This window comes from Brevibacterium album DSM 18261 (assembly GCF_000426445.1).
GTDB lineage: Bacteria > Actinomycetota > Actinomycetes > Actinomycetales > Brevibacteriaceae > Brevibacterium > Brevibacterium album.
Genome location: NZ_AUFJ01000009.1, coordinates 401,196 through 457,159 on the forward strand (window position 1 = coordinate 401,196; position 55,964 = coordinate 457,159).

Annotated in this window: 55 protein-coding genes and 1 tRNA gene (2 of these 56 cut by a window edge); 24 read left to right on the top strand and 32 right to left on the bottom strand. The window is 70.9% G+C overall.

The features are described 5' to 3' along the window. From K318_RS0101870 to K318_RS0101880, 3 genes are all read left to right on the top strand, one after another. Positions 1 to 57, top strand: partial view of an S-(hydroxymethyl)mycothiol dehydrogenase gene (locus tag K318_RS0101870; protein WP_029088217.1) — the end only. 1,038 nt of this gene lie to the left of the window's left edge; the window shows 57 of its 1,095 coding nt (coding positions 1,039-1,095); its start codon lies off the left edge, out of view; its stop codon occupies positions 55 to 57. After that, entirely contained in the window at positions 57 to 731 is a 675-nt protein-coding gene (locus K318_RS0101875; RefSeq protein WP_029088218.1) for an MBL fold metallo-hydrolase, read from the top strand. The genes K318_RS0101870 and K318_RS0101875 overlap by 1 nt, the downstream gene beginning before the upstream one ends. Before the next feature lie 146 nt (positions 732 to 877). After that, entirely contained in the window at positions 878 to 2,239 is a 1,362-nt protein-coding gene (locus K318_RS0101880; RefSeq protein WP_029088219.1) for an amino acid permease, read from the top strand. 142 nt (positions 2,240 to 2,381) lie between these two features. Here K318_RS0101880 and ispF read toward each other — a convergent pair whose 3' ends face one another. From ispF to K318_RS0101895, 3 genes are all read right to left on the bottom strand, one after another. Next, positions 2,382 to 2,939, bottom strand: coding sequence for a 2-C-methyl-D-erythritol 2,4-cyclodiphosphate synthase (gene ispF, locus K318_RS0101885; protein ID WP_084499650.1), 558 nt, complete (start codon positions 2,937 to 2,939; stop codon positions 2,382 to 2,384). A gap of 23 nt (positions 2,940 to 2,962) precedes the next feature. Then, complete coding sequence (gene ispD / locus K318_RS0101890) at positions 2,963 to 3,706, bottom strand: 2-C-methyl-D-erythritol 4-phosphate cytidylyltransferase (RefSeq protein WP_029088221.1); 744 nt, start codon at positions 3,704 to 3,706, stop codon at positions 2,963 to 2,965. A gap of 116 nt (positions 3,707 to 3,822) precedes the next feature. Beyond that, on the bottom strand, positions 3,823 to 4,305 hold the full coding sequence (locus tag K318_RS0101895) for a CarD family transcriptional regulator (RefSeq protein ID WP_029088222.1): 483 nt from the start codon (positions 4,303 to 4,305) through the stop codon (positions 3,823 to 3,825). A gap of 219 nt (positions 4,306 to 4,524) precedes the next feature. On the opposite strand from K318_RS0101895, the gene K318_RS18655 reads away from it, so the two are divergent. Then, a complete protein-coding gene (locus K318_RS18655) occupies positions 4,525 to 5,136 on the top strand; it encodes a hypothetical protein (protein WP_051297332.1) in 612 nt (203 codons plus the stop codon). 135 nt (positions 5,137 to 5,271) lie between these two features. Here K318_RS18655 and K318_RS0101905 read toward each other — a convergent pair whose 3' ends face one another. Next, positions 5,272 to 5,952 (bottom strand): response regulator transcription factor, encoded by a 681-nt coding sequence (locus K318_RS0101905; protein ID WP_029088223.1) that lies wholly within the window; start codon positions 5,950 to 5,952, stop codon positions 5,272 to 5,274. After that, positions 5,949 to 7,271, bottom strand: a complete 1,323-nt coding sequence (locus K318_RS18660) for a sensor histidine kinase (protein ID WP_245579732.1) — start codon at positions 7,269 to 7,271, stop codon at positions 5,949 to 5,951. The genes K318_RS0101905 and K318_RS18660 overlap by 4 nt, the downstream gene beginning before the upstream one ends. Positions 7,272 to 7,463: 192 nt before the next feature. Here K318_RS18660 and phoU point away from each other — a divergent pair, with 192 nt between their 5' ends. After that, complete coding sequence (gene phoU / locus K318_RS0101915) at positions 7,464 to 8,123, top strand: phosphate signaling complex protein PhoU (RefSeq protein WP_029088224.1); 660 nt, start codon at positions 7,464 to 7,466, stop codon at positions 8,121 to 8,123. A 220-nt stretch (positions 8,124 to 8,343) separates the two neighbouring features. Here the strand turns inward: phoU and K318_RS0101920 are convergent, their stop codons facing one another. From K318_RS0101920 to K318_RS0101940, 4 genes are all read right to left on the bottom strand, one after another. Next, entirely contained in the window at positions 8,344 to 9,090 is a 747-nt protein-coding gene (locus K318_RS0101920) for a phosphoglyceromutase (protein WP_029088225.1), read from the bottom strand. A 47-nt stretch (positions 9,091 to 9,137) separates the two neighbouring features. Beyond that, a complete protein-coding gene (locus tag K318_RS24140; RefSeq protein ID WP_084499501.1) occupies positions 9,138 to 10,952 on the bottom strand; it encodes a glycosyltransferase in 1,815 nt (604 codons plus the stop codon). 161 nt (positions 10,953 to 11,113) lie between these two features. Next, positions 11,114 to 11,341 (bottom strand): hypothetical protein, encoded by a 228-nt coding sequence (locus tag K318_RS0101935; protein WP_029088226.1) that lies wholly within the window; start codon positions 11,339 to 11,341, stop codon positions 11,114 to 11,116. After that, on the bottom strand, positions 11,338 to 11,607 hold the full coding sequence (locus tag K318_RS0101940) for a hypothetical protein (RefSeq protein WP_029088227.1): 270 nt from the start codon (positions 11,605 to 11,607) through the stop codon (positions 11,338 to 11,340). Before K318_RS0101940 ends, K318_RS0101935 begins: the two co-directional genes overlap by 4 nt. Before the next feature lie 337 nt (positions 11,608 to 11,944). Here K318_RS0101940 and K318_RS0101945 point away from each other — a divergent pair, with 337 nt between their 5' ends. Both K318_RS0101945 and K318_RS0101950 read left to right on the top strand, forming a co-directional pair. Then, positions 11,945 to 13,159 carry a sensor histidine kinase gene (locus tag K318_RS0101945; protein ID WP_029088228.1) on the top strand — a complete coding sequence of 405 codons (1,215 nt, stop codon included), beginning with the start codon at positions 11,945 to 11,947 and terminating at the stop codon, positions 13,157 to 13,159. Between the two features lie 276 nt (positions 13,160 to 13,435). Then, on the top strand, positions 13,436 to 14,086 hold the full coding sequence (locus K318_RS0101950; protein ID WP_029088229.1) for a response regulator transcription factor: 651 nt from the start codon (positions 13,436 to 13,438) through the stop codon (positions 14,084 to 14,086). A 43-nt stretch (positions 14,087 to 14,129) separates the two neighbouring features. Here the strand turns inward: K318_RS0101950 and K318_RS0101955 are convergent, their stop codons facing one another. Next, positions 14,130 to 14,777, bottom strand: coding sequence for a hypothetical protein (locus tag K318_RS0101955; RefSeq protein WP_029088230.1), 648 nt, complete (start codon positions 14,775 to 14,777; stop codon positions 14,130 to 14,132). Positions 14,778 to 14,872: 95 nt separating this feature from the next. Next, positions 14,873 to 15,724, bottom strand: a complete 852-nt coding sequence (locus tag K318_RS0101960; protein WP_029088231.1) for an alpha/beta fold hydrolase — start codon at positions 15,722 to 15,724, stop codon at positions 14,873 to 14,875. A gap of 238 nt (positions 15,725 to 15,962) precedes the next feature. Here K318_RS0101960 and K318_RS0101965 point away from each other — a divergent pair, with 238 nt between their 5' ends. From K318_RS0101965 to K318_RS0101980, 4 genes are all read left to right on the top strand, one after another. Then, positions 15,963 to 17,216: an amidohydrolase gene (locus K318_RS0101965; RefSeq protein WP_029088232.1), complete on the top strand. Its 1,254-nt coding sequence runs from the start codon at positions 15,963 to 15,965 to the stop codon at positions 17,214 to 17,216. A 183-nt stretch (positions 17,217 to 17,399) separates the two neighbouring features. Then, on the top strand, positions 17,400 to 18,554 hold the full coding sequence (locus tag K318_RS18670; protein WP_084499502.1) for a DUF418 domain-containing protein: 1,155 nt from the start codon (positions 17,400 to 17,402) through the stop codon (positions 18,552 to 18,554). Between the two features lie 31 nt (positions 18,555 to 18,585). Further along, positions 18,586 to 19,650 (top strand): aminotransferase class V-fold PLP-dependent enzyme, encoded by a 1,065-nt coding sequence (locus K318_RS0101975; protein ID WP_029088233.1) that lies wholly within the window; start codon positions 18,586 to 18,588, stop codon positions 19,648 to 19,650. Positions 19,651 to 19,724: 74 nt separating this feature from the next. Then, positions 19,725 to 20,801 carry an alpha/beta fold hydrolase gene (locus tag K318_RS0101980; RefSeq protein ID WP_029088234.1) on the top strand — a complete coding sequence of 359 codons (1,077 nt, stop codon included), beginning with the start codon at positions 19,725 to 19,727 and terminating at the stop codon, positions 20,799 to 20,801. Between the two features lie 96 nt (positions 20,802 to 20,897). Here the strand turns inward: K318_RS0101980 and K318_RS0101985 are convergent, their stop codons facing one another. The 5 genes from K318_RS0101985 to K318_RS0102000 all read right to left on the bottom strand — a co-directional run bounded on the left by K318_RS0101985 (position 20,898) and on the right by K318_RS0102000 (position 26,297). After that, positions 20,898 to 21,113, bottom strand: coding sequence for a ferredoxin (locus K318_RS0101985; RefSeq protein ID WP_029088235.1), 216 nt, complete (start codon positions 21,111 to 21,113; stop codon positions 20,898 to 20,900). Positions 21,114 to 21,194: 81 nt separating this feature from the next. Next, a complete protein-coding gene (locus tag K318_RS0101990) occupies positions 21,195 to 22,241 on the bottom strand; it encodes a fatty acid desaturase family protein (RefSeq protein ID WP_211233254.1) in 1,047 nt (348 codons plus the stop codon). A gap of 194 nt (positions 22,242 to 22,435) precedes the next feature. After that, positions 22,436 to 23,089, bottom strand: coding sequence for a DUF5994 family protein (locus K318_RS0101995; RefSeq protein ID WP_342664193.1), 654 nt, complete (start codon positions 23,087 to 23,089; stop codon positions 22,436 to 22,438). Between the two features lie 148 nt (positions 23,090 to 23,237). Next, positions 23,238 to 23,325, bottom strand: a tRNA-Ser gene (locus tag K318_RS24525). A 110-nt stretch (positions 23,326 to 23,435) separates the two neighbouring features. Further along, complete coding sequence (locus tag K318_RS0102000; RefSeq protein ID WP_156913739.1) at positions 23,436 to 26,297, bottom strand: maltokinase N-terminal cap-like domain-containing protein; 2,862 nt, start codon at positions 26,295 to 26,297, stop codon at positions 23,436 to 23,438. A 79-nt stretch (positions 26,298 to 26,376) separates the two neighbouring features. On the opposite strand from K318_RS0102000, the gene ilvA reads away from it, so the two are divergent. The 4 genes from ilvA to K318_RS18680 all read left to right on the top strand — a co-directional run bounded on the left by ilvA (position 26,377) and on the right by K318_RS18680 (position 30,995). Then, positions 26,377 to 27,663, top strand: coding sequence for a threonine ammonia-lyase IlvA (gene ilvA / locus K318_RS0102005; RefSeq protein ID WP_035280172.1), 1,287 nt, complete (start codon positions 26,377 to 26,379; stop codon positions 27,661 to 27,663). Between the two features lie 83 nt (positions 27,664 to 27,746). Beyond that, complete coding sequence (locus K318_RS0102010; protein WP_029088240.1) at positions 27,747 to 28,757, top strand: NAD(P)H-quinone oxidoreductase; 1,011 nt, start codon at positions 27,747 to 27,749, stop codon at positions 28,755 to 28,757. Positions 28,758 to 28,761: 4 nt separating this feature from the next. Further along, the gene (locus tag K318_RS18675) at positions 28,762 to 29,337 is read left to right on the top strand and encodes a hypothetical protein (protein ID WP_051297334.1); all 576 of its coding nucleotides are present in this window, start codon (positions 28,762 to 28,764) and stop codon (positions 29,335 to 29,337) included. Between the two features lie 92 nt (positions 29,338 to 29,429). Then, positions 29,430 to 30,995 (top strand): flotillin family protein, encoded by a 1,566-nt coding sequence (locus tag K318_RS18680; protein ID WP_084499503.1) that lies wholly within the window; start codon positions 29,430 to 29,432, stop codon positions 30,993 to 30,995. A gap of 143 nt (positions 30,996 to 31,138) precedes the next feature. Here K318_RS18680 and K318_RS0102025 read toward each other — a convergent pair whose 3' ends face one another. Beyond that, the gene (locus tag K318_RS0102025) at positions 31,139 to 32,032 is read right to left on the bottom strand and encodes an HAD family hydrolase (protein ID WP_084499504.1); all 894 of its coding nucleotides are present in this window, start codon (positions 32,030 to 32,032) and stop codon (positions 31,139 to 31,141) included. Beyond that, entirely contained in the window at positions 32,029 to 33,312 is a 1,284-nt protein-coding gene (gene serS / locus K318_RS0102030; RefSeq protein ID WP_029088242.1) for a serine--tRNA ligase, read from the bottom strand. The genes K318_RS0102025 and serS overlap by 4 nt, the downstream gene beginning before the upstream one ends. Positions 33,313 to 33,350: 38 nt before the next feature. Between serS and K318_RS0102035 the strand changes: the two genes are divergently transcribed. The 4 genes from K318_RS0102035 (at position 33,351) to K318_RS18690 (ending at position 38,912) form a co-directional block, all read left to right on the top strand. Further along, positions 33,351 to 34,508 carry a diacylglycerol/lipid kinase family protein gene (locus tag K318_RS0102035; RefSeq protein ID WP_029088243.1) on the top strand — a complete coding sequence of 386 codons (1,158 nt, stop codon included), beginning with the start codon at positions 33,351 to 33,353 and terminating at the stop codon, positions 34,506 to 34,508. A 315-nt stretch (positions 34,509 to 34,823) separates the two neighbouring features. Then, positions 34,824 to 36,434, top strand: a complete 1,611-nt coding sequence (locus K318_RS0102040) for a hypothetical protein (protein ID WP_029088244.1) — start codon at positions 34,824 to 34,826, stop codon at positions 36,432 to 36,434. 311 nt (positions 36,435 to 36,745) lie between these two features. Next, positions 36,746 to 37,798 carry an LPXTG cell wall anchor domain-containing protein gene (locus K318_RS23320; RefSeq protein WP_051297336.1) on the top strand — a complete coding sequence of 351 codons (1,053 nt, stop codon included), beginning with the start codon at positions 36,746 to 36,748 and terminating at the stop codon, positions 37,796 to 37,798. A gap of 298 nt (positions 37,799 to 38,096) precedes the next feature. Then, complete coding sequence (locus K318_RS18690; protein ID WP_051297337.1) at positions 38,097 to 38,912, top strand: maleylpyruvate isomerase N-terminal domain-containing protein; 816 nt, start codon at positions 38,097 to 38,099, stop codon at positions 38,910 to 38,912. 273 nt (positions 38,913 to 39,185) lie between these two features. Here K318_RS18690 and K318_RS0102055 read toward each other — a convergent pair whose 3' ends face one another. From K318_RS0102055 to dnaK, 4 genes are all read right to left on the bottom strand, one after another. Next, a complete protein-coding gene (locus tag K318_RS0102055) occupies positions 39,186 to 39,620 on the bottom strand; it encodes a heat shock protein transcriptional repressor HspR (RefSeq protein ID WP_029088245.1) in 435 nt (144 codons plus the stop codon). 6 nt (positions 39,621 to 39,626) lie between these two features. Continuing rightward, positions 39,627 to 40,658, bottom strand: coding sequence for a DnaJ C-terminal domain-containing protein (locus K318_RS0102060; protein WP_029088246.1), 1,032 nt, complete (start codon positions 40,656 to 40,658; stop codon positions 39,627 to 39,629). Between the two features lie 121 nt (positions 40,659 to 40,779). Then, entirely contained in the window at positions 40,780 to 41,478 is a 699-nt protein-coding gene (locus tag K318_RS0102065) for a nucleotide exchange factor GrpE (protein ID WP_029088247.1), read from the bottom strand. Then, the gene (gene dnaK, locus K318_RS0102070; RefSeq protein WP_029088248.1) at positions 41,475 to 43,331 is read right to left on the bottom strand and encodes a molecular chaperone DnaK; all 1,857 of its coding nucleotides are present in this window, start codon (positions 43,329 to 43,331) and stop codon (positions 41,475 to 41,477) included. Before dnaK ends, K318_RS0102065 begins: the two co-directional genes overlap by 4 nt. Positions 43,332 to 43,726: 395 nt before the next feature. Here dnaK and K318_RS0102075 point away from each other — a divergent pair, with 395 nt between their 5' ends. Next, positions 43,727 to 44,455 (top strand): cell division protein ZapB, encoded by a 729-nt coding sequence (locus tag K318_RS0102075; protein WP_029088249.1) that lies wholly within the window; start codon positions 43,727 to 43,729, stop codon positions 44,453 to 44,455. Here K318_RS0102075 and K318_RS0102080 read toward each other — a convergent pair. From K318_RS0102080 to K318_RS0102115, 8 genes are all read right to left on the bottom strand, one after another. Beyond that, complete coding sequence (locus tag K318_RS0102080; RefSeq protein ID WP_156913740.1) at positions 44,437 to 45,132, bottom strand: hypothetical protein; 696 nt, start codon at positions 45,130 to 45,132, stop codon at positions 44,437 to 44,439. The two genes, K318_RS0102075 and K318_RS0102080, sit on opposite strands and share 19 nt — an antisense overlap. Positions 45,133 to 45,242: 110 nt before the next feature. Continuing rightward, positions 45,243 to 45,845 (bottom strand): type IV toxin-antitoxin system AbiEi family antitoxin, encoded by a 603-nt coding sequence (locus K318_RS24915; RefSeq protein ID WP_169721432.1) that lies wholly within the window; start codon positions 45,843 to 45,845, stop codon positions 45,243 to 45,245. A gap of 541 nt (positions 45,846 to 46,386) precedes the next feature. Continuing rightward, entirely contained in the window at positions 46,387 to 46,878 is a 492-nt protein-coding gene (locus tag K318_RS0102090) for a hypothetical protein (protein WP_029088251.1), read from the bottom strand. Positions 46,879 to 47,033: 155 nt separating this feature from the next. Next, the gene (locus K318_RS18700; RefSeq protein ID WP_245579734.1) at positions 47,034 to 47,651 is read right to left on the bottom strand and encodes a signal peptidase I; all 618 of its coding nucleotides are present in this window, start codon (positions 47,649 to 47,651) and stop codon (positions 47,034 to 47,036) included. After that, positions 47,648 to 48,382, bottom strand: a complete 735-nt coding sequence (locus K318_RS0102100) for a SipW-dependent-type signal peptide-containing protein (protein ID WP_051297338.1) — start codon at positions 48,380 to 48,382, stop codon at positions 47,648 to 47,650. The genes K318_RS18700 and K318_RS0102100 overlap by 4 nt, the downstream gene beginning before the upstream one ends. Before the next feature lie 7 nt (positions 48,383 to 48,389). Continuing rightward, on the bottom strand, positions 48,390 to 48,998 hold the full coding sequence (locus K318_RS0102105) for a SipW-dependent-type signal peptide-containing protein (protein ID WP_051297339.1): 609 nt from the start codon (positions 48,996 to 48,998) through the stop codon (positions 48,390 to 48,392). Between the two features lie 164 nt (positions 48,999 to 49,162). Next, positions 49,163 to 50,050 (bottom strand): ABC transporter permease, encoded by an 888-nt coding sequence (locus K318_RS18705; protein WP_211233256.1) that lies wholly within the window; start codon positions 50,048 to 50,050, stop codon positions 49,163 to 49,165. Next, positions 50,047 to 50,964 (bottom strand): ATP-binding cassette domain-containing protein, encoded by a 918-nt coding sequence (locus K318_RS0102115; RefSeq protein ID WP_029088254.1) that lies wholly within the window; start codon positions 50,962 to 50,964, stop codon positions 50,047 to 50,049. Before K318_RS0102115 ends, K318_RS18705 begins: the two co-directional genes overlap by 4 nt. 73 nt (positions 50,965 to 51,037) lie before the next feature. Between K318_RS0102115 and K318_RS18710 the strand changes: the two genes are divergently transcribed. Further along, positions 51,038 to 51,886 carry a TetR/AcrR family transcriptional regulator gene (locus K318_RS18710; protein WP_051297340.1) on the top strand — a complete coding sequence of 283 codons (849 nt, stop codon included), beginning with the start codon at positions 51,038 to 51,040 and terminating at the stop codon, positions 51,884 to 51,886. 75 nt (positions 51,887 to 51,961) lie between these two features. Here the strand turns inward: K318_RS18710 and K318_RS18715 are convergent, their stop codons facing one another. After that, positions 51,962 to 52,807 (bottom strand): GNAT family N-acetyltransferase, encoded by an 846-nt coding sequence (locus K318_RS18715; protein ID WP_051297341.1) that lies wholly within the window; start codon positions 52,805 to 52,807, stop codon positions 51,962 to 51,964. Positions 52,808 to 52,868: 61 nt separating this feature from the next. Here K318_RS18715 and K318_RS0102130 point away from each other — a divergent pair, with 61 nt between their 5' ends. Beyond that, positions 52,869 to 53,690, top strand: a complete 822-nt coding sequence (locus tag K318_RS0102130) for a DUF3152 domain-containing protein (RefSeq protein WP_029088255.1) — start codon at positions 52,869 to 52,871, stop codon at positions 53,688 to 53,690. Between the two features lie 12 nt (positions 53,691 to 53,702). Then, entirely contained in the window at positions 53,703 to 54,635 is a 933-nt protein-coding gene (locus K318_RS0102135; protein WP_029088256.1) for a LysR family transcriptional regulator, read from the top strand. 147 nt (positions 54,636 to 54,782) lie between these two features. Here the strand turns inward: K318_RS0102135 and K318_RS0102140 are convergent, their stop codons facing one another. Further along, a complete protein-coding gene (locus K318_RS0102140; RefSeq protein ID WP_035280429.1) occupies positions 54,783 to 55,529 on the bottom strand; it encodes a GntR family transcriptional regulator in 747 nt (248 codons plus the stop codon). A 120-nt stretch (positions 55,530 to 55,649) separates the two neighbouring features. Between K318_RS0102140 and K318_RS0102145 the strand changes: the two genes are divergently transcribed. Next, positions 55,650 to 55,964: the 5' end (the start) of a sarcosine oxidase subunit beta family protein gene (locus K318_RS0102145; protein ID WP_029088258.1), read on the top strand. It continues 903 nt past the right edge of the window; only the first 315 of its 1,218 coding nucleotides appear in the window; the start codon lies at positions 55,650 to 55,652; its stop codon lies off the right edge, out of view.

Here is a 55,964-nt window from a genome sequence, read left to right on the forward strand (position 1 = left end):
GAGGCGTTCGCGAAGATGGGCCGGGGCGAGGTCCTGCGTTCGGTGGTGGTGCTCTGATGGCGCGCATCGAACGGCTCATCACCTCCGGCACGTTCTCGCTCGACGGGGGCACCTGGGAGGTCGACAACAACGTCTGGATCGTGGGCGATGACTCCTCCGTCGTCGTCATCGACCCCGCGCACGACCCCGCGGCCATCGCCGAGGCGGTGGGCAGCCGGACGGTCGAGGCGATCCTGCTCACGCACGGCCACGATGACCACGTCCGCTTCGCCCTCGAGGCCAAGGCAGCGCTGGGCGATCCGCCGGTGCACCTCAACCCGGAGGACCGCGTGCTGTGGGACATGGTCCACGACACCGCACCGGATGCGGAGATCGCGGACGGACAGGAGTTCCGGATCGCGGGCGTGGCGCTCACCGCCCTCCACACCCCCGGCCACTCCCCCGGCTCCACGTGCTTCTCCGTGAGCGAGCCGGTGGGACTGCCGGAGTCCGTGCGGCCGGCCGAGGGCACCGCCGAGGCACCGGTCCTGATCTCCGGCGACACCCTCTTCCAGGGCGGTCCGGGAGCCACGGGCCGCTCGTACTCGAGCTTCGACACCATCATCGAGTCGATCTCGCAGCGGCTCTTCGCCCTGCCGGAGCCCACCGTGGTCCTCACCGGTCACGGTGACGCCACGAGCATCGGCGCGGAGAAGCCGCACCTGCAGGAGTGGATCGACCGCGGACACTGAGCACGTGAGCCGCTGCGCCCGGTCCCCAGCATGGGGGCCGGGCGCTTCGCGTGCGCGGTGAACGCGGACGGCCAGGGGTCGCGGCGGATCCGGGCGGTCCCGGCCTCGGCGGCGGAGCGCGCTCGCGCATGTCCTAGAGTGCCCCTGTGAGTGAGCAGAACCCCGAGACCGGCCTCCGCGCCGGGATGAAGCCCCGCCACCTCGTGATGATGAGCCTGGGCTCGGCGATCGGGGCGGGCCTGTTCGTGGGCTCCGGTGCGGGCGTGGCCGCCGCCGGGCCTGCGGTCCTCGTCTCCTACGCCCTCGCCGGGCTCATCGTCATCGCGGTGATGCGGATGCTGGGAGAGATGGTGGCGGCGGATCCCGCGCCCGGGGCCTTCGCCTACTACGCGGGCAAGGCGCTGGGCCCCACCGCCGCCTTCACGGTGGGCTGGCTCTGGTGGGCGACGCTGTGTCTCGTGATCGCGGCGGAGTCCACGGCGGCCGCCCAGATCATGGCCGGACTGGTGCCGCTCTTCCCCCAGTGGGCCTATGCCGCGGCGTTCATGCTGCTGTTCACGTGGATCAATCTGTGGGGTGTGCGGAACTTCGGCGAGTTCGAGTTCTGGTTCGCGTTCCTCAAGGTCGCCTTCGTCGTGCTCTTCCTCGTGGTCGGTGTGCTGTTCCTGCTGGGGCTCACACCGGCGGACAGCCCGGGGTTCGGCGTCGTCACGGGCTCCTCCTTCGCGCCCACCGGCATCTCGGGCATCGCCGCGGGCCTGCTCATCGTCGCGTTCTCGTTCGGGGGCATCGAGATCGTCGCCGTCGCCGCGGCGGAGACCGCGGAGCCGCAGAAGTCGATCGGACGCGCCACGCGCACCATCATCTGGCGCATCCTGCTCTTCTACATGGGCTCCGTGGCGATCATGGTGCTGGCCCTGCCGTGGGACGATCCGCAGCTGCTCTCCAGCCCGTTCGTCGCGGTCCTCGACCGCGCGGGGCTGCCGGCACTGAGCGCGGTGCTGGGCCTCGTGATCGTCGCAGCACTGCTGAGCTCCCTCAATGCGAACGTGTACGGCTCCTCCCGCATGTTCTACTCCCTGGCACGGGAGGGCATGGCCCCGCGCCGGCTCGCGACGCTGAGCCGGAGCGGGGTGCCGAGGGCCGGCGTGCTCGCCTCCTCGGCCTTCGGGTTCGCCGCGGTGGCACTCAACTACTTCTGGGCGGAATCGGCGCTGGGCGCGCTGCTCAACATCACGGGCGCCACCCTCATCATCACATGGGCCTCCGCGATCATCTCCCATATCGTCCTCCGCCGCCGGGCCGAAGCCGCGGGAGAGACCCTGCCGCTGCGCATGTGGGGCTTCCCCGTCCTCTCCTGGGCCACGCTCGCCGGGGTGCTGGGGATCATCGCCCTGGGCATGACGGTGCCGGAGGTGCGCTCACAGCTGCTCGGCACGTTCGCGGTGACGGCGGCGCTGTGGCTCACGGGACTGCTCGTGACCAGGAGGAACGCGCGGGTGGGCTGAGCACGCACGAGCTGACGTGCAGGCGCGCGGAGGCTCCGCATGGAGTGCGCGAAGACTCAGCACGGCGCCGCAATTGCCGCGACGTCCTGAGTCTTCGCGCACGCCGGCCCGGAGCCCCGGGGGGGGTGGGCTCGACGAGGGCTCAGCCGGGCACCACGAGTGCCGTCGCGATCGCCGCCGCGCCCTCCGCCCGGCCGGTGAGGCCCAGGCCGTCGGTGGTGGTGCCGGAGACGGAGACCGGCGCGCCCACCGCGTCGCTCAGCACGCGCTGCGCTTCCTGGCGCCGCGTTCCGATCTTGGGCCGGACGCAGACCGCCTGCACGGAGACGTTGCCGATCCGGAAGCCCGCCTCCCGCACCAGCCGCGCCGCCTCCCGCAGCAGCTCCGCGCCCGAGGCGCCGGCCAGCTCCGGCCTGTCCGTCCCGAAATGCGCGCCCAGGTCGCCGATCCCCGCCGCCGCGAACAGCGCATCACAGCAGGCATGGGCGACGACATCGGAGTCCGAATGGCCCTCGAGACCGCCCTGCCCCTCCCACAGGAGGCCCGCCATCCACATGGGGCGCTCCGGATCCGCGGAGAACGCGTGGACGTCCACGCCGGTGCCGACGCGGGGCAGGAGGGCCGAAGGCTCCCGGACCGGTGCTTCTGCGGCCGGGCCGCCTGAGGACTGCTCGGCCTCGGCGCGCGTGGGGTCGGGCATCGGCGCAGTGTTCCCGGAAGCGGTCATGCGGAGTCCTCTCCTGTGGGATGCGGCTGGGCGCTGAGGTGCAGTCGGGCGATCGTGAGGTCGAAGGGGTGGGTGATCTTCAGCGCGGCCTCGTCACCGGGCACAGGGACGGTGGGCACGCCCAGCCGCTCGGTCAGCGCCGCGTCGTCGGTGGCCCCGGGATCGGGATCGTCGCGCTGGAGCGCATGCGCACGGACGAGGACCTCGCGACGGAAGCCCTGCGGCGTCTGCACTCTGCGCAGCGCGGCCCTGTCGAGGTCTCCCACCAGGGCCTCCTGCCCGTCGGCAGCCGTGCCGGTCCCGGTCTCCGCTCGCTTGATCGTGTCCGCGACGGGGAGGACCGGGACCACGGACTCAGCGCCGGCGGACAGCGCCTCCACCACCCGGCGGAAGACGGCCGCGGGCGTGAGGCAGCGGGCCGCATCGTGCACGAGCACGTACTCGGCGGCATCCGCGACCTCCAGCGCCGCCGCGACCGAGGCGCTGCGGTCAGCCCCTCCCGCCACCACCCGCACGGCTCCCGGCCAGGGCGGCAGCGCCTCGGCGGCGATGCGCTCGGCCTCGGCCGTCAGTGCAGCCGGTGCGGCGATGACGACGGCGTCCACGGCTCCGGAGAGGACCGCACCCCGCACCGCGTGCCAGAGCAGGGGGCGGCCTGCGAGGGAGACGAAGGCCTTGGGCGCCTCCGCGCCCAACCGGGTGCCGGAGCCAGCAGCGGGGATGATGAGGGCAGTGCGCATGGCATCGATCCTAGGCGCGGACGCGAGCGGAGGCTCACCGCACTCGCGTCCCCGCAGACAGCAGAACCGGCCGGTCGCGCGGGGCGACCAGCCGGTTCACAGTCAGGGGAGCGGGCTCAGGAGGCGAGCACTTCGTCGAGAAGCGCCTCGGCCTCCTCCTCTTCCTTCTTCTCAGCCAGGGCGAGCTCGGAGACCAGCACCTGACGGGCCTTGGACAGCATGCGCTTCTCCCCCGTGGAGAGGCCGCGGTCCTGCTCACGGCGCCACAGGTCGCGGACGACCTCGGCGACCTTGATGACATCGCCGGACTGGAACTTCTCCAGGTTGGCCTTGTAGCGCCGCGACCAGTTGGTGGGCTCCTCCGTCACCTCGGCGCGGAGCACCTGGAAGACCTTCTCGAGGCCCTCCTCACCCACGACATCGCGCACGCCCACGAGATCGCAGTTGTCCGCGGGGACTTCGATGACCAGGTCACCGTGCGACACCTGCAGTTTCAGATAAAGCTTTTCCTCGCCCCTGATCGTCCGAGTCTTGATCTCCTGAACGGTAGCCGCTCCGTGATGCGGATAGACGACGGTGTCGCCGACCTGAAATGCCATATGTTCGAACCCCTTTCGCGAACCTGAGTCTACCATGAGACACGCCGCGGAGATGAGGCGCATCACGTCTCTCCGGTGATAAGGTCCCCGCCGCTCCGGGCATGGGGCCGCCACCGGCGGATTCACAGGGACTGCTGAGCCAGTTCTACGTTGGGTCGAATCAGCGGTACGATGAGAGGCGAATCCGACAGTCGCCGTCCCGTCCTAGGAGCCTGGAACGTGAAGAAGAGGCCCGTGCGCACTGCACTCGCGCTCACCGCACTCGCAGCAATCGTCCCCCTGAGCGGATGCGCCGCCCTGCTCTCCGCGCAGCAGACCGCCAGCTACGAATACAACGGCGGCGACGGCGCCTGGGCGACCCTGGACGGCGTCGACGTGCGCGGCCTGGTGCTCGTGCAGAACGACGAGGGCGATGCGCAGATGTTCTTCACGCTCATCAACTCGACGGATGAGCCCCGTGAGGTCAGCATCGATGCGGGCGCAGGAGCGCCGGTGGACGTCTCCCTCGCCGCGAACGCCGTCCACGAGCAGAACCCCGCCGGCGCCGAAGCCAGCGCGCAGACTCCGCAGGAGCAGGCCGCCGTCCCGGAGCCCGTGAACATCGAGGGCCTCGACGTCGTGGCGGGCTCGCAGATTCCCGTCGAGGTCACGGTCGGTTCGGAGACGCAGGAGGTCCGCGTCCAGGTCCTCAACTCCGAGCTCCCCTACTTCGAGGGCCTCGAGCCCACCTCCGGCGCCACCGAGGCGCCCGCCGAAGGCGAGCAGGCGACTGAGGGCGAGACCGGCACGACGCAGGGCGGCGCCGCGGAGGGCACCGGCACGCAGGGCTGACCTCCGACCGGATCGGAGGCGCATACAGCGGAAGGGGCCGGTGCCCGGGAGCGCTCCCGGGCACCGGCCCCTTCCGCTGTCCGGCCCGGTGGCCGGGCCGGAGACCGAAGCCAGCCGCCGAGTCGGCAGCCCGCCTCAGGCCTCGAACTTGTAGCCGAGTCCGCGCACCGTCACGAGCAACGTGGGCGTGGAGGGCTCGCGCTCGACCTTGGCCCGGAGCCGCTTGATGTGGACGTCGAGGGTCTTGGTGTCACCCACGTAGTCCTGCCCCCAGATCCTGTCGATGAGCTGCCCGCGGGTCATCACGCGGCCCGCATTGCGCACCAGCATCTCGAGGAGCTCGAACTCCTTGAGCGGCAGTGAGAGCTCCTCACCGCGCACGGAGGCCACATGCCGGTCCACATCGATGCGCACACCGCCGGCCTCGATCACCGCCTCCTCCAGATCCGCGGGCTCGGAGTTGCGGCGCAGCACAGCACGGACGCGGGCCAGCAGCTCGCGCGAGGAGTACGGCTTCGTCACGTAGTCGTCGGCACCCAGCTCGAGGCCCACGACCTTGTCGATCTCCGAGTCCTTGGCCGTGAGCATGATGATCGGCACGTTCGACCGGGAACGCAGCTGGCGGCAGACCTCCGTGCCCGAGGCACCGGGCAGCATGAGATCGAGGAGCACGAGATCGGCACCCGTTCGGTCGAACTCCGCCAGCGCATCGAGTCCGTCCGCGGCGACCGCGACCTCGTACCCCTCCTTGCCGAGCAGGTAGGAGAGCGGATCCGAGAACGATTCCTCGTCCTCGACAAGCAGGATGCGCGTCACGTCGTCTTCCTTCTTTCTCTCGGTTCGCCCAGCGGCGCATGATCGGCGGGAGCCTCATCCGCAGAGGGCTCGTCCGCAGGAGGCCGTCCTGCCCGCGGCAGAGGCTCCGGGCGCTGTGCGAGCTGTGTGTGGGAGTCTATGGGGGCGGCAGGCGCCGCGTCACCGCCGGAGGGGTCCGCGGCCGGCCGGACGCCTCCCCCGTGCACGGCCTGCGGCAGGACGATGGTGAAGGTCGATCCGTGTCCCGGACGCGACCACACCCGCACCTCACCGCCGTGGGTGGCGACGATGTGCTTGACGATGCTCAACCCGAGGCCGGTGCCGCCGGTCATGCGCGAGCGCGCCGGATCCACCCGGTAGAAGCGCTCGAAGACGCGCTCCGTCTCCTCGGTCGTCATGCCGATGCCCTGATCCGTCACGGAGATGACGACGCGCTCGTCCTCGAGCCGGGTGCCGATGCCCACCCGCGTGCCCTCATTGGAGTAGCCCACCGCATTGTCGAGCAGATTGCGCACCGCGTTCACCAGGAGCTCGTAGCTGCCGTCCACGTACCAGTCGCCCCCGTGGACCACGGACAGCTCGATGTCCTTGGCGCCGGCGCCCGTACCCGCGCGGTCCACGGCGTCCGCGACGATCTCGCGGACGGACACCCGTGCAGTGCTGTGCGGGGCCTCGTGGTCCTGCACGCGCGAGAGGTCGATGATCTCCTGGACCAGCTGGGTCAGGCGCGCGGACTCCTTCTGCATGCGGGTGCCGAACCGGGCGACGGCCTCGGGATCGTCCGCGAAGTCCGTGACCGCCTCCGCGAGCAGGGCGACGGCCCCGATGGGCGTCTTGAGCTCGTGGGACACATTCGCCACGAAGTCCCTCCGGATCGCGTCGACGCGCCGGGACTCCGTCTGGTCATCGCAGAGGACCAGCACGAAGGCCGGCCCCAGCGCGGCGACCCGGGCGTGGAGGAACCGGGGGGTGGCGGCCTCGCTCGCGGCGTGCTCGAAGTCGATCTCCTCGATGAGACCGCGGGTGCGCACCCGCTCCACCACCTTCTCGAGCGTGCGCGCGATGAGCCGGTGCCCGCGCACCAGGCCGAAGGTGTAGGCGGTGGGAGAGGCCTTGACGACATCGTCGCCGGCGTCGAGCACGATCGCGGCGCTGGGGAGCACCGCGAGCACCTCCGCGATCCCGTGGGGCAGCTCGTTGTCCGAATGGAGATCGGCGGCGCTGCGACTGGCCGCGGAGAGCCGGAACGCCATGATGCCGGCGACCCCCACTGCGAGGCCCACTGATCCGGTGAGCACGGCGACGATGAGCAGATCCACGCTCCCAGCCTAAACGCGCGGTGAACGCGCGGCGCGCCGAGACGGCCCCTCCGCCTAGAATGGGGACAAAGGTTCACCCGGAGGACGCGCACGGTTCACCGGGCGCTGAGACAGTGTTCGGCGGATCCCTGCCCACCGGCAACGCCGCGGCGCGATCCGCACCGACCGGCACATGGGAAAGGAAGCCTGCGAATGCGCGAAGTGTTCCAGAACGAGCTCGACGGGCTCGCGGACAAGCTCTCCGAGATGGCGGAGAGGGTCGTCGCCGCGATCGAGAAGGCCAGCCTGGCGCTCCACGAGAACAACCTCGAGCTCGCGGAGGAGGTCATCGCCGCAGACACCGCGATCGACCGCCTGCAGCTCGAACTCGACAAGTCCGCGGCGGAGATCCTCGCCCTGCAGGCTCCCGTCGCCGCCGACCTCCGCGTGGTCATCTCCTCCCTGCGCATGAGCGCCTCGCTCGAGCGCATGGGCGACCTGGCCCGCCACGTCGCACAGCAGGTGCGCATCCGCTACCCGGATTCCGCCGTGCCCTCCGGCTTCGAACCGGTGTTCTCGCGGATGACCGAGGCCGCGGCCCGGATCGCGCGCGCCATCCACGAGCTGGTCTCCTCCCCCGGCCTGGAGGCCGTGCCCACCATCGACGACCTCGACGAGAGCCTCGACACCCTGCACCTGCGCGTGTTCTCGCAGATCTCGGACTCGACGCTCAAGCCCGCCGAGGTCGCGGACGTCACGCTGCTCTCCCGCTACCTCGAGCGGTTCGGCGATCACGCGGTGTCCGTGGCCCAGCGCATCGAGTACCTGCTCACCGGCAACTGGGACTCGAAGCTCATCCCCGGCGTGGACTGAGCAAGGCGGCTGCGGGCGATCGCCTGCAGCCGCCCTTCACGTATGTGCGCCCTTCACTCTGCGCGTGAGCGGAGTGAAGGGCGCACATACGTGTGGCCGGGCCGTCTGCGCACGTATGTGCGTTCTGCGCCCGGAAGAGCCGGATCGCGCAGAACGCACATACGTGAAGCTGGGGGCCGGGTGCCCGGCACCGAGCACACGGCTCAGAGCCGGAGCGGCCTCATTTGCCCTGGTTCGCGACCGCTGCGGCGGCCTCGCGCGCGGCCTCCGGGTCGAGGTAGGTGCCGCGCGCGGTGACGGGGGCGAGCGTCGCCTCGTCCAGCTCGTAGTGGAGCGGGATGCCGGTGGGGATGTTCAGGCCCGTGATCTCCTCGTCGCTGATGCCGTCGAGGTGCTTGACGAGCGCGCGCAGGGAGTTGCCGTGCGCGGCGACGAGGACAGTGCGGCCGAGCTGCAGGTCAGGAACGATGGAGTCGTACCAGTAGGGCAGGAGGCGCTCGATGACGTCCTTGAGGCACTCCGTGCGGGGCAGAGCGGCGCCGAGGTTCGCGTAGCGCGGATCGCCGGCCTGCGACCATTCGCTTGCGTCGTCGAGCTCCGGCGGCGGCGTGTCGAAGGAGCGGCGCCAGGTCATGAACTGCTCCTCCCCGAATTCCTCGCGGATCTCCTTCTTGTTCTTGCCCTGCAGCGCCCCGTAGTGGCGCTCGTTGAGCCGCCACGAGCGGGTGGTGTCGATCCAGGAGCGGTCGGCGGCCTCGAGCGCGATCTGCGAGGTGAGGATCGCGCGCTTGAGGCGGGAGGTGTGGACGACATCCGGCAGCAGGCCGTTCTCCGCGAGGAGCTCACCGGCCCGCACGCCCTCCGCGCGTCCCTTGTCCGTGAGGGTGACATCGACCCAGCCGGTGAACAGGTTCTTCTGGTTCCATTCGCTCTCGCCGTGACGGAGCAGCACGAGGTTGTACGCCATAGCGCCATTCTGGCACGGGGTGCGCGCCGGCACCGCAGCAGTCCGGCTCAGCCCTCGCCCTCAAGCGGTGTGAACGTCCCGATGAACTCGTTGTCCTCGGTGTCCAGCAGGTGCCGGAACGCCTCGAGGTTGCGGGTGGACTCGCCCCGGGCCAGCCGCCAGGCCCATTCGCGCTTCATGGAGGTGAGGAAGCCGAGGACGAGCAGCTCGTTGAACGAGGAGTCCGCGACGGTGAGGAAGCGGCCCAGGTAGGAGTCGAGCACCTCCTCCGCGTGCGCGCCTGCGAACACCTCCGGCGGCAGGGAGGCGTTGAGGTAGACGTCGTCGTAGCCGTCGACGGAGAAGGACAGGCCGGGCAGCCGGCCGTTCTGCTGGAGCATCCACCGGAAGAAGCGCTCACGGTTCTCGTCCGGCCGCCGCACCACGAAGGCCTGGAGGTCGACCGCATGGCGACCGGCCCGGATCGAGACATTGGTCTTGAGCTTCCGCTCCCCCGGCAGGACCACGACGATCTGTTCGGCGGCGACGGACTCGACCTCCACCTCGTTCTCGGCGGCCCAGGCGCGCACGAGCGCGATCACGGAGGCCGGGGAGGCCGCCGCGCCGTCCGCGGTGCCCTGGGCCTGCGGCCCTCCGGTCTCGGTGGTCAGCGCCTCCAGCGCTGCGAGCATGCCGCGCTCTGCGCGGTCCCAGCCGAGCTCGACGGCGTGCTCCGCCCCCGAGGTGCTGAGCCGGGCGCGCAGCGCGGGGTCGCCCAGGAGCCCCGCAAGTGCGTGCGCCCACACCACGGGGTCGTCGCCGTCCACGAGGATGCCGCCGCGTCCCTGGCCGGTCACGTGCGTGAGCCCGCCGACCGCGGAGGCGAGGACGGGAGAGCCGGCCGCCTGCGCCTCGGCGGCGACGAGGCCGAAGGACTCCGAGCGCGAGGGGACCGCGACGAGGTCCGCCGCGCGGTACCACTGAGCCACCCGGTCCGCGGGCACCGGCGCACGGAACTCGATGAGGGAGGCCGCCGCCGAGGTGCGGGCCGCCTCCCGCAGGCCGCTCGGGTCGGTCTCGCCCGAGGCATCACCGAGGAACACCGCGCGCACGCGGGAGGCGAGTGCGGGCTCGGTCCGGGCGAGCTCGTCGAGGGCGGCGATGAGGACGTCCGTGCCCTTGACGTGCTGCATGCGCCCCACGCAGAGCACGAGGAGGTCCGCATCCTCCACGCCGAGGGCGCGCCGGGCCTCCTGGAGGGCGCCGGGGCGGAAGGTGGCGGTGTCGATGCCGGGCGGGGCGACGACGGTGTGCGCGGGGTCGGCGCCGAGGAGGTGCTGGGCATCGGCGGCCTCGGTCGGCGAGTTCGCCAGGACGAGATCGGCCTCCGCGGCGATGCGGACTTCGGCGTCACGGCGCGCCTGCGGCTCCCGGGCCTCGCCGAGGTCGCGGTCCTTCACCGCGGCGAGCGTGTGGAAGGAGACAGCGAGGGCGGGGACGTGTGCGGCGTTCTCCGCGCGCAGGAGTGCTCGGAGCTCGCAGGCGGCGAGCCCGGAGACCCAGTAGTGGGCCCAGAGGAGGTCGGCTGCACGGACGAGCGGACCCAGCTGAGGATCGGCGAGCAGGGTGCGGGCGATGCTCTCGGCACGGGCGCCCATCTCGTCCTTGGTCCGCGCGCCGGTGGGCACGTGGTGGACGGTCACCCCGCTGGGCAGGACCGCGGGCCCCGTCTGCGTGGGATCGCAGGTGACGACATCCACGGTGTGGCCGGCGCGCACGAGCATCGCGACCGTGTGGGAGACGTAGACGTTCATGCCGCCGGCGTCACCGGCGCCCGGCTGCGCCGCCGGGGAGGTGTGGAGTGAGAAGACGACTGCGTGCACGGGCCCGAGTCTAGCGGGGCGAGGCCTCAGCCGGCCGGGGGCGGGGCTGGGTGGCCGCGGTGTGGGGCCGTGGTGCGGGGCTGGGTGGCGGTGCGGGTTTGGCCCGGGGGCGGCAGGTGAGGCACACCGGGATCCCCGCGCCGCGACCCAGCTCTCAGCGGTCAGGGGCGGCGCTTCCTCACCGCGAGCACGAGAGTCCAGATCCCCGAAGCCGCAAAGCAGGGGACGAACAGCACCCAGAGGACGAACGCGATGACAGCCTTGCTGACCCAGCCCTCATAGCTCACCTGCGACCAGACGGTCGCACCGACGCTGAGCATCAGCAGCAGGCCGGTGAGCGCCAGCAGGGTGATGAACACGATCCGTGCCGGACCTGAACTGGGAATCATGCGCGCCTTCCCCTGGAAATCATACCGACGATCATGTCAGCCACAGCGAATCCTGCGCTGAACGCCGCGAGCACGCCAAGAAGCGCGATGCCGTGGAACTGGAGAACCGATCCCGAAGGGTCATGATCAGACAGGGCAACAGTGCCCACGATCACCGCAGCGCCCCACAGCCCCGCCAGCACGACGCCGGAAACCTGCGGCAGCATCAGAACGGCGGATCCGGTCAGAAAACTGATTGCAATCGCCCAAAAGACCATGAACTCCACACCGCTCACCCTCCATCAGCATTTCGGAAGGTGCGACGACCTTGAGCGTTCCCGGCACTCAAGCTTGCCATGGCGGCCGTTCCCACCCGTCCGACAAAGCCATCCGAGACCGGCGAAGCCAACTGCACGACGGCAGCTGGCTTCGTCGACACCCGACTTGTTCATACGAGATGAGTCCATCATCCGATACGTTCGGCTGGGCCGCGTCACCCTCAGGGGTGATCCATGCAGAGTCGGCTCGCTGTGATCGCACCCGATCGCGACGTCACTCGAACCACGGGCGCAAGCATCCAGCTCCCTGAGCGGTGGAGCCCGACGCCTCCGTAGAGTTGGGCCAGTGACAGTCTTTCACGCTCCTCAGCGGCTCCGGCGCGCCCTGCGCTGGTTCCTCGGGGCCCGTTTCATCGACCCCGCCGTTCGGGTCTGGTATCTGGCGATGGCGCTGCTCATGGTGCCTCCCACCGCAGCTGACGGTGATGGAGGCGTGGGCGAGTACATCGTCGTGGATCTACTCCCCCTGGTCCTGACTCTCGTTGCGCCGTGGCTGCCCGGGACTTCGACATGCATACTGACAGGCCTCGCCGTGGCCACCCTCCTGGGCATGCCGCTTCCCGGCGAACCCTCTCCGGAACTCATGGGACTGGTCCTCCTCGGCACCCAGCTCAGCACAGCAGCACTGCTCATCGCGTTCGGCCGCTGGCGCATGGCTGCCCTCGCCTTCGCCGCGAATGTCCTGCTCTCAGCCATGTTCACCATGCAGACGGCAGAGCTTTCCGTCTCCACGCTCATGTACTCCGTCGCGGAACTCTTCCCGGACGTCGCCCTCGGAACGGCCTTCCTCTACTTCGAACGCACCTTCCAGAGACGCAAGGTCGAAATCGCCGCAGCGGCCGCGGCCCACCAGCGCGAACTCGACCGTCAGCATGACTCGATCGTCCGAGACACACATGACGTGATCTCGCACACTTTTTCGGCAGCACGTTCCCTCACTGCCGTGCAGCAGAGATGCAAGGACCCGGAGCAGCGGCGGGAGATCGAAGCAGAGCTGTCCGTCGTCCTCTCCGCCGGTGAGGAGAATTTCCGTCAGTACATCCTGCGGATGCGCAGAGAGCCGGACGACAGACAGATCGGTTTCCTCACCGCGTTCGCGCAGTGGTGCGAGCGTCTGGCCGTGACGATGAGGACGGCACAGCATCCGACGACGTTCCACCTGGAGGAGCTCCCGCAGACATCGAACGACATCCTTCTCTCCGAGGCCACCCTGCTCACTCAGGAGATATGCACCAACATCATCCGGCACTGCCCGGAAGGCGCGCCCAGCACCGTCCACGGGTACGGCGCCGAGGGCGGACTCGTGCTGCGCGTCGAGAGCAGCGTGCAGTCGGGAACACAGGTGACACCGGATTTCGGCGCTTCGCTGCGCAGGCGCACCGAGGCGATGGGAGGGACTGCGAGGTTCGAGATCGTGGAGAACGAGGAGGACACTGTGCTTCGCACCGTGCTGACGCTGCCGGTGGCCGGCGGCTTACGGGAGAATCACCCAGTCGGGTGACGCACTCGGCACCGGGCGCGGCTACAGTGCGAACCATGTCACGATCCGCACTGCGCATCAGGAACATGCCCCTTCTGCTCGCGGGACTCTCACTGGCCTTCGCACACACGGCAGCAGGCGCGCAGTCCGCACATTCCCTCCGCTCACCGGGGCAGAGTCACGCTGCGGAGCAGGTGGTGCAAGCGGCTGGACCGCTGCCTATGAAACCCATGAAGTGTTCACAGTGGAAGAAGACCAACCCGGCTCTCTACAAGAAGTACTGCAGGTGATACTTCTGTGAGCGCAGACCTGAAGCTCCTGCTGGTCGACGACGACCTCTACACGCTCCGCGCACTTGAGGCGTTCCTCGGCGATCTTCCGGACGTCAGGATCGCGGGCACCGCTCCGGACGGGGCAGCCGCAGTCGAGGAGTACGAACGTCTGCGGCCGGACCTCACCCTCATGGACCTCACCATGCCGGTCATGACCGGCGTCGTGGCGACGCAGAGGATCCGTGCGCTCGATCCCGGCGCGAAGATCCTCGTCCTCACCACCGTGGCGCCCGGCCCCGGACTGGCGAACGCCCTGCATGCCGGCGCGCTCGCGGCCGTCCGAAAGACCGCTCCGCCCGAGGTGCTGGGAAAGGCCATCCGCGCCATTATGGACGATGATCCCTCCGCCCTCTTCAGCGAACTGCCCGGCGACCTCATCATCAGCGGCGGTATACAGACGCGCAGCGGTCCCATGCCATACCTCTCGCCGGCCGAACTGAGAGTCCTCGAACTCATCTGCCGGGGCATGGGCCGCGCGGAGACAGCGGAGGAGCTGGTCATCAGCCCCAACACCGTGAAGACCCACACCGCACGGCTGCTGTACAAGCTCGACGCATCCAATCAGGCACAGCTGGTGGTGCGCGCACTGGAGTGCGGGTTCATCTCCGGACTCTGACACCGCAGTGGACGCCCGGCACAGGCAGCGAGGCGGCTCCCCCTCATCTCCCCAGCCGCCGTGCTGCGCGCATGACCCGCGTGGCGAAGCGCCGGGCATGTGAGCGGCGCAGCAGGTGGCTCACGGAGCCCGAGGCGGGTTCGACGCCGATCTTCCGCACCGCCTTCGCCCTGTGCATCCCGTAGTGGTCCAGCGCCGCGCCGAAGTCCTCGTCCGTCCAGTCCTCCGTCTGCTCGCACAGGAACTCGTCGGCCCGTATGACGCGGTACGGCCGTTCCGGATGCTCCGCGAAGGCACGCACGTCGTCGGTGACGATCGCATCCAGACCGGCGGCGACGGCGGCGACATCGAGGTGGACGTCTCCCGGGTCCAGCACCCACGGCCTGTGCACCTGCTCCATGCCCGCGGTGTCGAGCGGTGTCAGCGACAGAATCCGCTGACGGGCAGCCTCGTGCAGCTGCCCGCGGTCGTACTCCCGATAGATCTGCCTGAGCGCGGGGTGCAGCTCCCGCTTGACGCCGTACGTGCCGACCAGCTCGAGCGCCGGCTTCCGTCTCTTGCGCACGGCCCGCAGCCACAGCCACAGCGGCTCCGGCGCCAGCACCGAGGTGTCCACCAGCACCCGATACGGCGCCGTTCCGGCGGAATCCGTGTCAGCGGCCCCAGCCTCCTCGACGGCCGCACAGGACACAGTCGCTGCCTCCCCGGACGCAGCGCCCGCACCCCCACGTGCCGCTGCTTTGCCGACAGCCCCCTCACCGGCACCCGCCACTCTCTGGCCCCTGCTCACCCGACGAAGAACTCCGTGAGGATGCGGCGGACCTCGGCCCGCCCGCGCCAGAGGATCGAACCCGGCGGCAGCACCTCGAGGCGCGCCCGCGGGAACGCTGCCGCATACTCCTCCGCGACCTCGACCGGATGCGAGGGATCGTCCTCGTGCGTGAGCACCAGGACCTCACCGGAGTACCGCGCCGCATCCGCCGAGGCCGTACCCGGGTCCGCCACCGCGACCTCGGCCGCCAGCCCCACGCCCTCGGACATGTCCGTCTCCAGCAGGGCATCCACCTTCTGCCCTACCCACGCCCGGGCCGGCTCCAGCGCCTGCACCTCCACCGGCTCGCGCGCGAGGAAGTGCGCGATGAGCCCGGCGCGGTCCCCGGCCTCGAGCAGCGCACGCACATGGGACACGCCCGTCTCGATGATCGCCTGCTGCTCCGGGGAGAACCCCGCCCACGACGCAGGCAGCACGAACGCGATCCGCTCCAGGGCCAGCGCCGCGGGGTCTCCGGCGGTGAGCAGGCGCGCGAATCCGCCCGCACTCATGGACACGCCGAGGGCGCGGGAGACCCGCGCACCGGCTGCGGCCTCGGCGGCGGCGAGCGCCTGCGCGAGCTGGGCGGCGACGGTCCCGTAGTCCCAGCCCGGTCCCGGTGAGGGCCGGCCACCGTGCCCGCCGAGGTTCACGAGCGCCCGGGTGCCCGCGATGCCCGCGGCGAACGGCCGGGTGTCGCGGATCTGACCGGAGAAGCCGTGGGCGAAGAGGGTGACGGGCTCCCCGCTGCCGAAGACGGAGACCCAGCCGGTCTCGGGGCCGGGGAGGTTCCGGTCGGCGGCCGGCCGTGCGGCAGGTGTGCTCATACGGATCAGGGTAATGCGGCAGCGCGGACCGACACCACGAACAGCACGCTCCCCGCAAACGCGGACTCCGCAGCAGCGAGCCCCTTCTCAGCGGCTCCCGCACCAGCGCGCAGTATGCGGACGCCCGCGCCGCGGGAGGCCGAGCTGAGGCAGACTCGGAGAAGCGGTCACCCGCTGCAGCGGCTCGCGGCTGTCGGCGGTCAGCACCCGCGCACGGACCTCTCGCGAAGGAGCAGACATGACAGAGAACCTCACCACCGGCCCCGGGAAGACGGCCTCGGCCGCCGCACAGGAGGAGCTGCGCAGCACCGCGAGCGGCACCGTGGACGCCGCCGCAGAGGCCCTGCTCGAGTTCAGCCACAGGATCCACGAGCTCAGCGAGCTCTCCTGGGAGGAGCGCGAGTCCGCCGCCGCCGTCGCCCGTGTCATGGAGGAGGCCGGATTCGAGACGACCCTGGGCGCCTACGGCGTGGAGACCGCCGTCGAGGCCGTGTACGGCTCGGGCGATCTCACCGTGGTGATCTGCGCGGAGTACGATGCGCTCCCGGGCGTGGGCCATGCGTGCGGCCACAACGTCATCGCCGCCGCCGGCGTGGGCGCAGCCCTGGCCCTCAAGCCGGTGGCCGATGCCGCCGGCCTGCGCGTCAAGCTCCTGGGCACACCCGCGGAGGAGCACGGCGGCGGCAAGGTCGAGCTGCTCAAGGCCGGCGCCTGGGAGGACGCCGCGTTCTCGATCATGGTGCACGGCTCGCCCAAGCAGGAGGTGGCGATCGGGAAGACGCACACCACAGCGGTCGAACGCATCGAGGTCACCTTCACGGGCAAGGAGGCGCATGCCGCAGCAGCACCGTGGGCCGCGGTCAACGCGGGGGCGGCCGCCACGCTGGCCCTCACCAACCTCGCGATGCTGCGACAGCACCTCCCGCCGCACTCCAATGCCAACGCCTTCATCTCCCAGGCTGGTCAGGCGACCAACATCATTCCCGAGTCCTCGACCCTGCAGGTGGAGTACCGCGCCGGAGACATCGAGACCTGGCGCGAGGTCAAGCAGCGCGTGCTCAACTGCTTCGAGGGCGCGGCCATCGCCACCGGCTGCAGCTGGGAGCACCACCGGACCGAGTACCCCTACGCACCCGTCCTCACCCACGAGGGCCTGGGCCTGGTCTGGGACGCGAACCTGGAGGCGCTGGGTCGCCCGGTCATCCGGGAGACGGCCTTCGGCGGCGGTTCGACGGACATGGGCAACGTCTCGCAGGCGGTGCCCTCCGTCCACGGCATGATCTGGCTGCGCGAGTCCCAGAGCGTCCCGCACACCGTGGGCTTCACCGCCGATGCCGTCTCCCCCAGCGGCGACGAGGCCGCCCTCGACGGCGCCAAGGCCCTCGCCCTCACCGCCCTGGACGCTGCACTCGACCCTGAGCTGCGCGCAGAGCTCCTGCGCCTGCAGGCCGAGCGAGAGCCCGGCTCCACCACCGCGGTGCTGGAGGTCTGAGGACGGTCGCGACGACCCGGGAGGCCGGAACCCGGCCCCGGGCCGATGCCGAGGCGGACCGCCTCGGGCTCGCTGTGATTCCGCGGGCCCGGGGCTCAGTTCCGCGGAGACGGAGGACTTCCGCCGCCGAGGTGCGGGAAATCCCCCTCCCACCCCTCCTTACCGGCCGGTAGCGTTCTGGGCATGACCTCTCCCCGGACCTCTGAGACGCCTGCGCCCGCACCGGTGCGCACCTCGGCGGAATCGCCCCGCACGGCAGCGCCCGCCTCCACCGCACCTGCTTCCCCGCCTGCGGCAGACGGGGAGGCCGCCTCCCCGGCGGCAGCGCGGGCCTCTGCCGCCTCCGGACGGACGGGCCCGCGCCTCGCCGGCCTCGACGCCCTGCGCGGCTTCGCCCTGGCCGGGATCATCTTCGTGAACATCCCGAGCGTCCTGGGCCTCAACCCGCTCCTGCCCGACGGCGCGCCCAATCCGATCTCCCACTGGCTCGACCTCTTCGTGCAGCAGCGGTTCTTCCCGATCTTCAGCCTGCTCTTCGGGGTGGGCTTCGGGATGATGTGGTCCACCGCGAGCACCCGTGCGGCGCGACCGCGGCTGGCACTGGCCCGGCGCCTCGGCGCCCTGCTTCTCCTCGGCGCGGCGCATCAGCTCCTCCAGCCCGGCGAGGCGCTGCTGCCCTACTCCCTCGCCGGCCTCGTCTTCCTCCTGCCGGCCACTTTCCTCCCGGGCAGACGGTGGGCGCGCATCCTCGTCCCCGTCACCGGAGGCGCGCTGCTGCTGGCAGCACTCCTCCTCACGGGAGGCGGCCTCTCGCTCATCCCCGGACTGTTCCTGCTGGGCTTCGCGGCGGGAGCCTCGGGGTTCGTGCGGCGGATCGCGAAATCGCCGCGGACCGGACGGATCGCCGCCGCACTCGCCCTCGGGGCCACCGCCGCGAGCGCAGCCGTCCTCCTCACCACCACGTACACCGAACGCGCGCTCTGGCAGGGCTTCGCGCTGGAGTCCGCACTCGGCCTCGTCATGGCGCTGGCCTATGCGAGCGCGTTCATCGCGCTGCTCCACTCGCCGCTTCGCCGCATGCTCACCGGCTTGTTCGCGCCGCTGGGCCGCATGGCGCTCACCAACTACGTGACAGCCACCCTGCTCATGGTCGCACTGCGCCTGGCGCCCAGCGGACTCGACCCCGCGCACGCGGAAGTGCGGGACTGGACGTTCGCCATGGTCTTCTGCGGCGCGGTGCTCGCAGTCCAGTGGCTCTGGTCGGCGCTGTGGCTCAGGCGCTTCCGCCAGGGTCCGCTCGAACGGGCATGGCGCGCGGCCACATGGTGGAGGGCCTGAGAGCACGGGCCGCACTCCCTATACTCGCCCCATGAGCAGCGTCGCCACTCTCCGCCCCTTCGACCCGCACGCCGTCCCGCACCTGTTCGCGATGCGGCCGGGCTACGCGAACGCGGCCGCACTCGGCCTCCCCTTCTACGGCACGCTCGCCGCCATGCGGGAGCACCTGGAGCAGTGGGAGGCCGGTGCCGTGGGGGCGGCTGACTTCGATCCCCTCGTGGGGCGAGCGCGTGCGGCCTACGCGCAGATCGTGCGCACCTGCCCGGAGCGGGTCGCGATCGGCTCCCAGGCCTCGGCCCAGATCTCCCTGCTCGCGCAGTCGCTGCCTCCGGGGGCTCGGGTGGTGACGGTCGCCGGAGACTTCTCGTCCGTCACCTTCCCCTTCTCCGTCCGAGGCGACCTCGACGTCCGCGCCGTCCCGCTGGAGGAGCTGCCCGAGGCGCTGGGCCCGGAGACCGCGGCCGTCGCCTTCTCTCTCGTCCAGTCCGCGAACGGCGCGGTCGCGGACGCGGAGGCCGTGCGGTCCGCCGCACGTGCACATGGCGTGACGACCCTGTGCGACCTCACACAGGCGGCGGGTGTGCTCCCGTGCGCCGCGGACGACTGGGACATGACCGTCTGCCACACGTACAAGTGGCTGTCCTGCCCGCGAGGCCTGTCCTTCCTCACGGTCTCGGAGGAGCTCTGCGCGCGCATGGTCCCGGCGCACGCGGGCTGGTGTGCCGGTGCGGACCCGTGGGCGTCCACGTACGGGCCGGACATGGAGCTCGCGGACACCGCGCGGCGCTTCGACGTCTCCCCCGCCTGGCCCGCGGTGGTGGGCGCGGTGCCGGTGCTCGAATGGTTCGCCTCCGTGCGGCCGGAAAGCCTGTGGGCGCATGCCGCGGGCCTCGGCGACGCACTGTGCGAGGGACTGGGGATCGCACCGCGCGGCCAGGCCATCGTGTCCTGGCCGGATCCGGACGGAGCGGACCTCGCCGCGCTGGCACGGGCCGGTGTGGTCGCCTCGGGCAGGGCCGGCGGTGTGCGGACGTCCTTCCACGTGTGGAGCACGGACGAGGACGTGGACATGATCCTGCGCGCGCTGGACCGGTGAGGGGCGGCCGTTGCCCGGGGCGGGGCCCGCACCTAGGCTGAGGCCACCAGCAGGCTGCGACGAGGAGGTCGACCATGCCGATCGAGAACCCCTTCTACTCTCCGGACGTGCAGGGACCGTATGAGCTCTACTCGGTGGGGCGCTTCGAACTCGAGGACGGCGGTGTGATCCCGGACCTCACACTGGCCGTGGCGACGTATGGCGAGCTCAATGCCGCACGCGACAACGCGATCCTCATCCCCACGTGGTTCTCCGGGACGCACCAGACCTGGGAGCAGGTGTACATCGGGCCGGGGCGTGCGCTGGACCCGGAGAGGCACTTCATCGTCGTGGTCAACCAGATCGGCAACGGCCTCTCACTGTCACCCCACAACGCGGCGGACCCCTCCATCGCGATGTCGAAGTTCCCCCGCGTGCGGATCGGCGATGACGTGCGGGCTCAGGAGCGGCTGCTGCGCGAGGCGTTCGGTATCGAGCGGCTGGCCCTCGTGGTGGGCGGATCGATGGGTGCGCAGCAGACCTGGGAGTGGGCGGTGCGCTTTCCGGAGAAGGTGCTGCGCGCGGCCCCCATCGCGGGCACCGCGCAGAACACGCCGCACGACTTCCTCTTCACGCAGACCCTCGTGGAGGCGATCACGAGCGATCCGGGCTTCGCCGGCGGCGAGTACGCCTCCCACCTGGATGTGCAGGCGGGCCTGGGGCGGCATGCGGACATCTGGGCGGTCATGGGCCTGTCGACGGAGTTCTGGAAGTCCGGCTTCTGGAAGGCGGTGCCGATGCTGGATGGTGAGACCACCGAGGACTTCGAGGAGTTCCAGGCCGGCTTCATCCGCGCCCTGTTCCGGCTCATGGACCCCAATGCGCTGCTGACGATGGGATGGAAGTGGCAGCGCGGCGACGTGGCGCGCAGCATCGGCGGAGACCTCGCGGCCGCGCTCGGCCGCATCACCGCGAAGACGTTCGTCATGCCCATCGACCGCGACATGTTCTTCCCGGTCGCCGACTGCGAAGCCGAACAGCGCCTCACACCCGGGAGCGAGCTCCGCGTACTGCCCTCCATCGCGGGGCACTTCGGCCTCTTCGGCTTCGAGCCGAGCTATGTCGAGGAGGTCGATCGGAACCTCTCGGAGCTGCTGGCCGCGCCCGTGTGAGGCGCTCCCGGCCGCCCAGCGGCAGGCAAGGACGCTCCCCGGGGCGAGGAGCTCTGAGAGTGCGAGCCTCGTGCGGCAGGAAGAGCCCCTGGGCGCTCAGTGAGGCGGTATCGGGTGGTCGTCGACCTGGATCGCACCGGACGGGCACAGGTACTCCGCCTCCTCGACGGCCTCCCATTCGCTCTCGGGCGGATCCGCGTCCAGCAGCTCCACGAAGCTGCCGTTCTCCGCGCGGTTCCGGAAGACGCGCGGCGCGACGAAGCCGCAGTTCCCGGATGCCACGCACAGGGTCTGATGGACGGTGACCTTCATCGGATGCTCCTCTCGGGTTCTGTGCTCCGTCTGCCGCTGCTGCCGACAGAGCCGGAGCACACCGGTTCTGTCGGCAGCCGCTCAGCCGCGGTACCGCTGCACGAGCGGGCACACATAGGGATCGCGATTCTTGAGTCCCACCTGGTTGAGATATGCGATCACCGTGGACGAGGCCTCGGCCAGCGTGCGCTGCGTGTAGGGGATGTCGAGCCGGTCGCAGTGCTCCCGCACGAGCTTCTGCATCGCGGGGAGACTGGGGCGCGGAGCGGTGGGGAAGAGGTGATGCTCGATCTGGAACTGCAGACCGCCCATCAGGAACCGGACCAGCGGCCCGTCCTCGATGTTGCGGGACATTCTGATCTGGCGGCGCAGGAAGTCGAGGTGGATTCCAGCGGGCACGGTGGGCATGCCCATGTGGTTGAGGGCGAAGGCCCCTCCCAGCATGAGGCCGAAGGTGCCGACCTGCACCCCGAAGAACGCGATCGCCATGCCCACCGGCAGGACCGCGAACAGCAGGGTCAGGTATGCGGCGTGCCGGACGATGATCAGCGTGAGTTCGGGGAAGCGGTGCGGCACCTCACGGGTGGTGAACAGGGTCTTCAGCGAGGCGACGTGGAGGTTCAGGCCCTCCAGGAGCAGCAGCGGCACGAAGAAGACTCCCTGGCGGCGGGCGAGCAGCCGGCTCACCCTGCCGGTGCGCTGATCGCTGGCCTCCGGGGTGAATGCGAGCAGATTGGACTCGATGTCCGGGTCCGCGCCCACCTGGTTCGGGTGCGCATGATGGGTGTTGTGCTTGGCCATCCACCAGCTGAAGCTGAGCCCCATGAGCAGGCCCGCGACGATGCGCGAGGCCCATTCGTTCCACTCCCGCGACGCGAAGACCTCGCGGTGGGCGGCTTCGTGCGAGAGGAAGCCCAGCTGTGCCATCACCATTCCGATGAGAGCGGCGACGATCAGCTGGAACCAGGTCTCGCCCAGCAGGACGATGGCGGCCACCAGGGCCGCCAGGACCAGCACCCAGACGCAGATCCGGGTGAGGTAGAACCCGTAGCGGCGGCGCATGAGTCCGGCGTCGTGCACGGCACGACTCAGTTCGCGGTACGACTCGACGTACCTATTGCCGGCCACGATGACACCTGACGACGCGCGAGCGCCGACTCTGTGCGGCGGCTCCCGCCCCGTATCGCCTCGCAGTGCTTCCCATACATCAAGTATAAGTGCGAAGATCTGCCCTCACATTGAGGATGCGGCAAGGTCGGTTGCCCCTGTGAACCGGCTCTTCCGCATGCTTGGGAGATCCTGGTCCGAGCCCGTCCCAGAGGTCAGCTGAGGTTGAAAAGCGACTTCGACCTCAGTGCTGGGCCGGGAGCACCTCCCTCACCGTCCCATGCATCAAGACCGTCATCATCGCCGGCTTCCCACATGCGGGCGAGCTCAGCCTCGGTCAGCCGGTTTGCGCCCGAGGCGATGGCGTCCATGACGCTGAGAGCCAGGTCCGGGTCCGCATCGAACGGGATCGCCAGCGTCCGGAGCCGGCGCCCATCGCTCAGTGCCAGCTCGACGACCCCGCCCGGCGGCGCAGCCGGGGATTCGGCCAGCAGCGAGATCGCGGTCAGCCCGTGCGACGATCGCGTGGCCACTCGATACAAGCCAGGGTTGTTGTCCTGTGCCCTCCAGTCCGCGTATGCGAAGCGGACATGGGAGATTCTGCCGCGGTTCACCGGGAACTCCTCGATGAGGTGAGCAAGCTCGCGCTGAAGGTCATCAGTGCGCGGCCACCACGCTGCCGGCAGTGCCGGGTGCTGCGATGATGGTGCGAACTCGATGCGCAGATGTGGTCGGCTGGGTTGTGTAGGCATGACGCCCGCCCCTCGTGCTGCCCTGCCGATTCGACGAATGCGGGCCGACAACCTGATTGCTCCCAGTATACCGGGCATCCCTGTGATCCGCCGGTGTCGCTCACCGGCACCGCTCATGTCTCATTCTGCTTCGTCAGAATCGCCGAACGACGATGTGGAGCGAGACACGAGCGGGAGATGGGACGCGAACGCCTGCGAATGCGCTGGGCCCGCCGCAGAAGCTGCAGGCAGGCCCAGCGCTTCCCCTGGTCAAGAGGCTAATCGGCGGTGAGTGTGGGATTTGAACCCACGGAAGGGGGTTGCCCTTCAACGGTTTTCAAGACCGTCACATTCGGCCGCTCTGTCAACTCACCTGCGCACGAACGCTCGGCTCGTGCTCCCAGTATTCTGCCACAGGCGCCCGCGAGGCGGATGAGCGGGCATCGCGACACCGCGCGGGACCCTCACGGCCGCCGAGGCCGGCTCAGAAGAGGAAGTCGTCCTTGCTCCAGCGCCGCGCGTTCACCGGCTTGGGACGAGGTGCGGCATCGCCCTCCTCCACATCCTCGCCTGCGAGGTCCTCATCCTCGTCATCGAGTGCGTCGAAGCCTTCGTCGTCTTCGTCGCGGATGTCGTCCTGGTCGTCATCGGAAGCGCCGTCGCGTCCTCCGTCTTCCTCAGGGAGGTCCTCCGCCTCGGAGGCCTCACGCTCGAAGAGGGCCTCGCTGTCGTCAGGGGTCTCGCCCTCGCCGGGGGCTGTGACTTCGCCTGCCTCAGGAGCCGCGGCTGCATCGACGGCCTCGGCTGCGTCCACGGACTCGACCGCGTCAGCGGGCACGACTGCGTCATGGTCCGCAGCCGAGTCCGGCGATTCTGCGGCCTCGCCTCCGGCCCGCGACGCGGCCCCTCCTCGTCTCCCCGCACCGGTGCGCGACCGCGATCCGGCAGGCCTCAGCAGCTCCTCCGGCACCTGGAACGCCGCGGGCGCACGGAACCGGCCGTGCTGGCCTCGCACCTCGTGGTCATCAGCCTCTTCCGGATCGACCGCGACGCTCGGCTCAGCGGCGGACGCAGGAGCGTCCGCGCCCTCGGGAGACTCCTCTCCGGCGTCGGCCCCGGCGCCGACCGCGGCCGCGCTCTCATGCACATCCTCGGCGGCTTCCATCCCATCGGAAGCCCCGGGTTCCGCCTTCTCCGCAGCAGCGGTGGGCAGCGGAGCGGTGAGCGTGGGAGGCGATCCGGCTGCGGGCATGTCGACGAGGGTCGGCAGCGAAAGGCCGGACACGGTGCCTCGCGGGGTACCGCTCCCCTGCGAGGAGGCACCGGCGTGGGCCCCACCTCGGCCTCCGTCGGAAACCATGAGGTCCGCACGTTCGTTCACAGTCACCGGGCCGGACACCGCCTCGGCCGCGCCCTCCCGGGGAAGACCGAAGGCATCCGTCTGCGAGGCATCGGCGGCCTTCGGGTTCCGCAGCGGTTCCTCCGCAGATCGTCCGTTCTCGGCGGGCGGCGTCGGTACGGCCGCCTCTTCCTCTTCGGAGGTCTCGTCTGCCGTCAGCGCCTCGGACGCAGGTGCCGAGGTCTGCGGCGCGACCACGGGCGTCGCTCCCGCTGTCCCAGCCTGCTTCCCCGCTTCTCCGGTCACAGAGTCCGCAGCCGGCACACCGATGCCCGCACCCGGTTCCGCCTCGACCTCACCGGCGTCCGTCTCCACCGCCGCCGCGCCAGCGCTCACATCCGCAGCCACTCCCGCGACACTGGCCTCGCCCGCGGTGTCCGCACTCTCCCGTCCGCCCAGGAGGGTGCTGAGCGCGGCGAGCGGCACGATCACCCACGACGGCCGGTTGCGCTTCTCCGTCGCGATCTCCACGAGCAGCCTGTCCACCAGCGCCGCTCGCAGAACGGGATCGCGAAGGCTCGCGGTGGCGCCCGCGGCGTGCGAGTACCCGGACAGCAGCGAGTTGGTCGCCTGCCCGCACCACAGCCGCTCGGGAGCGGTGAGGTAGTCGTCGAGGAGGGAGCCCTCGGCCGCGGCACCGGCCGCCCCGGACCCCTCCGCTCCCCCGAACAGACCCTCGCCTGCGATCCGCCTCAGCTCGGCGCTCCGCCGCTCGAGGGCACCGCTGCCGCGCAGCCATGAGAAGCCGGCGGCATAGTCGATGCTGCGCAGCAGGGCCACGAGGTCGAACGCGGCCGGCCGGGGCTCATCAGCGGGGTCTGCGGAGAACGAGATGACGCGCGGCCCCTCGGCCGTGCCGGTGAGGATGTTCTCGAGCGTGAGCTCCCCGTGGATGCGCTGCAGCGGTCCCACCGTCGTGAGCTCCTCCAGTGCGCGCGCGTGCTCACGCAGCTGCTCCTCGAGCCCGGCGAGCGGTCCGCCCGCCACCCGCAGCGCCCAGTCCACGCGTCTGCGCCAGCGGCCCACGAGCCGCGCCGTGGGCTCCCCGCCGCTCTGGACCAGGCCGAACTCCCCGGCCAGATCGCCGTGCAGCTCGCCCACCACCGTCCCGAGCGAGGACGCCTGCCTGTTGAACGAGCCCACGGACCCGGAGTCCACGCGCATCGCCAGCCGCACGGCGTCCCGCCAGACCGGATGGGAGTCGGGCAGGGCATGGGCGAGCAGCGCATACGGCGCAGAGAGCGTCGCCGAGTCCTCCGCATCGAACCAGCGGGCCTGCGCCCAGCCCACGACGGGGTGCACGGTGCGCGAGCCCACCGCCGTGAGCGCGAGCGGCACACGGACGGCAGGAGGACGCCGGTCGCTCAGCGTGCGCACGAGCGTGAGGACGAAGGAGCCGTCCGGCGCATCGACGACCGTGCGGGTCTCCTGACCGCGGGAGGTTCCGATCCTGACCCTCAGCTCGGCCGCCGCCGCTGCGAGCCGGTCCGGATCCGGCGAGAACGCCTCGGCCTCGGGCGCGCCCCCCAGCTCCTCCCCCGCGAGATGCCCCGAGAGGTGTGCGCCGGGCAGCGCAGCGCGGGAGCGGATGAGCTCCATGAGCGTCTGCACACCCACGGGATCGGCCGCACCGTCGTATACGCCCACGGGCCCCAGCAGGAGGTCGTCCGTCTCCCCCACGCGGTGCTCGCGCAGCGCAAGTGCCTCCCGCGTGCGGAAGGTCAGGGGCAGCGCGATGCGGGCGGAGCGCTCTCCGCTGCCCACTCCCACCACGGCCATCGCCACGCGCACCGTGCCGCCCTCGGCCTCGGGGACGTCCGCGAGGCGCACCACGGACAGGGGCGTGAGGTCCGGCTCCTGCCCAGCGGGTCCGCCCAGCTGCGGGAACCAGCGCTGGCGCGGCAGCCAGCGCGCAAGGAGTCGCTCGAGATCGCTGCTGAAGGCCATGTCCGTCATGGTATCGGCCGGTCGGTCGCAATGTGGGATGTTTCAGCACGAACTGAGGTTCCTGGCGCACAATTGGCCGATGCTCATCGAACACAGGAATCGCCAGCCGCTGCCGACCGCCGCCGATGTGGAGGGTGCTGCCGCGCGCATTTCGGATGAGATCATCACGACCCCCCTGCACGTCTCGGACCGCCTCTCCCAGCTCACCCGCGCCACCATCCACCTCAAGCGCGAAGACCTGCAGCCCGTCCGCTCCTACAAGATCCGCGGGGCATTCAACTTCATCCTCCAGCTCAGCGAGGACGAGCGCCGGCGCGGAGTCGTGTGCGCCTCGGCCGGCAATCATGCCCAGGGATTCGCCCGCGCCTGCAAGGCCCTGGACGTCCACGGCACCATCTTCGTGCCCAAGACCACGCCGAGGCAGAAGATCGACCGCATCCGCCACTTCGGCGGGGACCGGGTCGAGGTCATCATCGACGGCTCGACCTACGACGACGCCTCGGACCTCGCCAAGAGACACGCGGAGGTCACCGACGCGCTCGTGATCTCCGCGTTCGACGATCCGCTCACCATCGCCGGCCAGGGCACGATCGCCCTCGAGATCCTCGAGCAGCTCGACAGGGCTCCGGACGTCATCGTCGTGCCGGTGGGCGGCGGCGGCCTCATCGCCGGCATCGCCGCCTACGCCTCCGTGCACATGCCGCAGACCCGCGTCATCGGGGTCGAACCCCACGGAGCGGCCTCGATGACCGCCGCCCTCGCCGCCGGCCGCCCCGTCACCCTGGGCAGCATCGACACGTTCGCAGACGGCACCGCCGTGCGCAGGGCAGGCGACTACACCCTCGAGATGATCCGGCGGCACGGCGTCCCCATGACCACGGTCGAGGAGGGCCGTGCGGCGACGGAGATGCTCAACCTCTACCAGGTGGACGGCATCATCGCCGAGCCCTCCGGCGCGATCGCCCCGGCCGCGGTGGGTCCCCTGGGTTCCGGAGCCCCCGTGGAGGTGGAGCCCGGCAGCGATGTCGTGTGCATCATCTCCGGCGGGAACAACGACATCTCCCGCTACGCCGAGGTGCTCGAGCGCTCGCTCGTCCACGAGGGGCTCAAGCACTACTTCATCGTGAACTTCCCGCAGGAGCCCGGAGCGCTGCGCGGCTTCCTCAACGATGTGCTCGGCCCGGACGACGACATCGCGCTGTTCGACTACGTCAAGCGCAACGACCGGGAGACCGGGCCGGCGTTCGTGGGGATCACCCTGGGCGCGCAGGAGGACCTCGGGCCGCTGCTGGAGCGCATGGACGCCTCCCCGCTGGAGATCGAGCGGGTCAGCCAGGACTCCCCGCTCTTCCGCATGTTCGTGTGAGGGTGCCGCGGCCGACCGTCACCTGCCTCCGCCGGCGTCGGTCGTGCCAGCCACCGTGCCAGGGCGCCCGATAGAGTGACGGCATGCGCGCAATCACACTCACGGAACACGGCGGCCCCGAGGTCCTCACCCTCGCCGAGACGCCCACCCCCACCGCGCGGCCGGGCCATGTGGTGGTCCGCGTCCACACCGCGGGCATCAACCGCGCCGACGTCCTCCAGCGTCAGGGCAACTACACGCCCCCGCCCGGGGCGAACACGGAGGTGGAGATCCCCGGCCTCGAGGCCTCGGGCTGGATCGAGGAGATCGGCGAGGGCGTGACGGGCTGGGCTGCGGGCGACCGCGTCGCCGCGCTGCTGACGGAGGGCGGCTACGCGGAGTACGTCGAGGTGCCCGCCGGCCAGCTCCTGCCCGTGCCGCAGGAGCTCTCGCTCGAGGACGCCGCCGCCCTGCCCGAGGTGCTGTGCACCGTCCATTCCAATGTCTTCTCCGCCGCCGGGCTGCGGCCGGGCGAGTGGCTGCTGGTCCACGGCGGTGGCTCGGGCATCGGCACCGCCGCCATCCAGATGGCCAGGGCGCAGAGCGCGAAGGTCGCGGTCACGGTGGGCAGCGAGCGCAAGGCGGAGTTCTGCCGGGCCCTGGGCGCGGATGCCGTCATCAACTACCGGGAGGAGGACTTCGTCGAGCGGATCCGGGAGATCACCGGCGAGGACGGAGCCCCCGGCGACGGCGCCGATGTCATCCTCGACGTCATCGGCGCGAAGTACCTCGACCGGAACCTCAGGGCCCTCGCGGTGGACGGCCGCCTCTCGATCATCGGCCTGCAGGGCGGGACGAAGGCGGAGGCGAACCTCGGCCGGATGCTCCCCCGCCGTCTCTCCATCATCGCCACCACCCTGCGTGCCCGCCCCGACGACCAGAAGGCGCGCATCGTCTCCGAGGTCGCGGACACCTTCTGGAAGCAGGCCGTCGAGGGCACGATCCGCGCCACGGTCGACACGGTCCTCCCGCTCGCGGAGGCTCCCGCGGCACACGCCCGCATGGAGGCGGGGGAGAACATCGGCAAGATCCTCCTGCGGGTCGCCGAGGCCTGAGCCGGTGGGTCTGCGCGACCTCCTGGACGGGGGGATCTTCGGCAGGGACCGGCGCACCCCGGAGGAGAGGCGGTTCGGCACCGGGCTGTGGCGCCAGCACCGCGACCGGTTCTCCCGTTCGGTGGACCGCTTCTTCGAGACCGCGCAGGCTCTCCACGCGGAGTTCGGGGAGGCCGGCGAGACTCACGTGCCCGAGGACGTCGTCAGCGACGCCCCGACCGCCGCCGCGGTGGAGGCCGTCTCCCGCCTCACCTTCGAGCTCAACGACCTGGACGAGCGGGTCGCGACCCTGATGGAGCGCTGCCAGCGCGAGGTCCCCCTGGAGGATCTGGTGCTCCCGGCCGACGGCAGGCGGCGCCTCGGCGATGTGCCCGAGGCCGTCTCCCGGGCCGCCTCCCTCGTCGCCCAGGCGGCGCAGACGGCGGCCATGCTCCGCGCGCACCTGCGGATGGCGGACGCGGCGGGAACGAGCCGCGGGAGCGCCGATCGCCTCGGCGAGTTCCCGCGCTCGGCGCAGACGTACGTGCAGCGGGCCGCGGACACCCTCGCGGCCGCCGAGGCCGGGCTCCCGGCCTCCTGAGGGAGTGGGACCTGTCCGCCCGTGTGCCAGTCCGGAGACAGGGGCGGCCCAGGGCTTTCTCACGCCGTTCCCAGTCGCATAGGGTCGTGAGCATGACTGCTATCAACACTCTCGTGGCAGGTGCGGGCGGCCTCGTCGTCGTCCTCATCGTCCTGCTCATCGCATACATCGTCTTCAGACGCTCCTACCGGGTGGCCGCGCCCAACGAGGCGCTCATCATCACCGGCGGCAAGCAGCGGTCGCGCGGCGGCGACGTGGGCCTGGACGAGGGCTCGCGGGTGGTCGTCGGCGGACGCGCCTTCGTACGCCCGCTGTTCGACCGCGCCCACACCCTCTCACTGTCCTCCCGGCAGATCCTCGTCGAGATCGAGGCGCTGAGCTCCAACGACATCCCGCTCAAGCTCCGCGGCGTCGCCCAGATCAAGATCGGCGAGCGCACCGCCGATGTCCGCAAGGCGGCACAGCGCTTCCTCGACCAGCAGGACGACATCGACTCCTACTCCCAGGAGGTCCTCTCCGGCACCATGCGCTCCGCGGTGGGCACGCTGACCGTGGAGACGATCCTCCGCGATCGCAAGAGCTTCGCGGAGAAGGTCCAGGAGGACGCCCTGGACTCGATGAACAACCAGGGGCTGGTGATCGACACCTTCCAGATCACCTCGATCGCCGACGACGGCGGATCCTACCTGGAGGATCTCGGCAAGCCCGAGGCCGCAGCAGCCGCCAAGCGCGCCGCGATCGCGGAGTCCGAGGCCACGCGTCAGGCCACCGAGGCGCGCAACGCCGACCAGGAGGCCATCGCCGAGTCGCAGAAGGCCCTGGAGCTCCGGCAGGCCGCCATCCAGCGCGAGACGGCGCGTGAGAAGGCCGAGGCCGCCGCTGCCGAGGACCTGGCCCGTGCCCAGCAGGAGCAGCGGATCCTCGAGGAGAAGCAGAAGATCGCGGAGCAGCAGAACGAGCTGCGCGAGCGCGAGCTGGTCGCCGAGATCCGCAAGCCCGCCGATGCCAAGCGGTACGAGGCTGAGCGCGCCGCGGACGCCCGCCGCTACGAGGAGGGCCAGAAGACCGACGCCCAGCGCTACGCGCGCGAGCAGGACTCCGAGGCCGCGCTGGCGGAGGAAAAGAACCGGGCCGCCGCCGTCGAGGCCGCAGGCCTGGCCGAGGCCGCGAGCGTCCGCGCCCGCGGTGATGCCGAGGCGGAGTCCGCAGCCGCGAAGGGCCGCGCCGAGGCCGAGTCCATCGCCGCGCGCGGCCGTGCCGAGGCCGAGTCCATCGAGGCCGCGGCCGAGGCCTACGCCAAGTACAACGACGCCGCCGTCCTCTCGCAGATCCTCGAGGCCCTGCCGAAGGTCGCGCACGAGGTCGCCGCCCCCTACAGCAGCATCGGGAACCTCTCCGTCGTCTCCGCCGACGGCGAGTCGAAGCTGTCGAAGAACGTGGCCGTGGGCATGCAGGAGACCCTGAAGATGGTCCAGTCCACCACGGGCCTCGACCTCGGGGAGTTCCTGCAGAACGCGATGGCCTCCCGCACCGGCACCGCGACGGGCGGCAGCGGAGCCGCAGCGACATATGGTGCACCGAAGGTGCCCGGGGCCGTCTCCGGCGGCACCGGAAGCTCAGCGGTTTCGGCCGAGTCCTCGGACGACCACGGCGCCTGAGGGCCCCGCTGCAGGGCCCGCGCTGCCCGCCGCCGGTCAGCCCGAGCCGGCAGCGTGGGTGCCCGCGCCCCTCGGGCAACGCGAAAGCTCGGGCCGTCCTGGACGGCCCGAGCTTTCGCATGCGCACCCCGGGCGCGAACCGCTCAGAGCCCCAGGCGGGCCTCCAGCGCCGTGGCGAGGCCGTCGTCCTCGATGGGATCGGCCACGACCGTCGCTGCGTCCTTGACCGCATCGCGCGCCTGGCCCATCGCGATGGAGTACGAGGCCCAGCCGAGCATCTCGAGATCGTTGAGGCCGTCACCTGCACCGATGGTGTCCGCGTGGTCCACACCCAGCTGCTCCATGACCCAGCTCAGGCCGTGGGCCTTGTTCACGCCCTCGGGGGCGATGTCGAGCCAGTTGCTCCAGCCCACGGCATAGGAGACGCCGTGCAGGCCGATCCGCTCGACGGATTCCTGGAACTCCTCGGTGGTCCCGTTGGGCTCGCGGAGCACGATGCGGGTCGCCTCGTGCCTCTTCAGCTCTTCGAACGGCACGATCTCCATCGAGTCCATGTCCGCCAGCTCGTCAGTGGGGAACTCCCCGTTCGCATAGCGCTGGAGCTGCGCGTTCTCGACCATGTAGAGGGCCGTGGGCAGCACCTCGACCATGCGGTCGAGCGCATCGGAGGGATCGAACGTCTCCGCCCGCACCACCTCCCAGCCGTGTTCGAGCTCGGGGTCGAGGCGCAGGATGACCGCACCGTTGGAGGCGACCACGTACCCCGCCGTCAGCTCGAGGCGGTTGGCCGTCTCCAGCGCGCCCGGAGCGGAGCGGCCGGTGGCGATCACGAGGTGGTGGCCGGCCTCGGCGGCGGCCCGCAGCACGCTGCGCTGACGCTCGGACAGCCGGTTGTCGTAGTCGACGATCGTGCCGTCGACGTCGAGGGCGATCAGCTGCGGGGAGAACCCGCCGTCGCCCGGCCGCGCTCCCGCCCCCTCTGCGTCATGGGCGTCTGCACGCTGCCCGGTCTCACCGCCGCGTTCCACATAGCTCATGCGTGCACAGCACCTTCCGGGCCGTATGCGGTCATGCCGCCCAGATAGGGGCGCAGGGCCTCGGGGATGCGGATCGTGCCGTCGGCCTGCTGGTGGGTCTCGAGGAGCGCGACGAGCCAGCGGGTGTTCGCTGCGGTGCCGTTGAGCGTCGCCACGGGGCGCGTGCCGTCCTCGCCGCGCTCGCGCACCTTGAGGCGGCGCGACTGGAAGGTCGTGCAGTTCGAGGTCGAGGTGAGCTCACGGTAGGTGCCCTGGGTGGGGATCCACGCCTCGGTGTCGTACTTGCGGGCGGCGGAGTCGCCCAGATCCCCCGCGGCGATGTCGACCACCCGGTAGGCGAGCTCGCACTTCGCGAGCATCTCCTCCTGGATCGCGAGCATGCGCGCGTGCTCGGCCTCGGCGTCCTCCGGCCTCACATAGGAGAACATCTCGACCTTCTGGAACTGGTGCACGCGGAGGATGCCGCGGGTGTCCTTGCCGTAGGAGCCTGCCTCGCGCCGGTAGCACGGCGACCAGCCCGCATAGCGCTTGGGCCCGCCGGAGAGGTCGAGGATCTCGTCCATGTGGTAGCCGGCCAGCGGCACCTCCGAGGTGCCCACGAGGAAGAGGTCGTCGGCCTCCAGGCGGTACACCTCATCCGCATGCTCGCCGAGGAAGCCGGTGCCGCCCATGATCTCCGGCTTCACCAGGGTGGGGGTGATGGTGGGGACGAAGCCGTGCCGCTCCACGACGTCGAGGGCCATCGTCAGCAGCGCGAGCTCGAGACGGGCGCCGAACCCCGTGAGGTAGTAGAACCGCGCGCCGGAGACCTTGGCCCCGCGCTGCGTGTCGATCGCACCGAGGAGCTCGCCGAGCTCCTGGTGGTCCCGGGGGGCGAAGCCCTCGGCTGTGAAATCGCGGGGAGTTCCCTCCCGGCGCAGCTCCACCGAGTCCTCCTCGCCGCCGGCGGGAACGCCGTCGATGATGAGGTTGGGCAGCCGGCGCAGGGCCTGGTCGAAGGCGAACTCCGCCTCGTCCGCATCCGCCTGCAGCGCCTTCACCCGGTCCGAGAGCTCCTTCGCCTGCGCCACCAGCGCGGCCTTCTCCTCGCCCTTGGCCTGCGCGACCTGCTTGCCGAAGCCCTTCTGCTCCGCGCGGGCGGCCTCGAACGCGGTCAGCGCCGACCTGCGGGAGGCGTCCGCGGTGAGGACCTCGTCGACCAGGGACTCGCTGGCCCCGCGGGCTCGCTGTGAGGCCTTGAAGGTGTCAGGGTGTTCGCGCAGCTGCGTCAGGTCGATCATGGGGTCAAGCCTACAGTTCGCGAGGTAGCGTTTCAGCTATGGTCCTCGAGCTCCACATCCTCCTCCTCGCGCTCATCGTGGCGGGCGCCGCCGCGCTCGGCCTGCTGATCGGCGTCGCCGTGGCCCGCGGCCGTCCGCGGGCGGGCGGAGGGCGGGAGACCGCCCCTGCCTCGGGCGCGGAGCGGGGAGCGGCCGAGGCCGGGGCCCAAGCGGAGGCCCTGCCCGCTCCCACACAGGCGGCCCTCATCGTCAACCCCTCCAAGGACATGGCCCGGGCCGCCGTCGCGCTGCTCGGCGAGCTGTGCGCGGAGAAGGGATGGCCCGCGCCGCTCGTCTTCGAGACCGAGCCTGAGGACGCAGGCGGCGGGCAGGCGAGAGCCGCTCTGGAGGCCGGGGCGGACCTCGTCATCGTCGCGGGCGGGGACGGCACCGTCCGGCTCGTCGCGGAGCAGCTGGTGGGCACGGAGGTGCCGATGGGCATCGTCCCGGCCGGCACGGGCAATCTGCTCGCGCGCAATCTGGACATGGTGCTCGACCACACGGAGGGAGCGCTGCGGATCGCCCTCGACGGCCGGGACTCCGTCATCGACACCGGTGCGATCCTGCTGGGCGGCCGAGAGGAGCCGCACACGTTCCTCGTCATGGCCGGCATCGGCTTCGACGCGGCCGTGATGAGCGATGTGAGCCCGGCGCGCAAGGCCAAGGTGGGCTGGCTGGCGTATGTCGAGGCCGGCTCACGGAAGCTGCTGGGCAGCCGGGTCTCCGTGCGGGTCCGCGTGGACGAGGGTGAGGAGCGGGAGCTCAAGGTGCGGTCCGTGGTCGCCGGGAACTGCGGCCGGCTGCAGGGCGGCGTGTGGCTGTTCCCCGAGGCGGAGATCGACGACGGACAGCTCGACCTGCTCGTCGTCAGCCCCAAGAACCTCGCCGAGTGGGTGGGCGTGGTCGCCTCCATCGCCGGACGCCTCGTGCGGCGCGGGCTCCACACCGCCACCGCCCAGGGCGAACGGTTCTCCGTGCGCGTCGAGCACCCCGTCGAGGTCCAGATCGACGGCGATCCCTTCGGCACCACCGATCGGATGGAGCTGAGCGTGATGCCGGCCTCCCTCGTGGTGCGCGCGCCCACGCCGGAGCTCAAGCGCCGCATCAGGCTCGAGCAGTACCACCTGAGCTCGAGCCCCTTCGTGTCCGCCGGGTGAGGGACGCCGGGTGAGGGACGCCGGGTGAGGGACGCCACCAGCGCTCACTGCCCCTTTCCGCCCCCTCCGCGCTCCCCTCTTCTCGGTCCCGCCCGTCCGGAAGGCGCGCCCGTGCGCCGGCCGTGGTGAGCGGCCGGCACGCAGACGCAGCATCCGGACGGTTCGGTGTCCCCCGCGTCAGGCCCCTCCCCGGTCGGAGCAGGCTCGGAATGGACTAAAGTGGGAGAAAGCCCTCGGGAGTGCGGGCTCCTGTGCCGCAAAGGCATCGGAGGAGCACTCCGCCCGGGGGCGCCGGAGAAGGACTGAGAGGCCCCGATGAAGTCGAAGCACCTGGTGGCACCGGTGGCAGCCCTCGCGCTGTCCGGATTCGCAGCGGCTCCCGCATTCGCCCAGCCCGCCTCGGGCACGGACCTCGGGACGACCTCGTGCCCCACGAGCATCGACCTCTCCGAGAGCGAGTTCTGCTTCTCCCTCGGCGGCGAGTTCCTCACGGGCGATTCCATCAGCGCGGCGGACTTCGCGGACCCCGAGAAGGGTGCCGCGCTCTCCGTGTACGGCCTGAACACCTACTCCGCCGAGGAGGGCGAGGCCGAGCGCATCGCCTACTCCGTGGTGTCGGCCGAGACCGAGGAGGTGCTGCTCTCCGGGGAAGCGCGCGGCTCGCAGCTGGGCCTCGTGTCCGGTGTGACCCTGTCCGCGGAGACGAACGACCCCGAGGAGCTTGCGGCACTGCCCGGCGAGTATCGCGTGACCGTCGTCGCGGAGGGCAGGAAGGCTCTCACCGCCGCGCTCACCGTCACCCCCTCCGAGGAGCCGGCGCAGGAGGACCCCGAGGAGCGGGAGGCCCCCGAGGACGGGGATGCCGAGCGCGGCGGAGCGGGCGAGGAGCCCGAGGCGGACGCCTCCGAGGCCGCAGAGCAGCAGGACGACGCCGCCGAAGAGGCGCAGGACCCCGCGGAGTCAGAGGCCCGGGAGGACACGGGCGCAGACCGTCGCACCGAGGCGGAGGACGGCGAGCCCTCAGCAGAAGGCGAGGACCCCGCGCGGACGGACGACGAGGGCCCGGCGGCCGTCCCCGTCGAGGAGGCCGGGTTCGGCTTCGCCGCGAGCCGCACCGAGGCAACCGCAGAACAGCTCGGCGCGCAGGGACTGAGCTTCACGCTGTACGGCCTGGAGCCGGGATCGCTCATCCGCATCTCCGGACTGCCCGGCGCACAGGCACCGACCACTGGCTACGCGAACGAGCTGGGGCTGGGTCAGCTGACCTGGCAGCAGCCGTCGTGGGCCCAGGCCGCGGAGGCGGACGCCTATGAGTACACCGTCATCGCCACGCCGCTGGGCGCCTCCGCGGCCGTCGTCGCAGAGACCGCGCTCACCGTGACGGGTGAGGCCGGCGTTGCGAGGACCGCAAGCACCGGCGACGCAGGCACCCGGGACACTGAGGGCGACGGTGCAGAGGCTGCGGGCTCAGAGGACGCCCCTGCGGAGAACCCCACCGGACAGGACGCCGAGACCGCATGGGCCTCGGGCGCGGAGCAGACCCCGACCTCGGACAGTCCTTCCGGCCCCCGCGCCGAGGACCTGCCCGCCACCGGCGGTGCCGAGGGCTCTCACGCGCAGGAGGCGGACGCTTCCGCGCAGGACGCCGGTGCGGGAACCGTGACCGTACCAGGGCTCTCCGGTCAGGGACGCTTCGAGGATGAGCCAGCTGCCGAGGACTCGGCGAGTGAAGCCTCGGCAGGCGCCCCGGCCGCGTCCCCACCCGCCTCCGAGGACGAACTCCCCACTCCGATCGACACGGTCGCCACGGCGAACGCGAATGAGCTGACTGCTCTGAGCACGGCGGGCCTGGCAGCAGGAGCCGTCCTGCTCACCGTGGGCACGGCCACCGTGGTGCTCCGGCGGAGGCACAGAAGCGCCTGGTGACCCCGCGGGGCTCTCTTCAGGGGACGGCGCTTGCGACATCCCCGGACTGCGGCCCCGGCCGGTCCCTCTCACGTCCCACGGTGCGCTCGTCCCGGGGCACCCCTCCCATCCGCGCCGAGACGGGAACTGCACGGTGGCGAGAATGCACGGTGAACATAACGACCAGAAGTTTCCGTGGCGGAACTCTCCAGTTACCGTGTGAATGCCCACCCATGGAAGCATGAAGCACCCACCGGCCGCGGGAAGGCGCACGGCAGCGCAGATGTCTGCACGGCGCGCTCGGCCCGAGGATGTGCTGTGAAAGGTCACCAGTGAAGAAGAGCATCCTCCTCGCCCCCGCCGTCGCCGTCGCGATCGCCGGCCTCGCCGTCGGCCCCGCCGCCGTCGCGAATGCGGCGCCGGTCGCCACTTTCACCGAGGTTCCGGCCGCCGCCTCCTCGGCCGACGTCGAGTCTCAGGCTGACTTCAGCCTCTCCATCGATCCGCAGACGATCACATATACGGACCTCGCGGACCAGGACAAGGGCGTCGTCATCACGGCCTCGGGAGTTGAGGCGAACAGTGAGGTGGCGTTCTCCGTCACCACTGATGCTGAGGTCGCGGACTTCGAGACCACCGAGATCGCGGACGAGAACGGTGTCGCCGTCCTCGGAATCGTGGTGGGCCAGGGTGACCCTGCCCAGTTCGTCGGCACGTATTCGGTGACCGTCACCGATGCGGACGGTGACACCCAGACGGGCTCATTCACCGTGACCTCGGACGAGACCCCGGAGCCCACCGACGAGCCCAGCGAGACCGCCTCCCCGGAGCCCACCGAGGACCCCACGGAGACCGCATCCCCCGAGCCCACCGCCACCCCCACGGACGATGAGACCGATGAGGCCGTCGAGTACGCGCTCTCCGTGACCCCGGAGGAGATCACCCCCGAGGACTTCGTCGACGAGGACAAGGGCGTGACCCTGGCCGTCGAGGGCGCCGAGGCCGGCGAGGAGATCGAGTTCGCCGTCTCCCCCGCGGGTGAGAACATCACCCCGCTGACCACCACGGAGACCGCGAACGAGGACGGCGAGGTCGCCTGGAACGTCTACGGCGTCGATGCCTCCGACCCCTCCGTCTACCTGGGCGAGTACGACGTCGTCGCCACGAACGAGGCCGGCGAGGAGCTCACCGGCTCCTTCACCGTGACGAACGCCCCCGGCGATGACGACGGCCAGGGCGGCGAGGACGACCAGGACCGCGGCAAGGATGACGGCAGCAAGCTGCCCCGCACCGGTATGGAGCTGACCGGCCTCGCCGCCGGTGCAGGCCTCCTCGCAGTGGGCGCTGCGACCGTCATGCTGACCCGCCGCCGCCAGCAGGGCTGAGCGCGCTGAGCTGAGCAGCGCCCCGGTCTGCCGCCTGAGCCTTCAGCGGCGCGGCACCACGTGCGGGGCGTCCCTCTCCGGAGGGGCGCCCCGCACGCGTCTCCCCACGCGAGACCCGGACGCGCTGCTCCCCCGCGTTCCCCGCTGTCGTCGCTCCCCCGCGTTCCCCGCTGTCGTCTGCCATGCCGACAGGAATTCGACCCTCAGGCGTCAGCACGGCAGACCACACCGTCCGGGCGGGCCCGGACCGCAATCCCGAGCGCACCCGGCCCCGTGACGCGAGACTAGAGTGGGCGGCATGACACACGATGCACCGCCGCCGTACGACGCTGAGACGCTGCGCGCCGACCTCGACCTCTGCACCGTCGGAGAGCGCTTCTACCTCAAGATCCTCGACCAGATCTCGCCGGCCGGCATGAGCCAGCCCTCGATCCTGCCGGACTGGTCCCGCACGCACGTGGCGATGCACGTCGTCCACAACGCCGAGGGATTCATGCGACTGCTCGACTGGGCGCGCACCGGGGTGGAGAACCCCATGTACCCCTCGCGAGCGGAGCGGGACGCGCAGATCGAGGAATCGGCCGCGCAGACCAGCGGTGAGGACGCCATCGCGATCGCGCATGAGGTCGTCGACGAGCTCGCGGACGAGTTCGCGAAGATGGCCGAGGCGGACTGGGCCGCCGAGATCGTCTCCGGCCGCGGCGGCACCATCACCGCCGCGCAGATCCCCTGGCTGCGCACGCGGGAGGTGTTCGTCCACGCCCTCGACCTCGGGATCGGCGCGACGACGCTCGACTTCCCCGCGGCCGTCGTCGACCGGCTGCTCGACGACATCGCCCCCATCTGGGAGAAGAAGGGCGTCACCACCCATTACGCTCTCCGGCTCACGGACCGGGACGAGGACCGGGTGATCCGCACGGGCGCCGCTGCCGCGGAAGCCGTAGAGGTCACAGGAGAGGCCGCCGAGGTCCTCTCCTTCCTCATGGGCCGCGGCTGGCCTCGCTCGGTCGCCGCCCGCGCGCACTCGGAGGCCGCTGCGGGTGCGAGCGGTCTCCCCGAGGCGGATGGCATCCGCAGGTCCTACGAGCTTCCTGCCCCTCCCGCCTGGCTCTGAGCTCCGCGTCCAGAGCTCGCCCGCCCTGAACTCTGTGCCCGGAACCCTGCCCCGGAACTCCGGGGCCTCGGGGACGCCGGCGGCCGCGGACCGAACAGCGCAGAGCGCCTGCACACAGACCGCTCTGAGCAGTCTGTGCGCAGGCGCTCTGCGCGTGGGACGGACCGGCAGCGCCCGCATGGGGCTCGACCGCGGGGGCAGGCCCCGCAGGACCGCTTCCCCCGGGCCGGGCGGAGCGGGCAGACCCGGGGATGCCGGGCCGTCCCGGGCCGCTCAGCGGCGCGGGCCCCGGTAGATCACGAGGTCGGATCCCGCCCTGCGCTGCCGGGGCCGCTCGCCCCGGAGGATGGAGAACACGTCCCCGCTCCTCCCCGCGGCGAAGACCCTGCCCGAGGTGCGCTCGGCCTCGGCGGACTCCTCCACCCGCGCCTGCAGCGCGCGGACCTGGGCCCGCGCCTCGGCGAGCTCGTCCTGCAGGTCCAGGATCTTCCTGATGCCCGCGAGGTTGACGCCCTCGTCCTGGCTGAGCCGCTGGACCTGCTGGAGCCGGGCGATGTCCTCAGCCGAGTACCTCCGGCCGCGGCCGGAGGTGCGCTCGGGCGTGACGAGCCCCAGCCTGTCGTACTGACGCAGGGTCTGCGGGTGCATCCCCGCCAGCTCTGCGGCGACGGAGATGACGTAGACCGCAGCACTCGTCGAGATGCGCATGGCCGATCACGCCCTTCTCGCCCGCTCCGCCAGGCCCTCGCGCGGATCGGTGCCGTTCGTGGCCTCGCGGTACGCCTGCACGGCCTCGCGCGCGGACTCCGGCAGATCCTTGGGCACGGAGATCTCCACCGTCACGAGCAGATCGCCCGTGGACTTCTTCCCCGCTACGCCCTTGCCGCGCACCCGGAGCACACGGCCCGAGGGCGTGCCCGCCGGGATCTTCACGCGCACCGGCGCCCCGCCCAGGGTGGGCACGGAGACCTCCGCGCCCAGAGCGGCCTCGTCGAAGCTGACGGGCAGCTCCATCCTGAGGTTGTCGCCGTCCCGCGTGAACAGCGGGTGGGGCTCGACCTTCACCGTGAGGATGAGGTCGCCGGCCTCGCCGCCGTTCGGCCCCGGCTTGCCCTTGCCCTTGATGCGGACCTTCTGACCGTCCTTCACCCCCACGGGGGTGCGCACCGTGAGCGGCTTGCCCCCGGGCATGTTCAGCTTCACGGACGCCCCCTGGACGGCCTCGGTGAAGCTCAGGGTGGTGGACGCCTTGTAGTCGCCGCCCTTGACGGGGCCGGGCGCGGGCCCGCCGTACGGCGACCCCCCGAATCCGCCGCCGCCGAATCCTCCGCCGAACCCGCCGAGCAGGTCCGCCAGGTCCGGCGGGACGTCCCCGCCGGCCGCCGTGGTGCGGTAGCGTGCACCACCGCCGCCGCCTCCGCCCTGATTGAACAGGCCGGAGAAGATGTCCTCGAATCCTCCGCCGCCCGGACCGCCGCTGCCCGCGGTGAACCTGGCTCCGCGGCCCATCTGGCGCACCTGGTCGTACTGCTCGCGCGACTCGGGGTCCGAGAGCACCTGGTGGGCCTGGCCCACCTCCTTGAACTTCGCCTCGGCCTTCTCGTCGCCGGGGTTCTGGTCAGGGTGGTACTTGCGGGCGAGCTTGCGGTACGCCTTCTTGATGTCCGCGTCCGACGCATCCGAGGAGACGCCGAGAACCTTGTAGAAGTCCTTCTCGAACCAGTCGTTCTGAGGTCCCTGATTCATCTGGCACCTCCTTTCGTCAATGCTTGCGCTGTTCCGAGCCGCTCGGACGAGGACTCGCTCAGCTCCTGAAATGGACGACCCGGGCCGGTGGAGCACCGGCCCGGGTCAGAGGCCGAATCGATCAGTCGGCCGGCTGCTGCACGCCCACGCGGGCGGCGCGTATGACCCGCTCGCCCAGGCGGTAGCCGGGCTGCATGACCATGAAGACCGTCGGGCCTTCGACGTCCTCACTGGGCTGCTGCATGAGCGCCTCGTGGAAGGCGGGGTCGAACTCCTCCCCCACCTCGCCGAACTGCTCCACGCCCAGCTTGCCGAGCGCCTCGAACAGCTTCGCGACGTGGACCTCGAAGGGACCTGTCACATCGCCGTTCTCCCGGGCGAGGCGGACCTCGTCGAGCACCGGGATGAGCGCCTCGGCCACCGAGACGACGCCGGCCTGCTTGGCCCGCTCCTGGTCCCGGGTCGCACGCATCCGGTAGGCCGCGTACTCCGCATTGAGGCGCTGGAGGTCGTCGAGCGCCTCGGCGGCGCGCTTGGCGTCGCCGGTGAGCTCACCGGCCGCGGTCTCCGCGTCGAGCTCGGAGGCGTCGTCGGGGATCTCGACCCCGAGGTCGGAGGCATCGGCCGAGGCCGCCCCCTCCTGCGCCTCCGCCTCGCCGGCGGGGGTGCCGCCGGAGGTCTGAGCCTCCTGCGCGGCGGCACCCGCGCCCTCCTGAGCCTGATCCGGCTGACGGACCTCGCCCGTCTCCGGGTCGACCCGCCGCTTGTCGCTGAACGAGAAGCCCGGGCCGCCGTCCTGGGTTCCCTCGTTCTCGGTCACTTCTTCTCCTCGTCCTCGTCCACGACCTCGGCATCGATGACCTCGTCATCGGCGTCTGCGGACTCGGAGGCCTGCTCCGCGCCCTCGCCACCGGCCTCGGCGGCCTGCGAGTAGATGGCCTCGCCGATCTTCTGCTGGTTCGCCACGAGCTTGTCGTAGGCGGACTTCACGGCGTCGTCGTCCTCGCCCTTCAGCGCCTCCTTGACGGCCTCGACGTCCGCGGTGATCTCCGACTTCACGTCCTCGGGCAGCTTGTCCTCGTTCTCGCTGACGAGCTTCTCCGTGGAGTAGGCCAGGGTCTCGGCGTTGTTGCGGACGTCCTGCGCCTCGCGGCGCTTCTTGTCCTCCTCCGCGTGCTCCTCGGCCTCGCGGACCATGCGCTCGATGTCCTCCTTGGGCAGCGCGGAGCCGCCCGTGATGGTCATCGACTGCTCCTTGCCGGTGCCCTTGTCCGTGGCGGACACGTGCACGATGCCGTTGGCGTCGATGTCGAAGGAGACCTCGATCTGCGGCACGCCGCGGGGTGCCGGCGCGATGCCGGTGAGCTCGAAGGTGCCCAGCGCCTTGTTGTCGCGGGTGAACTCGCGCTCGCCCTGGAAGACCTGGATCGACACGGAGGGCTGGTTGTCCTCCGCGGTCGTGAAGGTCTCGCTGCGCTTGGTCGGGATGGGCGTGTTGCGCTCGATGAGCTTGGTCATCACGCCGCCCTTGGTCTCGAGGCCCAGCGACAGCGGGGTCACGTCGATGAGCAGGACGTCCTTGCGCTCACCCTTCAGCACGCCGGCCTGGACGGCGGCGCCGATCGCGACGACCTCATCGGGGTTGACGCCCTTGTTGGGCTCCTTGCCGCCGGTGAGCTCCGTGACGACCTCGGCGACCGCGGGCATGCGGGTGGAGCCGCCCACGAGCACCACGTGGTCGATGTCGGAGAGCTTGACGCCGGCATCCCTGATGACCGCCTCGAAGGGCTTCTTGGTGCGCTCGAGCAGGTCCTTCGTGAGGTCCTCGAACTTGGCGCGGGAGAGCGACTCGTCGAGGTGGATGGGGCCCTCGGCGCTCATCGACAGGTACTGCAGGGAGATGTTGGTGCTGGTCGCGGACGACAGCTCCTTCTTCGCCTGCTCGGCGGCGTCCTTGAGACGCTGCAGCGCGGTGGGATCCTTCGAGAGGTCCACGCCGTCCTTGTCCTTGACCTGCTTGGTGAGGTAGTCGACGATGCGCTGATCCCAGTCGTCGCCGCCCAGCTTGTTGTCGCCGCTCGTGGCGCGGACCTGGATTGTGGAGAAGTCGTCCTCGTCCTTGCCGACCTCCAGCAGGGACACGTCGAAGGTGCCGCCTCCCAGGTCGAAGACGAGGATGAGCTCGTCCTCCTTGCCGCGCTCCAGGCCGTAGGCCAGGGCGGCCGCGGTGGGCTCGTTGATGATGCGGAGGACGTTGAGGCCCGCGATCTCACCGGCGTCCTTGGTCGCCTGGCGCTCCGCATCGTTGAAGTAGGCCGGGACGGTGATGACCGCGTCAGTGACCTCCTCGTTCAGGTACTCCTCCGCGTCGTGCTTGAGCTTCTGCAGGATGCGGGCGGAGATCTCCGGTGCGGACATCGTCTTGCCGCCCAGCTCCGTCTTCCAGTCCGTGCCCATGTGGCGCTTGACCGAGGCCACGGTGTTCTTCACATTGGTGACGGCCTGGCGCTTGGCGATGTCGCCCACCAGGGAGTCTCCGTTCTTGTTGACCGCGACCACCGAGGGGGTGGTGCGGGCGCCCTCGGCGTTCGCGATGACCTTGGGGTCGCCGCCCTCGAGGACCGCCACGACCGAGTTGGTGGTGCCGAGGTCGATGCCGACTGCACGAGCCATGCTTGTCACTCTCCTGTTCGTCTCCGTTTGAGCCTTCTCGACTCAATGTCCGAGGCAAGTCTTGTGCGAGAGCTTCCGGTATGTCAACCAGCGCCTCACCAATCTTGCGTACACCTGACTCAACCTTGAGGGTGCGCAGGTTATTCCGCTGTTCTGCGGCGACCCGCAGGTGAGGTCCGCCACAGATCGGGCTCATCCGGAAACGGCCCGCACATTCCCTTTCGCACCCGGCCGTGGTGGGGCGTGAAACGGCATATGCGGGCCCTGGTTCTCCGGTTCGACGCACAGTGCGTACGCGAGCACGGCGACCCCGTCGTGCGGGAGGTGCCGGGGCGGGGCCCTAGGATGGGGAGCGCATTCGCCGCACCGTTCGCCGCACCGGAGGAAGAGCACCGATGGCAGAGACCGCTTGGACCCTCACTCAGGCCGCGAAGGAGTGCGGGGTCGCACGCTCCTCGCTGCAGCGCAGCCTCAGCCGCGGCGCCTTCCCCCACGCGTCCAAGAGCGCCGGCGGCGCCTGGCAGATCCCGGTCTCCGATCTCGTCGCCGCCGGCTTCCGGGAAGCGGCCACCGAGGGGGAGGCCGGGGCGCCGGGCACGGATACCGGCGCCGATGGGCAGGACTCCGGACCGGGAGCCTCCGCGGATGCGGGCTCGACCGCGGATGCGGATGTCGAGGAGAGCTCCGCGAGCGCAGGCGTCGAGGGAGCTCCGGTGGGCACGGAGCCGGCGGCAGAGGCGGGACCGAGCACAGGCGCAGAGCCGGAGGAAGACGACGAAGACACTGCCGCGGACGCCCCCTCGTCCACCGCGGACCGCGAAGAGCCCGGAGCGGTCGATGCCCCGGTCGACGCCATCCCGCCGGTGGATGTGCGCAGGCTCGAGGACCGTGTGGTCGAACTCAAGGCCCGCGTCATGGAGCTGAACTCGTGCATCACGGAGCTCACGGTGACGAATGAGGCCCTCACGGCGGAGAACACGGCGCTTGCGGAGCGGAATGCGGAGCTCGCCGAACAGGTCACAGGCCTCACGGCACGGAACGCCGAGCTGGAGTCTCGACTGGAGGCCGCCTCGGCGGAGACGCGGAAGCTCTCCGCACAGCCCTCCTACCGCCTGCGCCCCTGAGGCGGGCGACCTTCCCTGCCGAGTTCCGCCGCGAAGCCTCGAGCGAACCCGGTGAGCAGAGTCTCGCCATTGCGGTCCCGCATGTCCGTCAGGAGCATGCTCCTGCTCTCCTCGCCTTCAAGGACAGCAAGCACCTCACTCCCGTCAGCACGCGAGAATGGGACCGCGGCCCTCCCTCCCACATGGAACGCTGCCGCCCCCACAATGTCCCATTCCATCGCCTCCAGCGCCTTGTCGTCGCCCCACACATGTTCGACGAAGGGGTCCTTCGTCGCAGCGTTCAGCACAGTCGCCAGATCGACTGCGTCCTTTCTGTTCAGCACATGCCGGTCTCGCCATGCCAAGATCTTCAAGGCGGCCTGAGCGGGAAGATCCGCCGCATCGACCTCGGTCCCACGGGGCATCCGAACGCGAACAGCAGTCCGGGCAGCCTCACCCATGCCTCGGACGTCGAGCACGTTCCCGTCTGCGAAGCGGACCGTCCGGGAACTCTCTGTTCCCCCGAAGGGGACGACGTCCACCTCGGCCCCGCACACGCGGAAGGCGTGCTCGCTGCCCCCGATCCTCTCGAACGGGGCGCAGAATTCCGTGAAGTCCCCGTCTCCGCCCACCGCGACGGCGATGTCGACGTCGAGAGTGCTTCTGGCCGGACGCTCCTTCAACTGCGCATGGATCACGAGATCACGTGCGGCGGCCCCGACGACCAGCACCTGCAGCCCCGTGGCCTCAGAGCGCTCCAGGAGGGCCGCAATGACTTCCTCGGGAACGGGAACGTCCTCGCGGCCGCTCAGATCGATGAGTGCCACAGCTGCCCTTTCATCTGCGCCGCCACGTCATCCAGGCGCGGATCGTCCTCAAGAAGCAGATCGGCACGAGTGAGCAGAGGAGGCGTGCAGCGTGCGCCGTCCAGGAGCTCAGGGCTCCAGAACGCGGTGCGAAGTTCGACCATCCCCGCCTCCGCCGCTCGCAGCCGCCCGCTCTTCAGCACGGCCCCCCAGGCGTCTTCCGGCACGTATATGAGTGCCCCGGCGGGGCGGATGGCTGCTCCCGCAGCAGAGGCCGCAAGCTCAGAGCCGATTGCGCACCCCGAAGGAAGGTCCGCATGGAGAACGTCCGCGGGACTGGACCAACGTGCGCTCTCGAACCGCTTCGCCGGCCAAGCCGCAGGCTGCGTTCGCAGATATGCACGCATCCAGTCCTGAGCCAGCACTTCTCGACCCTCCGGCGAAATGCCCTGCCCCTGCCACCCATAGCGCACCCCTCCTGCATCCGAGCGGAGGGCCCGCAGCACCCGGTTCACCGTGCCAAGAGACACCTGCGCCCATGCCGCCAGCTCACGCTGCGACGGGTGACGGCCCTGCGCAGCGGCGACCAGCAGCGCAAAGGTCACCGGCAGACCCGAAGGAGTGAATGGAGCGCTCACGCGCTCAACGCCCCCATCCGCACGATCACGCGGCCGCAAGCCCTCGATCTTCAATCGCAAGCCCGGCGCAGCAAGGTCCACATTTCCCGCTGCGTCGGCCCACCCCGACCAGCCTCGACGGCGCAGTGCCTCCGCAAGACCAGAAGTGACATGCTCCGTGAGAAGGACCGCGTCCTCCCAGGGAGCGGGCATCAGCGGTACGTCTCGTGGAAGTACACGTCGCTTGGCTACCGCCGGGAATGCGCGTCCCCCGCCCCGCCACCGGATGACCAGCGTTCCGTCCTGCAGATCCAGACCCCTCTGCCGATCCTCTCCCCCGGACGCCTCCGACCAGCGCGCCTCAATGCCCTGCTCCCTGAGCGCTTCTGCGACTCGGCGACCGAGTTCCGAGTCGCGGGCCCGCAGTGCCCCCTGATCTCGCGCTGCACCGCGTTCATCGACGTTCATATGTTCAAGATACTTGAACGTAGTGGAATTTTGAACACCTCTCCGACAGGCCAGCGGCTGCTCAGCTCAGATTCCGGCAGGTCCCGCCGAGGCCGGCGATCAGGCCGGCATTGGTCGCGATGGAGGCGCGCGACGAGGTCCAGCCGCCCGGGCCCACGACCCCGATGGCGATCTCGAGTTCGCTGCCCAGCCCCAGCAGGCCGCCGAGCAGATTCGCCGGGACAGTGGTCGTCAGCGTGCCGTCGGAGTTCTGGGCGGTGTTCGACGAGAGGCTGAATCCGGTGAGGGGCGCGAGCACGGAGCCGAGCCCGCTCGTGGACGCCTGCACCTCCGCGTCCGCGAGTGCGTAGCCGGCGGGCAGCCGCCAGTGGATCAGCACCCGCGCGCCGATGCCCAGGAGCCCGGGGCGGAACTCGCAGGCGCGTGTGAGCGCGGGCGCGGGCACCGTCATCGCACCCGCCTCCCCCTTCACGGCGACGGTTCTCGCCCATCCGGCCTCGGTGGCCTCTGCCAGTCTCGGCAGCGCGAGACCGCCGCACAGCAGAACGGGCACCAGGAGACCCGCCAGCAGTGCGCGTCCGCGAGCCCCTCGCCTCGAGCCCGGCCCGGACCTCGCCCCTGCACCCCGGCCCCGCCTCTGGCCCTGAGTCCGCAACCGGTTCCGAGGCCTGCGACGGAGGTGGCGTCGGCCCCGGACCGCACGCCCGCTCACGGTGCCGCCGAGCGGGGGGCGGACACCTCGGCCTCCGCCGCGCCGCCACCGGCCTCGACGCCGATCTCCTCGCCCTCGCGCCGGCGGGGCCACAGCGCCCAGACGACCAGGGCGCTCACGGCCAGGGTGACGGAGCCCAGCACATAGGGGGAGCCCAGAGCGGCCACGGGCGCGGCGAGCCCCGGCACGGAGAAGAGCACGGTGCGCACGGAGGTGACATCGTACGGCGCCGGGTCCGGCACCGGGTTCGCATCGCCCTGCATGGTGATGCGCGTGGCGCCGCCGCCCGTGTCCGCGATGTCGATGACGCGGTGCGTGACGGGCAGCTTCCCCTCCCGGTCCACCGTGACGATGTCGCCCACGGAGACCTCTGCGGCGGGAATCTCCCTCACCACGGCGAGCGAGCCCTGCGGGATCGTGGGATCCATCGAACCGGTGCGGAACAGGATGAGGCTGACATTCATCACCAGCGCGAGGATCACCAGCAGGATGCACACCGCCCCGCCTGCCGCCGCGACATTGAGGACGGCTCCCAGCAGACGCGACAGCGCTCCGGGCCGGCGTGCGGATGCACCGGCCGAATGGGCCCGAGCGGAGCGCGCGGCGGGGTTCACGGAGTCTCCGAGATCGCGGTGATGCGCCAGTCGGCGGTGGCGGTCTGCCCCTGCAGCGCATTCGCCGCACCGGCGGGCAGAGTGAGTTCGAAGCACATGCGGACGGGAGCGCCCGGTGCGCTCGCCGCGGCGGCGGGGAGCGCCAGCGGCGAGGCCTCGCTCTGCCCGGTCGTCAGCCGCACCCCTCCCGCGGCCCCGGCCGCACCCACGAGGTAGCGGGCCCCGGAGGTGAAGGCGGCCGCCGCACACGTGTCGGAGACGACGACCCGGTAGCGCAGAGCCGCCCCCAGATCCGCGGCACCGCTCCCTGAGGAGACCACCTGTGCCGGCCCGAGGACCGCGTTCCCTCCCAGCGATTCCGTGCCCGTGCGCAGCGCCAGCGGCGCATAGCGCACGGAACCGGGGGCGAGGCCGCTCGCATCGAAGCGGAGCACCGCGACATCGGACTCCGCCGAGGTCCACGGGCCGGAGGCGGAGTACGGCTTCGAAGCGTTGGCCTGCACGGAGAAGGTCGAGGCGGCGAACTCGCCCCTCGCCGTCGTCTCGTCCGTCCACGCGGCCAGGGTGCTCGTCGCGCCGGCACCCAGGACGAGGCCGCCGGCGAGGAGCGCGCGGATGCGCAGGGCCAGGGTCCGGCGGCGGACCGCGGAACCGGATGCCCTGCGCCCGCCGGCCGCTGCACGGACCGAGGCCCTGCGCCCGCGGGGCGCCGAGTGCCTGCCGGTGCCCACAGCCGTGTCAGCTGTCCGATTCGGCCGCGAACTCCCAGGTCGCGGTCCCGGACTGGCCCTGCGCCAGCGCGGAGCCGGCGGACACGGTGAAGCACACATTCACGGGGGCGCCGGCATCGCCGCCGGTCCCCGCCTCCAGGGTGAGGGGCTGGCCCGAGGTGCCGGAGCCCAGCGCGGTCCCGGGCGGCACCAGGACGTCCCCGGCCTGCTCCGGATCGCAGCCGAATGCGCTCTGGACGGTCAGCCGATAGGTGAGGCCCGCGACGGAGCCCTGCGTTCCGGCCGCCTGCACGAGGAGGTCCGCACCGTACGTGGTGCCCGCATCGAGACGGACCGCGAACGGGGCGGACACCGAATCACCGGGAGAGAGGTTCGACGCGTCCACGCTGAAGCTCAGCGGAGCGGCGGCGGTGGAGGGATGCTCGGCGTAGGCGGAGCCGTCGGTGCTCCCCTCCAGGTTGAAGTCCCCCGAGCTGAATTCGCCGAAGGCGAACTCCGAGTCGTTCCAGTTGGCCAGTGTGATGGCGGCGCCGACGCCGAGCACGAGGCCGCCGGCGAGCACGGCGCGGACCTTCTTGGAGCGGGCAGGACGCACGGAGGTGGTGCTCTGGGACATGGGTTCCCCTCATTGGGAAAGGCACACAGGATGCAGCGGATGGTGACGGTGCGCACGCCCTGAGGAAGAGGGCCGGAGACGTGCACCACGAGTATCGTAGCGCGGCTCCTCCGGCCCCGCCGCACTTTCGCGGCTCCGTGTCCGAAACGATATGCGCCTTGTCGTCAGCGGGCGACGCGGCGCGGGAAGACCACCGCCGTGAGCCAGACCGCAGCGGCGACGAAGCCCGCACACCACAGCAGGCCCACCCACCACTCGGACCCTGCCGCCTCACCGTTCATGAGGGCGCGAGAGGCGTCGATGATCGGCGTCATGGGCTGATGCTCGGCGAAGCCCCGCAGCCACCCGGGCATCGAGTCCACCGGCGCGAAACCTGAGGAGACGTAGGGCAGGAACAGGAGGATGAAGCCGTAGCCGCTCGCGGTCTCCGCTGACCCCGCCACGAGCCCCAGAAGGGCGAACACGCAGGTGATCGCGAGGATCCACGCCGCGATCAGCCCCATCGCCCCCAGCGCCTGCAGCATCGTCGCATCCGTGCGGAAGCCCAGTGCGAATGCCGCCACGACCACGACCGCCGTGGCCATGAGGTTCCGCACCATCGAGGAGGCCGCGTGCCCCAGGAGCACGGTCGTCGCCGGGAAGGGCATGGTGCGCAGCCGGTTCATGAAGCCCGTCGTCATGTCGTTCGAGACCACCACCGAGGTGTAGGAGGCGCCGAACCCCGCCGCTGTCAGAGCTATCGCCGGAAGCACATAGGACAGATACGCACTCCGCGCGTCGGCGCCGGTCTCGCCCGCGCCCACGTCCATCGCCCCGCCCATGACGAAGGTGAACACCAGCATGAGCATGAGCGGGAGCAGGATCGCCATGAGCAGCGATTCGCCGTCCCGGAACGAATGCCTGAGGCTGCGGACGGTGAACACCTCGAGCCCCGTGAGGACTCCGGCCCCCGCGGCCGCATGCTCGTGTGCCGCTCCCCCGGGCGCCGCACGTCCGGTGGTCCGCTCCTCGGCCGTCCCCCTCATCCTCACGTTCCCCGCATCGCTTCTCATCGGACTGCCTCCTGCCTCTTCTCCGCTGTCTTCTCTTCGCTCGTCGGCTCACCCGTGAGCTCGAGGAACACCTCGTCGAGGGTGGGCCTGCGGACCGTGACCATGACCTTCGGCGCGGTCTCCGCGAGGCGGCTCAGATGCCGCCCCACCTCCTCCGCGGTGCCCCGTGTGGCGATCTCCTCGACCACATGGCCGAAGGCGTCGTGGACCTGCACGGTGGAGCCGCCCACCCGCTCCTTGAGCTGGGAGGCGGTGCCCTGCGCCACGATCCTCCCGCCGTTGAGGACCATGATCCGCTCGGCCAGCACGTCCGCCTCCTCGAGGTACTGGGTGGTGAGGAACACGGAGGTGCCCGCAGCGGCGAGCGCGCGGATCTCGTCCCACAGCGCCTGCCGGCTGCGGGTGTCGAGGCCCGTGGTCGGCTCGTCGAGGAAGATGAGAGCGGGCTCGGCGATGAGGCTCGCGGCGATGTCCAGCTTGCGCCGCATCCCACCGGAGTAGGAGCCTGCACGACGACTCGCGGCGTGCGTGAGCTCGAAGCGCTCCAGCAGCACCTCCGCCCGGCGGGCGGCATCGCGACGGCTCAGCCCGAACAGGCGCCCCAGCATGAGCATGTTCTCCGTCCCGGAGAGGCTCTCGTCCACCGCCGCGTACTGCCCCGTGAGGGAGATGAGCCCCTGCAGCCGGCGGCGGTCCCGCCGCGGGTCCATGCCGAGCACCCTCACACGGCCGGCGTCATAGGGGATGAGCGTGCACAGGATGTTCACCAGTGTCGTCTTCCCCGCGCCGTTGGGGCCCAGCAGAGCGTGCACCCCGGCCGGCAGCGTGAGGTCGAGGTCGGTCAGGACGTCGTTTCCGCCGTAGCCCTTGGAGAGTCCCGCGATCTCCACGAGCGGCGCATCTGTGTAGGTCATATACTGAGTGTGACATACACAGTGTGCGGTGTAAACAGTGGATGCCGGAAGGGCGGATGAGACAATGCGAGCCATGTCCACGCCTCCGAAAGCACCCCGCACCCCCGGCCGCGACACCGGGAACCGCTCAGCCGATGCGCAGTCGAACGAACTCGGCCTGCCCCGCGCCGTCGCGATCGCATGGGGCATGCAGGAGGCTCCGCAGCGCGGCCCCAACCGCGGACTGAGCCACGAGCGGATCGTCGCCGCAGCGGCCGAGATCGCGGATGCCGAGGGCCTGGGCGCCGTGACGATGCAGGCGGTCGCCAGGGCCCTCGGCTTCACGACGATGTCCCTCTACCGCTACGTCTCCGGCAAGGACGAACTCCTGCGACTGCTCCAGGACTACGCCTTCCGCCTGCCGGAGAAGGGAGTCGCCCTGCCCGCGGACTGGCGGGAGGCCCTGCGCGCATGGGCATCGCTCCTGCGTGAGAGGCACCGCGCGCACCCCTGGGGGCTGCAGATCCCCCGGGGCCAGGTCTCCGTGCTCATGCCGAGCTCCGTGCGGGCCGCAGACCTGGGACTGCAGGCGCTCGCAGGTCTGCGGGCGGACGAGGAGGAGAAGGTCGCGGCGATCCTCATGGTGTCCCAGTTCGTCGCCTCGGTCGTCGAGCTCGAGCTCAACCTCGCGGACGAAGGAGTCCTCGCGGTCACCGCCGAGGGCGTGGATGCGCTCGCCGAGGCGATCACCCCCGCGCGCTTCCCGCACCTGGGACCGCTCATGGCGGCCGGGCGGTTCATCCCCCTCGCACCGGCCGAGGAGGACGACGGGGACCAGGTGAGCGAGGAGACCGGCGACATGGACGCGGAGTTCGAGTTCGGCCTCGGAGTCATCATCGCCGGGCTGGAGGATCTGCAGCGCGGCGACGACCAGGAGGAATGACTCTCCGAGCCGTCAGCACGGCCAGAGAATCGTCAGCTCGGCCGGAAAGACCGCCCACTCACGCGGCACCGCCCCTCATGCGGAGCGGTACACGCGACTCGAGGCACCCTCCCGGAAGCCCAGCGAGGAGTACATGGCACGCGCCTCGGGCTGCTCCTCGCTCACCGTGAGCCGCATGCGCTCGCCGCCCAGCAGGCGCACCATGCCGGAGAGCAGCGCCGCTCCCACACCCTGCCTGCGCGCCGCAGGGTCCACCGCGACGAAGTCGATGTAGAGGGCGGAGTCCTCCGACTGGGCCGCGATGTACCCGGCCACCCGCCCGTCCAGCTGCGCCACCAGCACTGCATAGGGCTGGCCCGGATCCAGGAGCTGCCGCGCAGTCGCATAGGCGTGCGGGAACTCCGCCTCGTGCAGCCGGGCGACATGGGGCTCGTCCTCGTCCGTGGGCAGCCGGAGCACGAGGGTCGCCTCCTGCGGCGGCGCGTCCAGCGGACCGGTCAGGACGTACTCGAAATGGGCCGCCCCCGGGATCCACCCGGCGGCCCGGGCCAGCCGCGCCACGCGCGCGTTCTTCGTCGAGGCATGCATCTCATGCTCGCCGACCGGCGACTGCGCCGTCACCGCGGACAGCAGCGCGAGCGCCTCCTCGCAGGTGACGTCGTCGCCCAGCCAGGGCCCGTGGACCCAGGAGCGCCCCACCTCCTCATCCCACTCGATGACCGCGGCTCCCGTGATCTCACCGCTCTCGCCGGTCAGCACCCGCAGCGTCTGCGCCCAGGGCTGGTCGAGGTCGAGCAGATCGGCCTCGAGGTCGCCGTCGTCCGTTCCGAGGTAAGCACAAGCCGTCTCCGGATGCCGCTGCCGCTCTGCGATGAACTGCAGCGCACCTGTGCGATCAGCCGTGTGATGCGGTTGGCCCATGCCTCGATACTAGACCCGATGTGACGCAGCGCACCATAGGCCGGTCTGCCATCCTTGATCCATGCACGTGCCCCGCACACTCCCCCTCACCAGCGCGGCCGCTGTCCTCCTGCTGGCCGCGGGATGCGCCTCGGCGGGCACGCGGCCGGCCGGGGAGGCCTCCCCGGGGCACTCGCCCGTCATCGTCGAGGAGGTGCCGGAGGCCACCGCCGAGGCGAGCGGCTCCGCAGAGGGCGGCTCCGCGGGCGGAGGCGCGGGAGCCGGCGACCGAGCAGGGGCGAGCGCAGGCGGAGGCGGCGGACACTTCGCTCCGCCCGCGCAGGCGGAGGCGACAGCGATGCCCACGGACGTGCCCGCGGCAGGCAGCGGCGCCTGGCTCACGGCCGAGCCCGGCGACCGCACGGAGGTCGAGGACGCCTCGGCCCGCCGCTTCTCCGTCGCGATCCGCGTCGAGGAGGGGCTGCCCATCCCGCTCGAACCCACCGCGGACTTCATCATGCGGACCCTGCGCGACGACCGCGGCTGGCAGGAGCTCGAAGGCGTGGCGTTCGCGCTCACGGACCCCGGCGGGGCCGATGCGGTCATCTCCGTGGCGAGCCCGGATACGACCGACCGCCTCTGCCTCCCCTCGCGTACCATGGGAGAGCTGTCGTGCCGCAGCGGGGACGATGTCGTCCTCAATGCGCGCCGCTGGCTGTCCGCCACGGACGAATTCGACTCCCTCGAGGTCTACAGGCAGTATCTTGTGAATCACGAGGTGGGCCACGCCCTGGGCCACGGACACGAGAGCTGCTCCGGGCCCGGCGAGCGCGCACCCCTCATGCAGCAGCAGACCAAGGGCCTGCACGGCTGCCTTCCCAATCCCTGGCCGTCCGCAGGCTGAGAGGTTCTCCCCATGCTCGACCACCGCCTCACCGTCCTCCGCACCTTCGCCGCCTGCGGCACGGTGACCGCCGCCGCCGAGGCGCTGGGCTACTCCGCCTCCGCCGTCTCCTCCCAGCTGCGCGAGTACCAGCGCGCCCTGGGCGTCCGCCTCGTCGCCAAGGACGGGCGCGGCCTGCGCCTCACCGCGGCGGGCGCGGCCCTCGTCGAGCGCGCGGACGACCTCGTCGCCCTGTGGGAGGAGATCCACGGGCAGGTCCGCGACTCCGACCACGAGGCGGCGCCGGCCCTCCTGCGCCTGGGCGGGTTCTCGACCGCGACCGCCTCTCTGCTCTCCCCCGTCGCCGCGCACCTCCGGTCGGTCCACTCCTCCCTCGACGTCCACATCATCGAGGCCGATCCCGCCCGCTGCGTCGACCTGCTCATCGCCGAGCGCCTCGACATGGCGGTCATCGTCGCGATGCAGGCCACGCCCGAACTGGGCGAGAGCGCCCTCGAGCAGCTCCCGCTCCTCGACGACCCCCTCGACGTCATCGTCCCCGCGGACCATCCGCTGGTGGGCCGGCGCGCGGTGGCGCTCGAGGAGCTCGCGGGCGACCCCTGGATCACCGATCGCCCCGGCACCCCCTACCGTGCGCTGTTCGTCACGGCATTCACCGCGGCCGGCGCCACTCCGCGCGTGGCCCATCAGGTCTCGGACTGGGGCTCGCAGGAATCGCTCGTGGGCAACGGCCTGGGCGTGGCATTCATCCCCCGGCTCATGCGGCTGAGCAGCGATTCGGGCGCCGTCCGCATCCCGCTCGAGGGCAACACCGCGCCCACGCGGAAGATCCTCGTGGTCCTCCGGCGCGGGGCCCGCTCGCACCAGATCTTCGCCGAGGTCCTCGAGGCGCTCAGGGAGACCGCCCGGAGCACGCACGTCCTCACGGAGCCGCGCGGGGACTGAGGCGCACGGGACCCGGGACGCTCGCGTCTCAGTTCCCGCTGGTGTCTCACTGCGCTTCGCTCCACCCCCCTTCGGACGAAGCGGAACGAGACACGAGCGCAACCTGAGACACGAGCGCGGGCAGAGACATCAGCGCGGACTGAGACGTCACAGCACCGCGCGGACCTCGGTGTCGAAGTGGCGGACGTGCTCACGCGCCAGGCGTTCGGCCTCGTCCTCGTCACCGGCGAGGATCGCGCGCATGAGCGGCAGGTGCTCGCGGATGTGCTCGCGCATGACGGGCAGCCGGTCGATCATGAGGCACCACAGGCGGGTCACCAGACCGTCGAGGCGCACGAGGATCTCCTCGAGATGGGGGCTGTCCGCCGCCGCCGTGATGACCCGGTGCACGCGCACGTCCAGCTCCATGAGCGCGCGCCTGCCCTCGGCGCCGTCGTCGGGAGCAGGCCGACCCTCCGGAACAGGGGCACCCGCCCCGACAGAGCCTGCACCAGCGGAGCCCGTCCCCGCGGAACCCGCCCCGGCGGAGCCCGTGCCCTCCACCTCGGCGACCACCTCCGCGACCGCCTCGGCCAGCGCCTCGGCGACGGAGCCGCCGCGGCCGGCGGCGGCACTGCGCGCCGCGAGCGGGAAGAGCGCCTCGCGGATGGAGGTGATCTCAGCGAGATCGGTGAGGTCCACACTCGCCGCGAACGTCCCCCGGCGGGGATAGGTGACGACGAGGTGGTCCGCCTCGAGCCGCTTGAGCGCCTCGCGCAGCGGGGTCCGGCCCACGCCGATCTCATCGGCGAGCAGGGCCTCGGAGATCGGCTCGCCGGGCGCGATGTCGAGCATCACGAGTCTGTCGCGGAGCACGCGGTAGGCCCTGGCGGCCAGGGATTCGGACTCGCCCATGTCCAGCCGGCTCACACGTGCTCCTTCTCTTGCAAACGGGGACCGATCGCCCCTACTATAGATGCACAGCTGATATATCAGTTGAGCACCAATATCCCAGCGGCGCGAAGGAGCGCATCCGTGGCCGAACAGCTGCCAGAACACCCGGCGTTCCTCTGGAGGAATCCCGACCCCAAGCCGAGCTATGACGTCATCATCGTGGGCGGAGGAGGCCACGGGCTCGCGACCGCCTACTACCTCGCGAAGGAGCACGGCATCACGAATGTCGCGATCCTCGAACGGGGCTGGCTGGCCGGCGGGAACATGGCCCGCAACACCACGATCATCCGCTCGAACTACCTGTGGGACGAGTCCGCGGGCATGTACGAGAAGTCGATGAAGCTGTGGGAGCAGCTGCCGGAGGAGCTCGAGTACGACTTCCTGTTCTCCCAGCGA

Coding starts and splice junctions, on each gene's coding strand:
- K318_RS0101875 (WP_029088218.1), top strand. CDS start 57: ATGGCGCGCATCGAACGGCTCATCACCTCCGGCACGTTCTCGCTCGAC.
- ispF (WP_084499650.1), bottom strand. CDS start 2,939: ATGCCCGACCCCACGCGCGCCGAGGCCGAGCAGTCCTCAGGCGGCCCG.
- ispD (WP_029088221.1), bottom strand. CDS start 3,706: ATGCGCACTGCCCTCATCATCCCCGCTGCTGGCTCCGGCACCCGGTTG.
- K318_RS0101895 (WP_029088222.1), bottom strand. CDS start 4,305: ATGGCATTTCAGGTCGGCGACACCGTCGTCTATCCGCATCACGGAGCG.
- phoU (WP_029088224.1), top strand. CDS start 7,464: ATGCGCGAAGTGTTCCAGAACGAGCTCGACGGGCTCGCGGACAAGCTC.
- K318_RS0101920 (WP_029088225.1), bottom strand. CDS start 9,090: ATGGCGTACAACCTCGTGCTGCTCCGTCACGGCGAGAGCGAATGGAAC.
- K318_RS0101935 (WP_029088226.1), bottom strand. CDS start 11,341: ATGATTCCCAGTTCAGGTCCGGCACGGATCGTGTTCATCACCCTGCTG.
- K318_RS0101960 (WP_029088231.1), bottom strand. CDS start 15,724: ATGAGCACACCTGCCGCACGGCCGGCCGCCGACCGGAACCTCCCCGGC.
- K318_RS0101965 (WP_029088232.1), top strand. CDS start 15,963: ATGACAGAGAACCTCACCACCGGCCCCGGGAAGACGGCCTCGGCCGCC.
- K318_RS18670 (WP_084499502.1), top strand. CDS start 17,400: ATGACCTCTCCCCGGACCTCTGAGACGCCTGCGCCCGCACCGGTGCGC.
- K318_RS0101975 (WP_029088233.1), top strand. CDS start 18,586: ATGAGCAGCGTCGCCACTCTCCGCCCCTTCGACCCGCACGCCGTCCCG.
- K318_RS0101980 (WP_029088234.1), top strand. CDS start 19,725: ATGCCGATCGAGAACCCCTTCTACTCTCCGGACGTGCAGGGACCGTAT.
- K318_RS0101985 (WP_029088235.1), bottom strand. CDS start 21,113: ATGAAGGTCACCGTCCATCAGACCCTGTGCGTGGCATCCGGGAACTGC.
- K318_RS0101995 (WP_342664193.1), bottom strand. CDS start 23,089: ATGAGCGGTGCCGGTGAGCGACACCGGCGGATCACAGGGATGCCCGGT.
- K318_RS0102000 (WP_156913739.1), bottom strand. CDS start 26,297: ATGGCCTTCAGCAGCGATCTCGAGCGACTCCTTGCGCGCTGGCTGCCG.
- ilvA (WP_035280172.1), top strand. CDS start 26,377: ATGCTCATCGAACACAGGAATCGCCAGCCGCTGCCGACCGCCGCCGAT.
- K318_RS0102010 (WP_029088240.1), top strand. CDS start 27,747: ATGCGCGCAATCACACTCACGGAACACGGCGGCCCCGAGGTCCTCACC.
- K318_RS18680 (WP_084499503.1), top strand. CDS start 29,430: ATGACTGCTATCAACACTCTCGTGGCAGGTGCGGGCGGCCTCGTCGTC.
- K318_RS0102025 (WP_084499504.1), bottom strand. CDS start 32,032: ATGAGCTATGTGGAACGCGGCGGTGAGACCGGGCAGCGTGCAGACGCC.
- serS (WP_029088242.1), bottom strand. CDS start 33,312: ATGATCGACCTGACGCAGCTGCGCGAACACCCTGACACCTTCAAGGCC.
- K318_RS0102035 (WP_029088243.1), top strand. CDS start 33,351: ATGGTCCTCGAGCTCCACATCCTCCTCCTCGCGCTCATCGTGGCGGGC.
- K318_RS0102040 (WP_029088244.1), top strand. CDS start 34,824: ATGAAGTCGAAGCACCTGGTGGCACCGGTGGCAGCCCTCGCGCTGTCC.
- K318_RS18690 (WP_051297337.1), top strand. CDS start 38,097: ATGACACACGATGCACCGCCGCCGTACGACGCTGAGACGCTGCGCGCC.
- K318_RS0102055 (WP_029088245.1), bottom strand. CDS start 39,620: ATGCGCATCTCGACGAGTGCTGCGGTCTACGTCATCTCCGTCGCCGCA.
- K318_RS0102060 (WP_029088246.1), bottom strand. CDS start 40,658: ATGAATCAGGGACCTCAGAACGACTGGTTCGAGAAGGACTTCTACAAG.
- dnaK (WP_029088248.1), bottom strand. CDS start 43,331: ATGGCTCGTGCAGTCGGCATCGACCTCGGCACCACCAACTCGGTCGTG.
- K318_RS0102075 (WP_029088249.1), top strand. CDS start 43,727: ATGGCAGAGACCGCTTGGACCCTCACTCAGGCCGCGAAGGAGTGCGGG.
- K318_RS0102105 (WP_051297339.1), bottom strand. CDS start 48,998: ATGTCCCAGAGCACCACCTCCGTGCGTCCTGCCCGCTCCAAGAAGGTC.
- K318_RS18705 (WP_211233256.1), bottom strand. CDS start 50,050: ATGAGAAGCGATGCGGGGAACGTGAGGATGAGGGGGACGGCCGAGGAG.
- K318_RS0102115 (WP_029088254.1), bottom strand. CDS start 50,964: ATGACCTACACAGATGCGCCGCTCGTGGAGATCGCGGGACTCTCCAAG.
- K318_RS18710 (WP_051297340.1), top strand. CDS start 51,038: ATGTCCACGCCTCCGAAAGCACCCCGCACCCCCGGCCGCGACACCGGG.
- K318_RS18715 (WP_051297341.1), bottom strand. CDS start 52,807: ATGGGCCAACCGCATCACACGGCTGATCGCACAGGTGCGCTGCAGTTC.
- K318_RS0102130 (WP_029088255.1), top strand. CDS start 52,869: ATGCACGTGCCCCGCACACTCCCCCTCACCAGCGCGGCCGCTGTCCTC.
- K318_RS0102135 (WP_029088256.1), top strand. CDS start 53,703: ATGCTCGACCACCGCCTCACCGTCCTCCGCACCTTCGCCGCCTGCGGC.
- K318_RS0102140 (WP_035280429.1), bottom strand. CDS start 55,529: ATGGGCGAGTCCGAATCCCTGGCCGCCAGGGCCTACCGCGTGCTCCGC.